This is a genomic window from Acinetobacter sp. 24-47-47, from assembly GCF_057737035.1.
Genome location: NZ_CM173216.1, coordinates 2,882,126 through 2,939,796 on the forward strand (window position 1 = coordinate 2,882,126; position 57,671 = coordinate 2,939,796).

58 protein-coding genes and 1 riboswitch (2 of these 59 running past the window's edge) are annotated in these 57,671 nt (G+C 39.8%); of the genes, 28 read left to right on the plus strand and 30 right to left on the minus strand.

Annotation, left to right across the window (positions count from 1 at the left end; all coding sequences use genetic code 11):
* From pdxH to AC1M9E_RS13595, 8 genes are all read right to left on the minus strand, one after another.
* On the minus strand, positions 1-436 hold the 5' portion of the coding sequence (gene pdxH / locus AC1M9E_RS13560; protein WP_481607213.1) for a pyridoxamine 5'-phosphate oxidase. It extends 221 nt beyond the left edge of the window; 436 of the gene's 657 nt are visible here — the first part of the coding sequence; its start codon is at positions 434-436; its stop codon lies beyond the left edge, outside the window.
* A 14-nt stretch (positions 437-450) separates the two neighbouring features.
* On the minus strand, positions 451-1,785 hold the full coding sequence (gene glmM, locus AC1M9E_RS13565; protein WP_035265813.1) for a phosphoglucosamine mutase: 1,335 nt from the start codon (positions 1,783-1,785) through the stop codon (positions 451-453).
* A 125-nt stretch (positions 1,786-1,910) separates the two neighbouring features.
* Entirely contained in the window at positions 1,911-3,377 is a 1,467-nt protein-coding gene (gene guaB / locus AC1M9E_RS13570) for an IMP dehydrogenase (protein WP_035265814.1), read from the minus strand.
* A gap of 177 nt (positions 3,378-3,554) precedes the next feature.
* Entirely contained in the window at positions 3,555-3,920 is a 366-nt protein-coding gene (locus AC1M9E_RS13575; protein ID WP_179999146.1) for a YkgJ family cysteine cluster protein, read from the minus strand.
* 214 nt (positions 3,921-4,134) lie between these two features.
* Positions 4,135-4,710, minus strand: coding sequence for a TMEM165/GDT1 family protein (locus tag AC1M9E_RS13580; protein ID WP_035265818.1), 576 nt, complete (start codon positions 4,708-4,710; stop codon positions 4,135-4,137).
* 75 nt (positions 4,711-4,785) lie between these two features.
* Positions 4,786-4,932: riboswitch (yybP-ykoY riboswitch) on the minus strand.
* Between the two features lie 89 nt (positions 4,933-5,021).
* A complete protein-coding gene (locus AC1M9E_RS13585) occupies positions 5,022-6,998 on the minus strand; it encodes a 2-oxo acid dehydrogenase subunit E2 (protein WP_488224859.1) in 1,977 nt (658 codons plus the stop codon).
* Between the two features lie 2 nt (positions 6,999-7,000).
* Complete coding sequence (gene aceE / locus AC1M9E_RS13590; RefSeq protein WP_092766512.1) at positions 7,001-9,703, minus strand: pyruvate dehydrogenase (acetyl-transferring), homodimeric type; 2,703 nt, start codon at positions 9,701-9,703, stop codon at positions 7,001-7,003.
* 322 nt (positions 9,704-10,025) lie between these two features.
* Complete coding sequence (locus tag AC1M9E_RS13595) at positions 10,026-10,733, minus strand: M23 family metallopeptidase (RefSeq protein WP_481607210.1); 708 nt, start codon at positions 10,731-10,733, stop codon at positions 10,026-10,028.
* Positions 10,734-10,840: 107 nt separating this feature from the next.
* Here AC1M9E_RS13595 and AC1M9E_RS13600 point away from each other — a divergent pair, with 107 nt between their 5' ends.
* Positions 10,841-11,284: a DUF721 domain-containing protein gene (locus AC1M9E_RS13600; RefSeq protein WP_481607209.1), complete on the plus strand. Its 444-nt coding sequence runs from the start codon at positions 10,841-10,843 to the stop codon at positions 11,282-11,284.
* Between the two features lie 97 nt (positions 11,285-11,381).
* Here AC1M9E_RS13600 and lpxC read toward each other — a convergent pair whose 3' ends face one another.
* From lpxC to murG, 7 genes are all read right to left on the minus strand, one after another.
* A complete protein-coding gene (lpxC, locus tag AC1M9E_RS13605; RefSeq protein ID WP_481607208.1) occupies positions 11,382-12,284 on the minus strand; it encodes a UDP-3-O-acyl-N-acetylglucosamine deacetylase in 903 nt (300 codons plus the stop codon).
* Positions 12,285-12,407: 123 nt separating this feature from the next.
* Positions 12,408-13,586, minus strand: a complete 1,179-nt coding sequence (gene ftsZ / locus AC1M9E_RS13610) for a cell division protein FtsZ (protein ID WP_035265829.1) — start codon at positions 13,584-13,586, stop codon at positions 12,408-12,410.
* A gap of 163 nt (positions 13,587-13,749) precedes the next feature.
* Entirely contained in the window at positions 13,750-15,012 is a 1,263-nt protein-coding gene (gene ftsA, locus AC1M9E_RS13615) for a cell division protein FtsA (protein ID WP_035265831.1), read from the minus strand.
* A 61-nt stretch (positions 15,013-15,073) separates the two neighbouring features.
* Positions 15,074-15,928, minus strand: coding sequence for a cell division protein FtsQ/DivIB (locus tag AC1M9E_RS13620; RefSeq protein ID WP_035265833.1), 855 nt, complete (start codon positions 15,926-15,928; stop codon positions 15,074-15,076).
* 3 nt (positions 15,929-15,931) lie between these two features.
* Positions 15,932-16,861 carry a D-alanine--D-alanine ligase gene (locus AC1M9E_RS13625; protein ID WP_035265835.1) on the minus strand — a complete coding sequence of 310 codons (930 nt, stop codon included), beginning with the start codon at positions 16,859-16,861 and terminating at the stop codon, positions 15,932-15,934.
* A 55-nt stretch (positions 16,862-16,916) separates the two neighbouring features.
* Positions 16,917-18,365: a UDP-N-acetylmuramate--L-alanine ligase gene (gene murC / locus AC1M9E_RS13630; RefSeq protein ID WP_481607206.1), complete on the minus strand. Its 1,449-nt coding sequence runs from the start codon at positions 18,363-18,365 to the stop codon at positions 16,917-16,919.
* Positions 18,366-18,380: 15 nt separating this feature from the next.
* Positions 18,381-19,442 (minus strand): undecaprenyldiphospho-muramoylpentapeptide beta-N-acetylglucosaminyltransferase, encoded by a 1,062-nt coding sequence (gene murG, locus AC1M9E_RS13635; protein ID WP_488225215.1) that lies wholly within the window; start codon positions 19,440-19,442, stop codon positions 18,381-18,383.
* Positions 19,443-19,871: 429 nt separating this feature from the next.
* Here murG and AC1M9E_RS13640 point away from each other — a divergent pair, with 429 nt between their 5' ends.
* Positions 19,872-21,089 (plus strand): MFS transporter, encoded by a 1,218-nt coding sequence (locus tag AC1M9E_RS13640; protein WP_481586876.1) that lies wholly within the window; start codon positions 19,872-19,874, stop codon positions 21,087-21,089.
* Between the two features lie 19 nt (positions 21,090-21,108).
* On the opposite strand, the gene gshB is transcribed toward AC1M9E_RS13640, so the two are convergent.
* The 3 genes from gshB to AC1M9E_RS13655 form a co-directional block, all read right to left on the minus strand.
* Complete coding sequence (gene gshB / locus AC1M9E_RS13645) at positions 21,109-22,047, minus strand: glutathione synthase (protein WP_035270267.1); 939 nt, start codon at positions 22,045-22,047, stop codon at positions 21,109-21,111.
* Positions 22,048-22,179: 132 nt separating this feature from the next.
* A complete protein-coding gene (locus tag AC1M9E_RS13650; protein WP_481607204.1) occupies positions 22,180-23,073 on the minus strand; it encodes a LysO family transporter in 894 nt (297 codons plus the stop codon).
* Complete coding sequence (locus tag AC1M9E_RS13655; protein ID WP_081403308.1) at positions 23,070-23,903, minus strand: 2OG-Fe dioxygenase family protein; 834 nt, start codon at positions 23,901-23,903, stop codon at positions 23,070-23,072. Before AC1M9E_RS13655 ends, AC1M9E_RS13650 begins: the two co-directional genes overlap by 4 nt.
* Before the next feature lie 218 nt (positions 23,904-24,121).
* Between AC1M9E_RS13655 and AC1M9E_RS13660 the strand changes: the two genes are divergently transcribed.
* From AC1M9E_RS13660 to AC1M9E_RS13680, 5 genes are all read left to right on the plus strand, one after another.
* On the plus strand, positions 24,122-24,679 hold the full coding sequence (locus AC1M9E_RS13660) for a hypothetical protein (protein WP_481588798.1): 558 nt from the start codon (positions 24,122-24,124) through the stop codon (positions 24,677-24,679).
* A gap of 64 nt (positions 24,680-24,743) precedes the next feature.
* Positions 24,744-25,679, plus strand: a complete 936-nt coding sequence (locus AC1M9E_RS13665; RefSeq protein WP_481607203.1) for a hypothetical protein — start codon at positions 24,744-24,746, stop codon at positions 25,677-25,679.
* 250 nt (positions 25,680-25,929) lie between these two features.
* Positions 25,930-26,541 carry an NAD(P)-dependent oxidoreductase gene (locus AC1M9E_RS13670; protein WP_092766521.1) on the plus strand — a complete coding sequence of 204 codons (612 nt, stop codon included), beginning with the start codon at positions 25,930-25,932 and terminating at the stop codon, positions 26,539-26,541.
* Between the two features lie 147 nt (positions 26,542-26,688).
* A complete protein-coding gene (locus AC1M9E_RS13675; protein WP_481607202.1) occupies positions 26,689-27,327 on the plus strand; it encodes a LysE family translocator in 639 nt (212 codons plus the stop codon).
* 293 nt (positions 27,328-27,620) lie between these two features.
* The gene (locus AC1M9E_RS13680; protein WP_481607201.1) at positions 27,621-28,064 is read left to right on the plus strand and encodes a selenium binding protein; all 444 of its coding nucleotides are present in this window, start codon (positions 27,621-27,623) and stop codon (positions 28,062-28,064) included.
* A 77-nt stretch (positions 28,065-28,141) separates the two neighbouring features.
* On the opposite strand, the gene AC1M9E_RS13685 is transcribed toward AC1M9E_RS13680, so the two are convergent.
* From AC1M9E_RS13685 to arsC, 3 genes are all read right to left on the minus strand, one after another.
* A complete protein-coding gene (locus tag AC1M9E_RS13685; RefSeq protein ID WP_481607200.1) occupies positions 28,142-28,540 on the minus strand; it encodes an Imm63 family immunity protein in 399 nt (132 codons plus the stop codon).
* A 60-nt stretch (positions 28,541-28,600) separates the two neighbouring features.
* Positions 28,601-29,197: a DJ-1/PfpI family protein gene (locus AC1M9E_RS13690; RefSeq protein ID WP_481607199.1), complete on the minus strand. Its 597-nt coding sequence runs from the start codon at positions 29,195-29,197 to the stop codon at positions 28,601-28,603.
* A 545-nt stretch (positions 29,198-29,742) separates the two neighbouring features.
* The gene (gene arsC / locus AC1M9E_RS13695; protein WP_481607198.1) at positions 29,743-30,171 is read right to left on the minus strand and encodes an arsenate reductase (glutaredoxin); all 429 of its coding nucleotides are present in this window, start codon (positions 30,169-30,171) and stop codon (positions 29,743-29,745) included.
* Between the two features lie 82 nt (positions 30,172-30,253).
* Between arsC and AC1M9E_RS13700 the strand changes: the two genes are divergently transcribed.
* Genes AC1M9E_RS13700 through arsH form a run of 3 tightly spaced genes read left to right on the plus strand, consistent with a single transcriptional unit; the run spans position 30,254 to position 32,323 of the window.
* Positions 30,254-30,568 (plus strand): ArsR/SmtB family transcription factor, encoded by a 315-nt coding sequence (locus AC1M9E_RS13700; RefSeq protein WP_035264683.1) that lies wholly within the window; start codon positions 30,254-30,256, stop codon positions 30,566-30,568.
* A 4-nt stretch (positions 30,569-30,572) separates the two neighbouring features.
* The gene (arsB, locus tag AC1M9E_RS13705; protein WP_481607197.1) at positions 30,573-31,613 is read left to right on the plus strand and encodes an ACR3 family arsenite efflux transporter; all 1,041 of its coding nucleotides are present in this window, start codon (positions 30,573-30,575) and stop codon (positions 31,611-31,613) included.
* A 5-nt stretch (positions 31,614-31,618) separates the two neighbouring features.
* Entirely contained in the window at positions 31,619-32,323 is a 705-nt protein-coding gene (gene arsH, locus AC1M9E_RS13710; RefSeq protein ID WP_481607315.1) for an arsenical resistance protein ArsH, read from the plus strand.
* Positions 32,324-32,505: 182 nt separating this feature from the next.
* Here the strand turns inward: arsH and pyrE are convergent, their stop codons facing one another.
* A complete protein-coding gene (pyrE, locus tag AC1M9E_RS13715) occupies positions 32,506-33,156 on the minus strand; it encodes an orotate phosphoribosyltransferase (RefSeq protein WP_481591958.1) in 651 nt (216 codons plus the stop codon).
* Between the two features lie 38 nt (positions 33,157-33,194).
* Here pyrE and AC1M9E_RS13720 point away from each other — a divergent pair, with 38 nt between their 5' ends.
* The gene (locus AC1M9E_RS13720) at positions 33,195-34,013 is read left to right on the plus strand and encodes an exodeoxyribonuclease III (RefSeq protein WP_092766525.1); all 819 of its coding nucleotides are present in this window, start codon (positions 33,195-33,197) and stop codon (positions 34,011-34,013) included.
* A 431-nt stretch (positions 34,014-34,444) separates the two neighbouring features.
* A complete protein-coding gene (locus AC1M9E_RS13725; protein ID WP_035264692.1) occupies positions 34,445-34,795 on the plus strand; it encodes a Spx/MgsR family RNA polymerase-binding regulatory protein in 351 nt (116 codons plus the stop codon).
* A gap of 48 nt (positions 34,796-34,843) precedes the next feature.
* Here AC1M9E_RS13725 and AC1M9E_RS13730 read toward each other — a convergent pair whose 3' ends face one another.
* Entirely contained in the window at positions 34,844-35,281 is a 438-nt protein-coding gene (locus AC1M9E_RS13730; protein ID WP_035264927.1) for a DUF2147 domain-containing protein, read from the minus strand.
* Positions 35,282-35,424: 143 nt separating this feature from the next.
* Here AC1M9E_RS13730 and AC1M9E_RS13735 point away from each other — a divergent pair, with 143 nt between their 5' ends.
* The gene (locus tag AC1M9E_RS13735) at positions 35,425-36,339 is read left to right on the plus strand and encodes an alpha/beta hydrolase (RefSeq protein ID WP_035264694.1); all 915 of its coding nucleotides are present in this window, start codon (positions 35,425-35,427) and stop codon (positions 36,337-36,339) included.
* Positions 36,340-36,400: 61 nt separating this feature from the next.
* Here the strand turns inward: AC1M9E_RS13735 and AC1M9E_RS13740 are convergent, their stop codons facing one another.
* From AC1M9E_RS13740 to AC1M9E_RS13750, 3 genes are all read right to left on the minus strand, one after another.
* Positions 36,401-37,168, minus strand: a complete 768-nt coding sequence (locus AC1M9E_RS13740) for a transporter (protein ID WP_481607195.1) — start codon at positions 37,166-37,168, stop codon at positions 36,401-36,403.
* Positions 37,169-37,180: 12 nt separating this feature from the next.
* Complete coding sequence (locus AC1M9E_RS13745; RefSeq protein WP_035264700.1) at positions 37,181-37,723, minus strand: ankyrin repeat domain-containing protein; 543 nt, start codon at positions 37,721-37,723, stop codon at positions 37,181-37,183.
* A gap of 126 nt (positions 37,724-37,849) precedes the next feature.
* Positions 37,850-38,209: an HPF/RaiA family ribosome-associated protein gene (locus AC1M9E_RS13750; protein ID WP_035264715.1), complete on the minus strand. Its 360-nt coding sequence runs from the start codon at positions 38,207-38,209 to the stop codon at positions 37,850-37,852.
* A 241-nt stretch (positions 38,210-38,450) separates the two neighbouring features.
* Here AC1M9E_RS13750 and puuE point away from each other — a divergent pair, with 241 nt between their 5' ends.
* The 6 genes from puuE (at position 38,451) to AC1M9E_RS13780 (ending at position 43,240) form a co-directional block, all read left to right on the plus strand.
* Positions 38,451-39,413: an allantoinase PuuE gene (gene puuE / locus AC1M9E_RS13755; RefSeq protein ID WP_481590159.1), complete on the plus strand. Its 963-nt coding sequence runs from the start codon at positions 38,451-38,453 to the stop codon at positions 39,411-39,413.
* Between the two features lie 133 nt (positions 39,414-39,546).
* Positions 39,547-40,050, plus strand: coding sequence for a 2-oxo-4-hydroxy-4-carboxy-5-ureidoimidazoline decarboxylase (gene uraD, locus AC1M9E_RS13760; protein WP_488224860.1), 504 nt, complete (start codon positions 39,547-39,549; stop codon positions 40,048-40,050).
* On the plus strand, positions 40,047-40,373 hold the full coding sequence (uraH, locus tag AC1M9E_RS13765; protein WP_035264724.1) for a hydroxyisourate hydrolase: 327 nt from the start codon (positions 40,047-40,049) through the stop codon (positions 40,371-40,373). The genes uraD and uraH overlap by 4 nt, the downstream gene beginning before the upstream one ends.
* A gap of 34 nt (positions 40,374-40,407) precedes the next feature.
* Entirely contained in the window at positions 40,408-41,766 is a 1,359-nt protein-coding gene (locus AC1M9E_RS13770; RefSeq protein WP_035264726.1) for a nucleobase:cation symporter-2 family protein, read from the plus strand.
* A gap of 122 nt (positions 41,767-41,888) precedes the next feature.
* Complete coding sequence (locus AC1M9E_RS13775) at positions 41,889-42,638, plus strand: outer membrane protein OmpK (protein WP_035264928.1); 750 nt, start codon at positions 41,889-41,891, stop codon at positions 42,636-42,638.
* 95 nt (positions 42,639-42,733) lie between these two features.
* Entirely contained in the window at positions 42,734-43,240 is a 507-nt protein-coding gene (locus AC1M9E_RS13780; protein ID WP_179999697.1) for a GNAT family N-acetyltransferase, read from the plus strand.
* A 32-nt stretch (positions 43,241-43,272) separates the two neighbouring features.
* On the opposite strand, the gene hpxO is transcribed toward AC1M9E_RS13780, so the two are convergent.
* Entirely contained in the window at positions 43,273-44,430 is a 1,158-nt protein-coding gene (gene hpxO, locus AC1M9E_RS13785) for an FAD-dependent urate hydroxylase HpxO (RefSeq protein WP_481595717.1), read from the minus strand.
* A gap of 212 nt (positions 44,431-44,642) precedes the next feature.
* Here hpxO and alc point away from each other — a divergent pair, with 212 nt between their 5' ends.
* Both alc and AC1M9E_RS13795 read left to right on the plus strand, forming a co-directional pair.
* Positions 44,643-45,650, plus strand: a complete 1,008-nt coding sequence (alc, locus tag AC1M9E_RS13790; protein ID WP_488224861.1) for an allantoicase — start codon at positions 44,643-44,645, stop codon at positions 45,648-45,650.
* Between the two features lie 93 nt (positions 45,651-45,743).
* Positions 45,744-46,241 (plus strand): ureidoglycolate lyase, encoded by a 498-nt coding sequence (locus tag AC1M9E_RS13795; RefSeq protein ID WP_488224862.1) that lies wholly within the window; start codon positions 45,744-45,746, stop codon positions 46,239-46,241.
* Between the two features lie 68 nt (positions 46,242-46,309).
* Here the strand turns inward: AC1M9E_RS13795 and AC1M9E_RS13800 are convergent, their stop codons facing one another.
* From AC1M9E_RS13800 to AC1M9E_RS13810, 3 genes are all read right to left on the minus strand, one after another.
* Complete coding sequence (locus AC1M9E_RS13800) at positions 46,310-46,711, minus strand: nuclear transport factor 2 family protein (protein ID WP_481595714.1); 402 nt, start codon at positions 46,709-46,711, stop codon at positions 46,310-46,312.
* A 108-nt stretch (positions 46,712-46,819) separates the two neighbouring features.
* Positions 46,820-47,740, minus strand: a complete 921-nt coding sequence (locus AC1M9E_RS13805; protein WP_481595713.1) for a response regulator — start codon at positions 47,738-47,740, stop codon at positions 46,820-46,822.
* Between the two features lie 3 nt (positions 47,741-47,743).
* Positions 47,744-51,220, minus strand: a complete 3,477-nt coding sequence (locus AC1M9E_RS13810) for a hybrid sensor histidine kinase/response regulator (RefSeq protein WP_488225216.1) — start codon at positions 51,218-51,220, stop codon at positions 47,744-47,746.
* Positions 51,221-51,422: 202 nt separating this feature from the next.
* Between AC1M9E_RS13810 and urtA the strand changes: the two genes are divergently transcribed.
* The 7 genes from urtA to AC1M9E_RS13845 form a co-directional block, all read left to right on the plus strand.
* On the plus strand, positions 51,423-52,661 hold the full coding sequence (gene urtA / locus AC1M9E_RS13815) for an urea ABC transporter substrate-binding protein (RefSeq protein WP_035264741.1): 1,239 nt from the start codon (positions 51,423-51,425) through the stop codon (positions 52,659-52,661).
* 79 nt (positions 52,662-52,740) lie between these two features.
* Positions 52,741-53,661 (plus strand): urea ABC transporter permease subunit UrtB, encoded by a 921-nt coding sequence (gene urtB, locus AC1M9E_RS13820; RefSeq protein WP_035264743.1) that lies wholly within the window; start codon positions 52,741-52,743, stop codon positions 53,659-53,661.
* Between the two features lie 19 nt (positions 53,662-53,680).
* Positions 53,681-54,847: an urea ABC transporter permease subunit UrtC gene (gene urtC / locus AC1M9E_RS13825; RefSeq protein ID WP_481590162.1), complete on the plus strand. Its 1,167-nt coding sequence runs from the start codon at positions 53,681-53,683 to the stop codon at positions 54,845-54,847.
* Positions 54,844-55,602 carry an urea ABC transporter ATP-binding protein UrtD gene (gene urtD / locus AC1M9E_RS13830; protein WP_092766538.1) on the plus strand — a complete coding sequence of 253 codons (759 nt, stop codon included), beginning with the start codon at positions 54,844-54,846 and terminating at the stop codon, positions 55,600-55,602. The genes urtC and urtD overlap by 4 nt, the downstream gene beginning before the upstream one ends.
* 9 nt (positions 55,603-55,611) lie before the next feature.
* Complete coding sequence (gene urtE / locus AC1M9E_RS13835; RefSeq protein WP_035264750.1) at positions 55,612-56,310, plus strand: urea ABC transporter ATP-binding subunit UrtE; 699 nt, start codon at positions 55,612-55,614, stop codon at positions 56,308-56,310.
* Between the two features lie 212 nt (positions 56,311-56,522).
* The gene (locus AC1M9E_RS13840) at positions 56,523-57,566 is read left to right on the plus strand and encodes an aliphatic amidase (RefSeq protein WP_035264753.1); all 1,044 of its coding nucleotides are present in this window, start codon (positions 56,523-56,525) and stop codon (positions 57,564-57,566) included.
* A 38-nt stretch (positions 57,567-57,604) separates the two neighbouring features.
* Positions 57,605-57,671 carry the start of an AAA family ATPase gene (locus AC1M9E_RS13845; RefSeq protein WP_051586508.1) on the plus strand. Its footprint extends 1,049 nt past the window's final position, so only the first 67 of its 1,116 coding nucleotides appear in the window; its start codon is at positions 57,605-57,607; its stop codon lies beyond the right edge, outside the window.

The window sequence follows — 57,671 nt, forward strand, 5'->3', positions numbered from 1 at the left end:
TTTGTGGGGTACTAATATGCGCTGCAATTTGACTATCACGCGGACGCTTATGGTAATAATCAGCGGATTCTTGTTCCGAAATTTTTACCACTCGACCTGAAATGCGAATTTGGCGTTCTTGTTCTGCCCAATAAAACAGAATTTGCGCATAAGGATTGGCTACTAAGTCAAGTCCTTTTTGGCTGTCATAATTGGTATAGAACGCATAACCATTTTCATCCGCACCTCGAAGTAATACGGTACGTACGTGCGGTCGACCATCGGCATTTGCCGTAGCCAATGACATGGCATACGGTTCGTGAAGCTGAGCTTCTAACGCATCGTTAAACCACAATAGAAACTGTTCATGTGGATCAGCATTCACTTGATCCTCATGTAATTCGCCTTTTTGATAATTTAGGCGCAGTTCACTGAGATCTTTAATCAAATCACTCATGAGTCAATCCCCGATTAAGCTGCTGCATTAGCACGTACAGCATCTGCCAAAGCATGTGCCAGTGCAGTCACTTCTTGAAGATTGTCACCTTCAACCATCACACGAATTACAGGTTCAGTCCCTGACTTACGAATCAGTAATCGACCACGACCTTTAAGTTGCGCTTCGGCTTTGGCAAATTCTGCAGCCAATGCAGGTACTGAGTATGGATCAAACATTGCATCTAAACGGACATTTACAAGCACGTTTGGCAGTAATTTAAAGTCAGCAACCAACTCATGCAATGCTTTCTTCTGTTCAACCATGACAGTTAAGACTTGTAGGGCTGCAATAATCGCATCACCTGTGGTGCTCTTGTCTAGAGTTAAAATGTGACCTGAAGGTTCACCACCAATAACCCAACCGTTTTCCTCTAAACCTTGCAGTACATAACGGTCACCAACTTTGGCACGTAGCAGTGGAACTTCTGCTTTTTCAAGTGCTAATTCAAGTGCCATATTGCTCATGAGCGTACCGACAATACCGGCTGGTTTATTGGCACTTTGTGTCGCCAAGATATATAGAATATGATCGCCATCAATCAGCTTTCCATTCTGATCCACTAGAATGACACGATCTGCATCGCCATCAAATGCAATACCCAAATCTGCTTGATGCTCAACAACAGCAGCTTGCAAACTCTCAGGATGAGTTGAGCCACAGCCTTGGTTAATATTCAAACCATTCGGTTCATTATGAATCGCAATCACTTTGGCACCGAGCTCACGGAATACCGCAGGACCCACGTTATATGCTGCTCCATTGGCACAGTCGACAACAATCTTTAAATTGTTTAAATCATAATGGTATGGGAACGTTGATTTACAAAATTCAATATAACGACCTGGAGCATCATCAACACGCACACTTTTTCCTAGACTCGCAATATCATCAATGACAATATCTTTCTCGAGTTCAGCATTAATCTCATCTTGAAACTCGTCTGGTAATTTTTTTCCTTCTGAAGAAAAAAACTTAATGCCATTATCATGATAAGGGTTATGTGAAGCTGAGATGACAATCCCTAAACTGGCATGCAAAGCACGAGTTAAATGAGCAATGGCAGGCGTAGGTAATGGACCCAATAAATGCACATAAACACCAGCTGCGTTTAAACCCGATTGTAAAGCCGCTTCTAAAATATAACCTGATAAACGAGGATCTTTGCCCATCACCACAATCGGTTTATTTCTTTTTGTTCTACGCTTAAGTACTTTACCCGCAGCAAACCCTAATTTGAGTGCAAACTCAGGTGTGATTGGAAATACACCGAATTTCCCACGAATACCATCAGTACCAAAATAACTCATTCATTCTCTCACTTCTTAGCGGGTGATTAACATCATCCTTTTTCAATGCGCACCACTTTACACCAAAATAAAAAAACCGTCATTTACATGACGGTTTTTTTTAAAAATTGTTTTATAACAGGCAATTAACCAACACGGTAATTCGGTGCTTCTTTAGTAATGGTCACATCGTGAACGTGTGATTCAGACATACCCGCAGACGTGATTTTCACGAATTTCGCATTTTGACGAAGATCTTCAATCACTGCAGAGCCTGTATAACCCATAGATGAACGTAAACCACCCATCATTTGATGCACGATGTTGCCCATTGGCCCTTTGTAAGGTACGCGGCCTTCAATACCTTCTGGAACCAACTTCTCAGCACCTGCTTTAGAGTCTTGGAAATAACGATCCGCAGAACCTGTTGCACCCGCCATTGCACCCAATGAACCCATTCCTCGGTAAGCTTTGTAATAACGACCTTGGAAGAATTCAACTTCGCCTGGTGCTTCTTCAGTACCAGCAAGTAAAGAACCCACCATAATCGTACTTGCACCTGCACCGATCGCTTTTGCCATATCACCTGAGAAGCGGATACCACCGTCTGCGATCAATGGAATTTGATCTTTCAGTGCGTTAGCAACAGAATCGATCGCCGAAATTTGTGGCATACCAATACCTGCAACAATACGAGTCGTACAGATTGAACCAGGACCGATACCTACTTTCACAGCATCTGCGCCTGCATCAAGTAAAGCCAATGCAGCATCGCCAGTCGCAATGTTACCGCCAATGACTTGAACTTGTGGGTAATTGGCTTTAACCCAACGTACGCGCTCGATAACACCAGCAGAGTGACCATGTGCAGTATCGACTACAATCACGTCAACACCCGCATCAACCAATGCTTCAACACGGCTTGGAGTTTCTACACCTGTACCAACTGCAGCACCCACACGTAAACGACCTAAGTCATCTTTACAGCTATTTGGATAAAGCTCAGCTTTATTAAAATCTGTTACAGTGATTAAACCTTTTAGTTCGTTGTTTTCGCCAACAACAATCACTTTCTCAATGCGATTTTTTTGAAGAAGTGCCTGAATGTTTTCTTTCGATTCACCTTCGCGAACAGTGACCAAACGATCTTGACCAGTCATGATGTTGCTTACTGGCTGTTCAAGATTAGTTTCAAAGCGTGTATCACGACCTGTCACAATACCAACTACTTTGCCATCTTTCACCACTGGCACACCGCTGATATTGTTCGCTTGCGTAATTGCGATTAACTCACGCACAGTCGTTTCAGGGGTTACTGTAATTGGATCTTTCACCATGCCTGCTTCGAATTTTTTAACACGGCGTACTTCAGCAGCTTGCGCTGCAATATCCATATTTTTATGAAGGATACCAATACCGCCATTTTGTGCCATTGCAATTGCCATACGGGATTCAGTCACCGTATCCATTGCTGCAGACACAAGAGGGATATTCAAATTAATGCCGCGAGTTAAACGTGTCTTTAGAGAGACATCTTTTGGGAGAACAGTAGAGTAGGCAGGGAGTAATAGGACATCATCAAAAGTTAACGCGTCTTGAACGATGGTCAACATAACAGTCTCACTGGTAATTTCCGTGCGCCATTATATACAAATTTTAAGGTAAATTTCATTTCTTATTATCGACAATTTTATGAAATTTACCCATCACCCCTATTTTTATACAATTTACTATCCGAGAAAATCATAATAAGAGCATATAAAACAGAAACATATTTTAAATCATTCAAATTAACTGACCTGATCGTAATCGTCATCATTCGACGATGGAACAATTTCAATATCAATTAATGGGATCAGATGATGGGCTTGTCGAGCTTTGGCACATTGCGCATCTCCGGCTTGGACCTCTCTACACGATGAACTGCGAACCGTATAAATCGAGCAAGAGACCTGCTTCCCTATTTCTCCTTCTAGAGCAACGCATCGCGGGTTAGTTTGATTCGTCCCCACCATACAAGCATATACAGGGTTAATATCCTCAACCATCTCGGTAGGGATGTTCATCGCTTCCGCACCATAAAATGAAACACGGAAATAGGCACAACAAGCACCACAACTTAAACACGCATCCTGTGCAGAAATCTGAGAGAGCATTTTTAAATCTCTTAAAAATAATTTTTTAGTGACGAAATCCTAAAAAAATTTAATTTCAAAAACAAGATTTATTTTTATTATATTTATTTACTAATCAATAACTTCCATTAAAAAATGCACCATTATGAATCACTTTCATGGTGCATTATTTCAATACTATTTATAAATAAACTAAATCTTTTGAAGATTCAGATCTTTATGCGTATACAACCATTTATAAACAATAGTGTTGCACTAAAGTGCCCACACCAATGACAAGGAAAATTATTGCGCCAATTTTGTGAATCAAGGAAATAGGTAATCGATTCGCCAATTTATCACCAATAAATACTGCCGGCGCATTAGCGATCATCATACCTAATGTCGTTCCAGCCATCACCCACCAGATACTGTCAAAACGTGCAGCAAGTGCCACTGTCGCAATCTGCGTTTTGTCGCCAATTTCAGCCAAGAAAAATAAAATAAATGTCGCTCCAAAAACGCCAAATTTTTGCCATTTTTGAATACTACCTGACTCATCCTCTAATTCATCAGGGACCAACATCCAAGCAGCCATAGCAATAAATCCTATTGCTAGAATCCACATGAGGATCTCGGGACTTAAAATTGTTGTAACCCATTGTCCTAGAGCAGCTGAAACCCCATGATTGACAATTGTCGCTAACAAAATAGCAATTAAGATTGGAACGGGTTTACGAAAACGTGCAGCAAGAAGTAAAGCCAACAATTGGGTTTTATCACCCATTTCAGCTAATGCGACGATACCTGTAGACAGAAGGAATTCATACATGATGTCTTTCTCTGGCTAGCATAACAAATACCAATGACCCACCACCCCTGCTAGCCAAAAATCTGCAGAATGGTAAATCAAAGGTCTTGCCAACAAAAGAAAGAAAGCTCGAAAGGAGCTCATTTGGTTCTTTGCTATGATGACCATGCTCGTTTTAGAGCAAATATGTTGACCATCACCTGTTCTGTTGCAGAACAGCGGCTACTCCCCAATGAAGTTTCTCCATTATAAGCCTGGCTTTTTGTTTTTACAAACAAAAACCCCACCGAAGTGAGGTTTTGATTCTGCATCCAAAATGCTTTTAAAAATAATTAGATAAGCAATGTACGAATATCTTTAAGCAGCTTCGTCAATTTATTGGTAAATCGAGCAGCATCAGCACCATTAATGACACGATGGTCATAAGACAATGACAATGGAAGCATTAAACGTGGATCAAAACCTTGTCCATTCCACACAGGTTGCATCGTTGCAGGTGAAATACCCAAGATTGCCACTTGCGGCCAGTTGACAAGCGGAGTGAATGCAGTACCACCAATTGCGCCTAGGCTTGAAATCGTGAAGTTGGCACCTTGCAGATCTTTCGGTGACAATTTCTTATCACGTGCTTTTTGACCCAACTCACCGAGTTCAACTGCGATTTGCTTAATTGATTTTTGATCTGGATTACGTAGCACAGGCACTGTTAAACCATCTGGTGTAGCAACAGCAATGCCCATATGGATTTCTTTACGCAGTAATACGGTTTTGCCATCATCAGACAAGTGACCTGCAAACTCACGCTCTTCTTTTAGCAAATGCGCTACAGCCTTGATGATGAAAGCCATAATGGTCAGGCTAATGCCTTCTTTCTTAAAGTTGCCTTTAAGCTCATTACGCCATGCTTCAAGCTCCGTAATATCTGCCGCATCAAATTGGGTCACTTGCGGGATATAATTGTTCAATGACAACTGTGGAATAGACACTTGCTGTAAACGTGTTAACGCTTTTTCTTCTACACCACCAAAGGCATCAAAACTTGGTAATTTAGGCAATCCTGCTGGTGCAGCAACTGTCGGTGCAGCAGTTACAGGTGCTGGTGCAGTTAAACGTGTTTTCACATACGCAAAGATGTCTTCTTTCATTAAGCGTGCATGTGGACCAGAAGCTTTCACTTCTGCCAACACAACACCAAGCTCACGCGCCAACTTACGTACCGCAGGACCAGCATATACTTTAGCATTTGCTGCATTTTGCTCTTTGGTCAGCTTATCTGCTGAAGGAGCAGCTGTTTGTACAGGAGCAGCAGCTTGCGCAGGGACTGCTTTTGGTGCTTCCGCTTTTGTACTCACTGGTGCTGCTACAGGGGCTTCTGTAACTGGGGTTACTCGACCTTCAGCTTCAATCGTAACTAAAGCCACGCCTTCAGACACGTTTTGACCCAATTCAATATGAATTGCGGTAATCACACCTGTGGTAGTACTTGGTACTTCAACGGTCGCTTTGTCCGATTCAACCACAATGATGCTTTGGTCTTTTTCAACCTTATCACCAACAGCCACTAAAATTTCAGCTACAGCAGCTTTGTCTACACCTAAGTCAGGGACAGCAATCTCAACTTTACCTGCTGGCGCTGAAGCAACTGTCGCTTTTGTTGATTCTGCAGGTGGTGCTTCTGCAGCTGGAGCAGAAGACGATGCAGTTTCTGCAGCAGCTTGCGCCGCGGTTGATACTGAAGCTGCTGTTTTCACTTTCAGAATCACAACACCTTCTTTCACTGTATCACCAACTGAAATTTCAATCGATTCAACTGTACCCGCAACAGCACTTGGAACTTCGACTGTTGCTTTGTCTGACTCAACGACTATGATACTTTGATCGGCATCAATTTCGTCGCCAACAGCAACCAAGATCTCACCCACAGTGGCTTTTTCAACACCAATGTCTGGTACTTGAACATCAACAGTTTCAGATGCCGTTGCTGCTTTTGGTGCTTCCACTTGAGATTGGGCTACAGGTTCTGCTTGAGCTTGTGCTTTCGATTCTTCAACTTGTGCTGTAGGTGCTTCAGATGACGTTTGCCCCTCCGCTTCAAGCTCTACCAAAACCGCACCTTCAGCAACTTCGTCACCAAGGCTCACCAAAATACTTTTCACCACACCTGCTGAAGTGCTTGGCACTTCAACAGATGCTTTGTCAGACTCCAACAAAACAATGCTGTCATCGACACTAATCGTATCACCCACTTTGACCAAAATTTCAGCCACTGTAGCTTTATCTACACCAATATCAGGAGTCGTAATTTGCATGCTTAGTTCTCCTCTTTGTAGTCAGCTACAGCGTGAAGTTCAGGCGTTGTTTGAGGTGCCCAAGCGACTGGACGGTCAGTATCTAATTCAAAGCTAGAAATCGCATCTTTAACTAGACGCGCATCTACTTCACCCTCGTCAGCAAGTTTCTTCAGTGTCGCAACAACAATATGTGCAGCATCTACACCAAAGTAGCTACGAAGTTTTGCACGTGTATCTGAGCGACCATAACCGTCTGTACCTAATGCTACAAATGGACGGTTATCTGGAAGGTAAGCGCGAATTTGCTCACTGTAAGCACGCATATGATCTGTTGCAGAAACGACGATACCTTTCGTACCACGCAACTGCTTCGACACCCATGCTTCTTTTACATCTTCAGTAAGTGGATGTAAACGATTATATTCTTCGCACGCCATACCATCACGCGCAAGCTCATTAAAGCTTGTTACGCTGTAGACATTCGAATGAATTTGATATTCATCACGTAAGATTTGAGCCGCTTTAATCACTTCACGCAGAATTACACCTGAACCTAAAAGCTGAACTGTGGCTTTTTCATCTTCCTCAAGTAAATACATACCACGTTTAATGCCTTCTTCAGCACCTTGTGGCATCGCTGGATGCTCATAGTTCTCATTCATTACAGTTAAGTAATAGAACACACGCTCCTGATCCACATACATGCGTTTTAGACCGTCATGTACAATCACCGCAAGTTCATATCCGAAACATGGATCATAAGAAATACAATTTGGAATCGTATTCGCAAGAATATGTGAGTGACCATCTTGATGCTGTAGACCTTCACCATTCAGCGTAGTACGACCAGCAGTTGCCCCCAATAAGAAACCTTGCGCCTGTGCATCACCTGCCGCCCATGCAATATCACCAATACGTTGGAAACCAAACATTGAGTAATACATGTACATCGGGATCATAGGAAGGTTATTGGTTGAATAACTTGTTCCTAAAGCAGCCCAAGCACTCATCGCACCTGCTTCATTGATCCCCTCTTGAAGCATATGACCATCTTTCGCTTCACGGTAATGCATCAACTGCTCTTGATCTTCAGGGGTATATTTTTGACCGTGCGCGGCATAAATGCCCAATTGACGGAACATCCCTTCTAAACCGAAAGTACGCGCCTCATCTGGAACAATTGGTACCACACGGTCTTTAATTGCTTTTTCTTTCAGTAGTGCAGAGATTAAACGTACCATCACCATGGTCGTTGATTGTTGCTTACCATTAGAACCAGCTAACACTGCATCAAATACAGACAACTCAGGAATCGCTAAAGATTCGCTCTCTTTACGACGTGCTGGTAAGTAACCACCTAATGCCTCACGGCGAGCCTTCATATACTTAATTTCAGGCGAGTTTTCACTTGGGCGATAAAATGGAACTTCTTCAAGTTGCTCATCGGTAAATGGCAAGTTGAAACGGTTACGTACATATTTAAGCGATTCAAGTTGCATTTTCTTGATTTGATGCGTTTTATTGACCGCTTCAATTTCTTCAGATAAGCCGTAACCTTTAACAGTTTTCGCGAGAATAACCGTTGGCTGACCTGTAGATTTCATGGCTTCTGCATAAGCAGCATATACTTTGTAAGGATCGTGACCGCCACGATTTAAATTATCGATATCTTCATCACTTAAGTGTTTAACTAACTCTTCAGCTTCAGGATATTTACCAAAGAAGTGCGCACGTGTATAAGCACCACCTTTCACTTGATAACGCTGATAATCACCATCTACAGCTTCTTCCATAATGGCTTTAAGCGCACCAGATTCATCTTTAGCAAGTAGTGGATCCCAATGACGACCCCATACTACTTTAATCACGCGCCAACCTGCACCACGGAATAAAGACTCAAGTTCTTGGATGATCTTACCATTACCACGAACTGGACCATCTAAACGTTGCAAGTTACAGTTTACAACCCAAACCAAGTTGTCTAACTTTTCACGACCTGCCAACGAGATTGCACCAGTACTTTCTGGCTCATCCATCTCACCATCGCCAAGATAAGCCCAAACCTTACGATCTTCTTCTTTAATCAAACCGCGGTTCATCAAGTACTTTTGAATATGTGCTTGATAAATGGACATGATTGGACCCAGACCCATCGATACCGTTGGGAACTGCCAATAGTCTGGCATTAAGTATGGATGTGGGTACGAAGGCAAACCAATACCATCAACTTCACGACGGAAATTGTTTAGATGCTCTTCAGTTAAACGACCTTCCAAGAATGAACGCGCATAAATCCCTGGTGCACAGTGACCTTGATAATAAATCATGTCACCGCCGAAGTTATCACTGTTCGCACGGAAGAAATGGTTAAAGCCAACATCATATAAAGTTGCAGAAGATGCAAAGCTGGCTAAGTGACCACCAAGATCGTCGCCTGTTTTATTGGCGCGAAGCACCATTGCTAAAGCATTCCAACGAATCAAAGCACGAATTCGGCGCTCCATATCTGGATCGCCAGGCATTGCAGGTTGCTCTTCTACTGAAATCGTATTTAAGTAAGGAGTATTTAGACGCTGAATGGGAACATGTTTCGCAATCGCACGTTGATACAGTTTTTCAAGAAGAAAGGCTGCTCTTTCCGTCCCCATATGCTGTAAAACAGAGTCAAAAGCGTCCTGCCACTCTTGGGTTTCTTGTGCGTCGGTATCACCGTAATACGCCATATTACACCTATATTCATGCCTATTTGTATGCCCTATATTTAACATATTTTCGCGATACGCAGTTATGGCTATAAATGAATACGACATTAGACTAATATTTCGATAATAAATAGTACTTGACCATTTATTACACAAATTAACACTAAAACGCCAATATTGCTGTTTTTTTATACAAAGCTTTATTCTAATCTTAAATTTAATCAGGTGACCTGACAGCAAAAACGAAAATCGCCAAGACTTTGCTTGGCGATTTATTCAAACGACTTAACAATGGATGTGTATTAATGAGGATAGATGTGTATTAATGAGGTTTGATAATTAATTAAGGCAACATCGCTAGGTAAGTTGAAGGGTTTTTACGCTGACCATCTTTGACCACTTCATAATGTAAGTGAGGACCAGTACAACGTCCAGTACAACCCACATTGGCAATATGCTCACCAGCAGTGACTTTATCACCTACTTTAGCAATCAAGCGTGAAGCATGTGCATATCGTGTGATATACCCATTACCGTGGTTGATTTCAACATATTGACCATAACCTGTACCCCAACCTGATTTGGTCACTATACCTGGACCAGTTGCATATATTGGAGTTCCTGTTGGTGCAGCAAGATCTAAACCAGAATGGTTTTCAGCACGTCCGCCCATTGTTCGGCCGCCATAATTTGAACTGACACGACCACTTGGAAGTGGGTGTGTCACTAACCATGAATATGCATTATTTGAAGAGTAACGATTTGAACTTGTCGTTGTAGTTTTTTGAGCAGGGTATTTACTATTAAGCAGCGCATTATTTAATTCGATTGGATCCGCCTTCGCTCGAACTGTCACATCGACTTGTGCTGTCGCTGGAATGTCCATGTCATCAGGATGACTATAAGAACCTTGTGATAGTGTTCTTGTTAACTCTTCCAATCGATCAGGATTGGAGGCTTGTGTGGCATCTAATTGAACTAAATCTGCAAATGCAACCGAAGCTGCTGAAGCTGCTAAAGAAAACGCTAATAAAATACGTCGCGTATACATATAAACCTCATTAAACTGTTCTTACTCAAGTCTCTTGTGTGATCTCTTCCTTGATATCGAAAGAAACAAGCGTTTAAGATTAAGACAAAACAATGTAGGAACAATGTATGTCAGAACCAAAAAATATGTTTCAACAAACAAGACAACACATAAAAACAGGAAACTTATCGTTTCTCACAAAGCAAGTTGCTGACTGGCAGAGACTTACAAAATTAATTCAACCGCTATTGCCCAAAAATGAACAATGGCAAGTTGTCTGTTATCAATACGGTATTTTGACCATCACCGGTGAAAATCAAGCCATGATTAGTCAACTCGGTTACCTTCAAAAACAGTATATTTCTCAGTTATCACAAATACCTGAACTCAAAGATTTACAAAAAATCCAAGTTCGTATTCGAGCAAAAAAAGAAATTCCCCAAACACAAACTGAAAATTCCAAAACTTCTTTATGTCCGACAACGCAAGAAATGTTACTCAACGCTGCTAGTTTTGTGAACGATCCTAAGCTTAGCCAAGCTATGATACGTTTGGCAAGCAATAAAAAGTAACAGGACCATTTGATTTAAACGTCATTCACTATTTTAAAGGCGAATTAAGTCACACTTAACAATGTTACACTATAACATTTAACCTGAAGACAATGACTTAGATCACACTTACATATTGAATTGGACAAGACTTTTCGTCATCAAATGTTACAATTTCATAATTAGATGGATCACTCTGAACATTGCGAAGCAGTTGATTATTGAGTGCATGTCCAGATTTGTAACCATCAAACTTCGCAATAATTTGATGTCCGAGTAAATAAAGATCACCCACCGCATCCAATATTTTATGACGTACAAATTCATCAGCAAATCGTAAGCCTTCTTCGTTCACGACACCTGAATCATCAACACCAATTGCATTCTCTAAACTAGCACCCAAAGCTAAATTATTCGCCTTAAGATAATCCAAATCTTTCATAAAGCCGAAAGTACGTGCCTCACTGACTTCATAAACAAATGTTTCCGTTGAGAAATCAATACTGGCAGACTGATATTCTTTGGCAAAGGCTGGGTGATCGAAATCAATTGTAAAATTAAGTTGAAAACCATCATGCGGATTAAAAATAGCGCGCTTATCGTCAATTAATGCTTCTACAGGCTTTAATATTTTTATAAATTTTTTAGGCGCTTCTAGCTCCATCAACTCACCTTGCATGAGTAAATAGATAAATGGACCGGCGCTTCCATCCATAATTGGAACTTCTGAAGCTGATACTTCAATAATCAGATTATCAATACCAAGACCTGCAATCGCACTCATAATATGTTCGATAGTCCCAACTTTGGCATTTTCTTGTACCAAATTCGAACACATAAATGCTTCTTGAATCAGCATCGCATTAGCAGGAATATCTACAGGCGGATTTAAATCAATACGACGAAAAACAATACCCCCATCAGCTACATGTGGTACAAAGTTAATCATTACTTTTTGCCCACTGTGTAATCCGATACCACTCGCTTTCACGACTCGTTTCAGGGTGCGTTGTTTCAACATGTTTCTTCAATATTCATCTAAAATCTAGTATACGTTAGCACATTTAGCCATTGATAAAAATCAAAAAGGTGGCATAAGCGCCACCTTTTCTGTTTGATCATCGTAAACACATTATGTTACATGTTATTTACGCTGTTGATTTTTAAGATAATCTTGAATGCTCATTGGTGCAGATCGAGGCGCCGCAGAAGGCTCAGGGGCTACACTCTCTTGATTCTGACGTTTACTGATTGCTGGAACATCATCTTCATCCAAAGCAGCAGCTTGTCCACCAACTGATGGGTTTACACTCACTGGCGCACGGCGCTTCACTTCCGTTTCATTCGCATTACGAGTTAAACCTGTCGCAATCACAGTAACACGGATTTCATCACGCGCATCTGGATCAAATACTGTACCAAAGAAGACTTCACCTTCATCCAGATCAACAATTTGATTGACAACATCTGTGATAATTTCAGTTTCACGCAAGGTAACATCATTACCGCCAGTGATATTAATTAAAACACCCTTCGCGTTCATAATATTTACGTTGTCAAGCAACGGACTGCGAATCGCAAGACGCGCTGCATCTTCAGCACGATCTGGACCGCTACTCTTACCTTCACCCATCATCGCATAACCGCGTGTGCTCATCGCTGTTTTTAAATCGGCGAAGTCAAGGTTGATATGACCAGGACGCACAACTAAATCAAAGATACTTCGTACCGCGTTAAGCAAGACATCATCCGCTTTGCGATAAGCATCTTGCATCGAGATATCACCATAAACGCTAAGTAGGCGTTGGTTTGGAATGATAATCAATGAGTCAACATGCTTTTCAAGTTCTTCGATCCCTTTTTCAGCAGAACGTTGACGACGACGACCCTCGAAGTTAAATGGAGTGGTGACAACACCAACCGTCAAAATACCCATTTCTTGTGCTATTTCAGCCACGACTGGTGCTGCACCAGTACCAGTACCACCACCCATGCCGGCAGTAACAAATACCATATCTGCACCTTCCAGATGCTGACGGATTAATTCGCGACTTTCTTCTGCTGCAATTTGACCGACATCAGGATTTGCTCCTGCACCTAGCCCACGCGTACTTTGTTGGCCCAATTGGATTTTGAATGGCGCATTCATACGATCCAAAGCTTGTTTATCTGTATTTGCACAAACAAATTTCACGCCTTTGATATCAGATTGCACCATGTGTTGTACGGCATTACCACCACCGCCACCAACACCAAACACAGTAAAACGGGCTTGACCGTTATTATCGGTTTGTTCATCTTCTAAAAATTCAAATGAAGCCATGACCTTAACTTTTCCTAATAAATTTGGCAGTCACTTAAGCCCGTATACTGCCTTGATCTTCAATAATAAAAATTTGTTTTTAGGATGCGTTGCAATCACATTCTTGTCAAGCACATGAAGTTGCTCTTACAAGTTGCAAACAATACTCCCTTAAAAACTAAACTTAAAAAATACCTTTCAATTTGTTATTAAACGCATTCCAACCATTCGCTATGCGCTCTAATAATGGACGCTTATTCACTTCTTCAGGTTGCTCGACTGATTCTTGTAAATCGCTTTGACTAAATAACAGCAGTCCTGTTGCGGTAGAATACATTGAACGTCTTAATGCAGGTAAATGTTGATCATCCGCATATACTTGTAGCGGAGGGTTGCCTAAATGAGCAGAAACACCCAACATACGACGTGATAATGTGATCATACCCTCAATCTGGCATGCATCACCACTTAAAACTACACCGTGATATAAACTTTGTAGCGCACCACGTTGTTGTAACTCATCACGCACCATAGAAAGAATTTCTTCGTAACGTGCAATAATAATCTCTGATAGCTCAATCCGACTGATCGCTTGAGGACCATCGATCGCTTCAAACTCGATCATATGTTCAGGTTTGACTTGCTGTAAATCAACACAACCGTAAAGCAATTTGAGTCGTTCAGCTTCTTCGGTCGTCGTTTGCAATACTGCGGCGATATCACGCGTTACATTTTCACCACCACGTTGAATGGTGTGTGCTAGCACTAAATGACCTTCAATATAAACTGCAATATTGGTTGTACCAGCCCCAATATCCAATAAGCATACACCATACTCTTTTTCATCTTTCAGCAATGCACCTTCAGCCGTTGCTAAACATGAAATCACCATCTTTTCGACAAAAATATTGGCGCCTTTCATTGCACGATCTAAATTTTGCATGGTGCTGATTGGTAGCATCATGAGTTGATAATGCGCCGTCATGCTATTTGCTGAAAGGTTAATTGGATTATGCACCCACTCAGGTGAATCATCCAACTCAAAACCCAATGGGACTGCACTTGCAAGATAATGATCAGAAGTTAAATGACTGGCTTTTGCCATTTCTAAAGCTTTAACCACTTCTGAAGTCGTAATGGTGCGTTCTGGATTAGAAATCGGTGTCCGGCCTGTCGCATAAGCACTTTGCAGTTCTGTACTCGGGATCGATACCCATGCTGAATGCACACGACACTCCGCCATATCTTCTGCTTCTTGTACCGCATTCTTAATCGCAGAGATCACTTTTTCAAGGCTAACAATTTTTCCTTTGTTCATGCCTTTATTTCGCGCAGTCGCCATACCGATGACCTGGATATTATCCGGCGCATGCACTTTACCAATTAGAACTGAAACTTTATGTGTCCCAATGTCTATCGCAACAACTGAGGGAACAGCCTCATTCATGATTCACTACCATTTTCTTCATTGTTTATATCTGGCTTATGCCTATTTTTAAAGCCACGTATTATGGCTTTGCAACTCTTGAATCTGCAATGTTAATGTCATTAATGGTTACAACAAACTGACCATTTATAATCTTTGGTGGTGTCGCATTTTTCCATTGAATCGCCAAGCCATTTCGGTAACGTAAGTCAATCGCTGAAACTCTTGGCCAAACCACTTTCAGATCTGCTTGAGATAAGTGACTCAATCGTTGCAGTTTGCTCATGGTCTGATCCTGATCCACAATAATACGTAAACCCGAATCGAACTGCATAAACCATGTCCGACGATCTGTTAAATATAGCTCTTTCAAACGCAGATTAACTGGACTAAACAGTTGATTAATTTCATGATAACGTCTCATCATGACTTTTGACTGATCTGACGGACCATGCATAAGTGGTAAATTAGCGTGATTTCTAGAATATGCCTCTGTATACACCACACCCTGATCACTTAACAGACGTCCTGTTCCCCAACGTGCAATCGGATGTTTCGGAATAACACGAACCTTAATACCGTCTGGCCAAGCTCTAGAGATGACCACTCGATCTACCCAAGAAATCTCTAATGCCTTATCACGAATTTGCTCAAGATCAGCAGTAAAATAATTGCCTGTAATGGTAGGCATTAACTGCTGTTTTACTTGACTAATTTCAGGCTCGGCTTGCAGACCAACCACATCCAAAGATGCTACCTTTGCACTGGTCATGACGCTATATAAGCCATAAATCCCGACCAAAAGTACACAACATGCAAAAATAAGCATGACCCAACCACCCGCATTAATCATTTTCTCTTTGCGAGTCGGTGGTTTGTCATGAATCGATGTAATCGCCGCACGTTTGCGACGCATCGATGGAGGTAGTTGAGCCATAACTTAGTGTGATTCTTTCGCTAAGGTTTGCTCTAAAATAGCCAAACACAAATCTTCAAAACTATAACCTACTGCTTGAGCTGCTTTTGGTACCAATGAATGACTGGTCATGCCTGGAACAGTATTCACTTCTAGCAGCCAAAATTGACCTTGCTCGTCCTGCATAGCATCAATTCTACCCCAACCACTTGCCCCAACAGCTTGAAACGCTCGTAAGCAAAGCGCTTGTAAACTTTTTTCTTCAGCTTCACTCAAACCACAAGGGATACCATATTCAACATCATTACGTTGGTATTTAGCTTCATAATCATAAAAGGCTACATCAGCTGGAGGTTGTAAACGGATGACTGGTAATGGTTGACCGTTTAAAAATGAAATCGTAAATTCACGACCTGTAATCCACTTCTCAGCCATGACCACGGCATCATGTTGAGTCGCTTTTTTAATTGCTTCAGCTAAATCCTCTGCTTTCTCAACCTTACTCATGCCCACACTCGAGCCTTCGTGCACGGGCTTGATAATCAGTGGTAATCCAAGCTCTGCAACGAGTGCTTGTGCATCAGTATCTTTAGAAACAATGCGGTATGGCGCTGTAGGAAGTTCAGAACCTTGCCAAATTTGCTTGGTCTTTACTTTATCCATTCCGATAGCCGACCCCTGCACACCAGTTCCAGTATATGGAATATTTAACCACTCTAATGCGCCTTGGATTTGACCATCTTCTCCACCACGACCATGTAACACAATAAATGCACGATCGTAATTTACCAGTTCAGTCACACTGCGTTCTTGAGGGTCAAAACCCTCTGCATTCACCCCTGAACGTACCAATGCTTCAAGTACAGCCTTACCACTATCTAATGACACCTCACGCTCTGCAGATTTACCACCAAGCAATACAGCAACTTTGCCGAATTTAGAAGCATTTGACACGTTTAGTTCCTTAAACTTATAAAATTTTCAATTTAGCCAAATCATCAAACGACGATTATTTTAAATAGAGCTGGTTCTGAGCAAGCTCAATTGAAATTGCTCCAACGTTACCCGCACCTTGAGTCAATAACAAGTCATTTGCTTGTAACACTTTTTGTATCACATTTGGCAAATTCCCTTCTACTGGATCAATCAAGATTGGTTCAACATCACCACGCAATCGGATACTTCTTGCCAATGAGCGACTATCTGCACCAACAATCGGCTTTTCACCTGCAGAATATACTTCTAATAGCAGTAATTGATCGACTTGTGACAAGACATCAACGAAATCATCAAAACAATCACGTGTACGGCTAAAACGGTGAGGTTGGAACATCATCACAAGTCTACGATCAGGATGACTTGCACGCGCAGCTTTAATCGTTGCTTCAACTTCTTTTGGATGGTGACCATAATCATCAACCAGTTTGACCGTTCCATCACCTAACTCAAATTCACCTTGAATTTGGAAACGACGCCCTACACCACTAAAACTTTCTAAAGCACGAGCGATTGCAGCATCAGATACACCTTCATCAGTTGCCACACCAATCGCAGCTAACGCATTAAGGATGTTATGCAAACCAGGCATATTAATGGTTAACTTGAGTGGCTCTTTGTTTTTACGAAGCACTGTAAAATGTGATTGCATCCCTTCTTGTACCACATCTATAGCACGAATATCGTTATCTTCGTTAAACCCATAAGTTAAAACAGGTCGACCAATACGTGGCATGATTTCACGAATATTTTGATCATCGCCACACACTACGGCTAAACCGTAGAACGGAAGTTTCTGCAAGAATTGAACAAAAGTATCTTTCAACACATCGAAGCTACCACCATAAGTATCCATATGATCAGCATCAATGTTGGTAACAATAGCGGCCATTGGTTCTAAATATAGGAATGAAGCATCAGATTCATCTGCTTCAGCTACAATATAACGACTCGCACCTAAAGCAGCATTTACTCCAGAGCGATTAAGCAAACCACCAATCACGTATGTCGGATCCATGTTTTCTTCAGCAAGCATACAGGTCACCAAACTTGTCGTTGTGGTTTTACCATGTGTACCTGCAACCGCAATACCATGACGGTAACGCATCAACTCGCCCAACATTTCCGCACGACGAACTACAGGGATACGTGTTTCAATCGCTGCTTTAATTTCTGGATTTTCTTGGTCAATCGCAGTCGATACAACCAATACATTCGCACCCTTAATATTATCAGCAGCGTGTCCGATATGAACTTTAATGCCATTTTCTTCAAGCTGTGCAGTGGTTTTAGAGGCTTTAATATCCGACCCTGAAACTTTATAGCCTTGGTTTTTTAAGACTTCCGCAATCCCGCACATTCCTGCACCACCAATACCCACAAAATGGATATGCTTGATACGGCGCATTTCAGGAATTTTAATCAGGTTTTTTGCTTTATCAGCTGGGTTCGTTGAAGACATAATTTTCTCTAAAACTTACAAATCTTGAATTAAACCAACCACACGCTGAGTTGCATCTGGTTGAGCTTGTTGACGTGCTTTAACAGCCATTTCCGTCAACAATGTACGGTTCATGAGTGGCAATAAAACTGTTTTTAATGAATCAGGAGTGAGTGTCGCTTGTGGACAAATTTTTGCAGCATTAATATCTGCTAGGAATTTGGCATTCGCGGTTTGGTGGTCATCTACTGCACTTGGCAAAGGTACAAATACGGCTGCAACACCCGCAGTAGCAATCTCAGTGACCGTCAGTGCACCAGCACGACAGATTACAAGATCGGCATTGGCATAGGCTTCCGCCATATTTTCAATAAACGGTTGAACTTCTACCTGTAAATGATCAGGAGCATCGGCATAACGTGCCCGCGTGCTATCAGCATGATTTTGACCACACTGATGATAAACACTTAAAGGAACATCTAATTGTTTCAGTGCTTCGGGTACGCGCTCGTTCAATGCTTGTGCGCCCAAAGAGCCGCCTACAATTAAAATTCGAATAGGCTGATTGGCTTTTTCTCGCTCTTGATATCGCCAAGCAGGGCTCAATATCGCAGAAATTTCCTTACGTACGGGATTACCTGTAGTCACGATTTTATGATTTTCTGGAAATGTTTTCGGGAATGCCTGACAGACCGTTTTAGCAACACGAGCCAATTGGGTATTGGTGAAACCCGCTACTGCATTTTGCTCATGAATGATGACAGGAATACCAATAATACGCGCAGCCAAACCACCAGGACCTGCAACATAACCGCCAAAACCAGCGACTGCATCTACGTTTAATCGTTTCATATAGCGCATTGCGCTAAGCGTTGCTTTTAAAATTTTAAAAGGGGCTTGCAGCTTACGGACGATTCCATTGCCACGCACACCCTGAATATCAATTTGATAAATTGGAATTTGGTGATTTTTAAGCAAGCGGTTTTCCATACCTGAAGGCGTTGCCAACCATGACACTTCGACACCTTGCTGTTGTAATTCCTGAGCAACTGCTAGGGCAGGAAATACATGTCCACCTGTACCTGCAGCCATCATCATGACATGTTTAGGTTGTTTATGCTGAGCTTGTGTCACGGTCTAATTCTTCAAATCTAAGAGCTAACAGAAAATTTTATATAAGGCATCAATTGTAATCACAATCGTATATCCATGAAAGTTTATTTACTTTTTTTCACGGACCCTTTAATTGTTTTTTTCATATGATTTCAGAGTTTAAACTAGATTTATTATGAGGTGTGCCTTTTTTATGTATTTTACCATTCGATCTAGTTTATAACGCACCAAAATAATGATTAATGTGCACATTAAAAACCACCACAGTATTGGCTCTATTGTTCCTTCGTATCTGCGCTACCACCATATTGGATATAAACTTATGTCTAAATGGTATGAGGCAATAGTTCTATTTATGATATTGCTATATCTCATTGAGATTCAGCTCGCGAATAAAAGGATTTTTAAACGCAAATGTCAAAAATATCATCTTATGACATTTGGATTATTTTGGCAGGCTACCTTGCTGCAATTCATGTCGGTAAACTTTCTGCTGTTATTCCAATTCTTCAAAAAGATTTAAATCTAAGTTTCACCCAAGCAGGCCTATCCTTATCACTGGTTCAAGGTGCTGGAATGCTATTTGCCCTGTGTATTGGTGCTGTATCTGAGAAAATAGGACTCAAAAAATGTCTTATTTTTGCACTCATTCTATTGGGGATGAGTAGTTTTGCAGGCTTATGGATTGATCATAGTATTAGCCTTTATTTTTTTCGATTTATGGAAGGCATTGGATTTCTCACCATTAGTCTTTGCGCTCCCGCAATTTTAAAACGCCTAAGCACGCCTGAAACCATGAATTTTAAAATGGGGTTATGGAGTTCTTATATGGGAGTTGGGGTTAGTCTTGCTATTTTGACCATCCCTGTATTACTCGAATGGCTCAGTTGGCAACACATTTGGGCATTATTTGGTGCCTTTTGTTGGCTGGTTGCCTTGATGATTTACCATTTTTTACGTTATGACGATAAGCAAACCACTGTAACGACAAAGGCACTGAGCACATCAACCTCCAACTCTTTTTTATCTATTGTTAAAGTCACCGTGACCCATCCACCCATTCTCTGTCTAGCCGTTATCTTTGCTTGCTATACCAGTCAATGGATCACACTCACAGGTTTTTTACCCAGTCTTTATGTCTCATTCAATATGGATTTAAAGCTTGCAGGAATTTTGGTGTCAATGGTTGTATTATCTAACTTAGGTGGAACCTTTGGCGCAGGCGTATTACTTCAAAAAGGCATATCTCCTTTTAAATTACTTCAATTTAGTTTTTTAAGTCTAATTTTATGTAGCTGGGTTGTATTTTCACAACCCTATTGGTTGATTTTTGAGTTGCAATATTTGTGCGCTATTTTGTTTTCTTTTATCGGTGGCATTATTCCGACGACCGTCTTTGCCAATACGCTTAGATACGCACCACAGGTCAATGCAGCAGCATCCAGTATGGGCTTAGTGCTGCAAATTTCTGCATGTGCGCAGTTCCTTGTTCCCCCAGCAACAGCAGCTCTCGTTTCGTCTTCTCACCAGTGGTCCAATGCCGCATGGGTTACCGTAAGTCTTTCCACCCTAGGACTATTGACCAGCTATTATTTATTTAAAATATATACGCAAAAAAAAGAGCCTATTTAGGCTCTTTTTTGCAGATCAGCTAACGTCCAGCTTCCAAAACATCAAATAATGTATCTGCGATAGAAGTACCAAATTGTGCGTCTATTTCACGTATACACGTTGGACTAGTCACATTAATTTCTGTTACATAGTTTCCAATGACATCAAGACCAACAAATACCAGCCCCTTCTCACGCAAGAATGGTCCAACTTTAGCAGCAATCACCTTATCATTTTCAGTCAACGGACGTGCTTCACCACGCCCACCAGCAGCAAGGTTACCTCGCGTTTCACCATTTTGTGGGATACGCGCTAAACAATATGGAATTGGCTCACCATTGACCATCAGAATACGCTTATCTCCATCCACAATTTCAGGAATATAACGTTGCGCCATAATCGGTTGCTGCCCCATTTGAGTCAACATTTCCAAAGTTGAACCGATATTTGCCCCTGCAGCAGTTAAACGGAAAATCCCCATACCGCCCATCCCATCTAGCGGTTTTACAATCACATCTTGATGTTCAGCAATAAACTCTCGGATTAAACTTTGCTGTGAAGTTACCAAAGTCGGAACCTGCAGTTCTGGAAATTGTGTAGCGAACAGCTTTTCGTTACAGTCTCGCAAACTTTGAGGTTTATTGATAATCCAGGAACCTTCACGTTCCGCTTGTTCCAGAATATAAGTTGTATAAACAAAGTTCATATCAAAAGGTGGATCTTTACGCATGAGTACAACATCGTATGCGGCTAAAGATTCTTTCTGTTTTTCACCAAGTTCATAGTAATGATTATAATCCTCAAACACTTTAAGTGGTGAGATCAAACCAAAAGCTTTGCCTTGATCGATATATAAATCTTCCTGAAGTGCATACCCTAACTCATGACCGCGACGTGCAGCAGCCCAAAGCATTGCCATGGTCGAATCTTTTTTGAGGTTTACATTTTCGATGGGATCCATCACCACAAGTACGCGCATGATCTGTTCTCTATTTTATCAATGAAGCGATTATAACGAAGTTTAGTGAACGATCTACTGATCTATCAAAGGATCAATTGTATAAATTCAGAGAAGCTCTTTCCTATTTCTGCTGAGCACTAGAATTTGGATTCATATCAAACTACTAAAAAAAATAATAAAAAACGGCGCAATGAGCGTCAGGAAAAATCCACTGAGAATTGCAATTTGTACATCTAATGGTGAACAATTGTTTTTTACAAAGGGTAAAGTCGAGTCCATCGCCGTGGCACCACATACACCAATGATTGGCTTTGGATAACGCTGACCTAATAAATACAACAATGCAATCGCATAAAACTCTCGTACAAGATCTGTGATCAAAGCAAAAGTTCCCTGCTCAGGTCCTAAAACTTTAGCAACTAAAGGACCAGAAAGAGAGAACCAACCAAATCCACTCCCCATCACAACGAGTTCGACAAAAGATTGAGTCATGATATGACTCGTCAAATAAGCCGCAATAAATAGTGCAATGATTGAAAAAAATGGCACTTTAATATGATTCATAGTGAGGGCTTGAATTTTAATCGTAGACAAATCCACTCCGATTAAAAAAATCAACACATACAATAGTATCGCGCTTAATATTTCCCCTGATAAAGTCTTGGGTAATAGCCAATATAGCCCCATCCCGATCAACACCATTCCAATCGCAATCAAGCATTCGGTAATAGGTTTGAGCATATCCTTGAATGATTTTTGGTGCTCAGCCTTAAAGTGGCTACGATTAAATAAAAGTCCAAAGGTAATCACACTTAACACTGTAGAATAAATAAAAGCTTCAATTAATATTTTTGAACCAAGATCTTTATCAAACAAGACACTGCCAAATTGAAAGCCTATAGAGATGAGGAGCAACCACACCAAAAACGTAATTTGACCAACCAATATATTGCGAACTTGAACGTTTGCAGCTTTACCTATGCCCCAACCCAATATAAGAGAAATGAGAATAGGTAAAAGCGAAATTATTAAATTTTGAATCATATTTTTTGCTTTGTAAGAGAGAAATCAATCAAAATCATCCAGCGCTCACCAGCCTCAGCATTTGTGCCTTGATCTATTTTTCTAATAGGTGATACATAATGTGAAACTGCTGGATCGTGTACAGCAAAACTTTCAGAAGCTTGTCTCAACGTAAATTTTTGATAAATATTATAATTATTTACCTCATCTAAACGCTTATTTCTTTCCTGAGGTGATGCAATAAAGTTTTCACCTCCTTCAATGTTATTGCTCCTATAAAACAAATGAGCAAATGTGAATGGCTCACCATCCTGATGAAAACAATTAGGCGAACTAATTCCTAGCTGATCGGCATGAGTTGAACGCAGTTTGACAAAATGGACACCCACGTAAATTGGCAGATAGGCATTTTCCAAACCAAAAGTAAGTTGATAATCATCTACAATCAAATCATTAAGATATTGCGTAGATTTAGCTTCTTGGCTCAACGCGTTAAAATAACGAATCGACTGATGCTCGGGATTGTTCCCTCCCTGATCATATCCAGATAACTCCTGCCCTATATTATCACGCACTGTCGGCAACCAAATAGGCTTAAGATCTTTTTCCCAAGGTAAAATTAAGGCATTTCCGTATCTTCTAAACCTTTGAGTATGTGTAGGTGCAAAAGGATCTTTTTCAAGTTTTTCAAACTCTTTAGCTAGTAATAGTTTAGAAAAATGATCCACCTCTATAGATTTATAATGTAGATACCCTTTTGCTTTGAAGGTATTCTTCAAATCAATTTCTTGATGTTTTATAGCAGTCAAATTGCTATACGATTCAGTATTAGCGTCTAATTGATCAAGCACAATTAATCCTTAAGAATAACTAAATAAATATCATAGTTACGCTAAAATTATTACGTTTTTATTAAGGTTTACTCACAAAATAATATTACTATTTCAAATTAAATTATTAAGAAAAATTACAAAATTATTGTTACAACTTCAAATACGAATTACATCAAACGTTAACATCGTTGAATAAAACTAACAGGACTTAATATTCCAACAATAGGTACAAGTCCATGATTAAAATAATTTCTACACTATGTTTACTCACTATCAGTTCAGTTACTTTAGCAGCAGGCAATCCTACACGAGTCGGTGATGTACTCGGTCGAGACCTCAACGTTCCAATTGTTGGTGCATTAGGGCATACAGGTGTATATGTAAGTTCAAACAATATTGTTCAAGTCATGAACAAAACGGCATATGTAGATGTGATTGAATATGTCAGCTTAAGTGGATTTAAAACTACAAAATATTGGGGAGCAAAGGCCAAAACAAGTTTTGGATATAAATCTCCTTACTCATCTGCTGCTAATCAAATCACTGCGATTTCAAATCAGCAACGACCTCATGTCGCTTACACGCTGTATTCAGCAACACCGAACCCAGCTGTGCAAGTCTGTTCACAATATAACTCCAACGGTGCTTGTAGCAAATATACATGGCAAAAGGGAACGTTCCGATGTGACAGCTTTACGAAATGGCTCTACACTCAGACAGGTAATGGTAATCTAGGAGGAAGCACACCGCGTGGAACTTTCAACAGTAGCTTACTCACAATTACACGAGTGTAAATAAATCATTCCCATTATATTGCCTTCACATCTCTGATGTTGAAGGCAACGACAGCTTAATATTATGAATAAGAAAAATATTTTTTTGGTTATTTTGATCTTCGTGATCTGTGCAGTAATTTTATGGATGTATTTGAAACCGACAGCAGATACGACTCAAAGTATATCAAATCAAAATAATAATACTTCAACGCTAAAAAGCAATGAAGATCGCGCGACTAGCTTGTCTGAAAATACTGCAGATATGAAACTCAACACTAACCTACCCGTATGGGCAAAAAAGTTACTTCAACTGGATCAATCTGCTGCGAATCGAGAAGAAAAAATACATGATTTAATTCAGCTACTTGAACAAAACCAGCATGATGAAAATGCAATAGAAGAAATCCTGACTCAACTTACTTCTCTCAATCCTTTAGAAGCAACTGAACAAATTTTGCCATTTCTCACACATCAAAATCCTAAAATTCAAAGCTTAGCGATAGGCGCACTGAATAATGCGATGTTGCTGACTGATCGAGAACATGAACTCAAAAAATCCCTACCTGAAAATGATTTGATTCGACAGAAAATTAGTCACGCTTTAGAGCAACGTTTTCAGGATCCAAATTTAGATCCAAAGGTTAAACAAGTTCTTATTTCTAGCCTACCGCATACCGCATCTATCCAAACTCAGCACAATCTTGTACAAGAACTTCTTCAACAAAATTCTATCTCACCAAACGAAGCACAATTTCTTTCTCAATATCTGCTAAATGGTCAGGGAAATAACACAACTTTAGAACAACTTGCGCATAAAAATCCGAAGATGATTGAAGACATTATTGCGAATTTAAATAATCAAATTGTCGACCAACCATCTATTGTTGAAGTTCTGAATAATGATCAAAAAAAGCAACTACATAATTTTATCTTACAGCATCCACCAAGCTCGAAAGATGAAAGCTATGGATATAAAAATGATATATGGCGATTTTCTTTAAACCAACTTCAACAATAAATAAAAGTTAGACTGGTTTTATATGAATATTTTTCAAGCTTATAATTACATAAAATTTACATTTAAAATAATTAAATAACTTCTCACTCCTATTTTAACTATAAATCAACATAGATTTAATACATTAATCTTTTTTATTTTAAGCTAAATTAATATTACATTTTAATCATTCATGATTTCATTTTTTTAATCGTGATGACTAAATATTTAGCACTCCAATAATCATAGTTATAAATTTAATGAGGGCATTATGAAAATAGTTTTAATTGGTGCAACAGGCATGGCAGGTTCTCGTATTCTTGAAGAGCTTGTTTCACGTGGACACTACGTTAAAGCGATTGCGCGTAATACAAGCAAAGTTTCAGATACAGAGCGTGTGTTAACTGTAGATTTAGATTTAAATGATCAAGAAGCACTTGTAAATGAGCTGAAAGGTCAAGATGCTGTAATTAGTGCAGTACGTTTCCAAGGTCTTGATATCAATTCACTTCTTAATGCTATTCGTGAATCAAAAGTTAAACGTTATATTGTTGTAGGTGGCGCTGGCGGTTTAACTGTACCAAATCAAAATGTGCGTGTAATCGATACAGAAGACTTCCCTGATGCATATAAAGCTGAGGCGGAAGCAGGCATTCAGTTCTTTGATAAGTTAAAACAAGTGGACGACATTGACTGGACCTTTATTGCTCCTGCAGCGGAATTCGGTCCTGGTAAGCGAACTGGTGAATATCGCTCTGGTAAAGATGAACTTATCGTTGGTGAAGAAGGCAGTAAAATCTCTGCAGAAGATTTCGCAGTAGCGCTCAGTGATGAGCTTGAAAATAATAACCATATTCAAGAGCGCTTTAGCGTAGGTTATTAATATTCAATGATATTATTAAAAAAGGAAGCTTAGGCTTCCTTTTTTATTATTTATTTCGCTCTATGAGATATTTTAAATAAATGAGATGAATGAAATCTAAAGAGGTTATAATATTTATATAAATAAAATTTAAAAAGTAGTATTTTCATGAATTATCTTGAGTATTTTTTATATATTTTCACTGTCATTATTATGATTGCCACTCCAGGCCCTGTTATGATTTTGGTGGCCAGTGCAGGTGCAAAAGGTGGTTATCGAAAAGCATTACAAACCATTTTAGGCACTAATGTCGCCTCACTATGTTTAATTGCGCTTTCAATTCTTGCACTTAAGGGTGTTCTTCATTTTAATGAGCATATTTTCAACATCATCAAAGTCCTAGGATGTCTTTATATTGGCTATTTAGGTTTTGAAATTCTTAGAGAAACTTTTCAGCACAATCAAACTGCCTCTTCAAAGATCAAGCCGATGGATAGCGGTTTTTCCAAAGGGTTTTTAGTTGGAATTTCCAATCCAAAAGATATTATTTTCTTCACTGCTTTTTTTCCGCAGTTTATTCAAATTACACCAAATATAGATTTAAGTTTGTCGCTGTTAATCATCACATGGATTCTTCTAGATTTTGTCGTACTATCTTTGGTCTATTTAGGTTTTAACGCTATTTCTCAACAACGTATTTATTCAAAAATCTTAGCCTTGTGTGGCGCGATCTTCATTAGCATTGCTGGGTATGGGTTACTCCACACAGCGCTCTTTTATGAGTCACTTTTAACTTATTTAAACTAAAATTTATGAATGAATTTATTCCCGGGGTTTCTAATGATGCAACCCGCCATGATCGTCTTTTATTCAGAAGATAAAAATCATTGATTAGATGATTCTTGCCTGCGATCAGGTTATACATTTGATATACCCCACCGTGGCAAAATCGTCCTTGAGTGATGAGGTAACAAGAACTGAATGAAAAGTTGGGCATAACGTAAAAATGTAATTTGTGTGATGCAGATAAGAATTTCGCATAAGGTGTATTATGTTAATTTTAGAAAATCTTTAAAAAATTAAATTTAGGAATTAATAACATGTATGAGAATTACACACGTCAAGCTTTGCCATCAAAAAAATATAGAGAACTTATAGGAACGGCTATTTGCGTATTTAATTCAAATAATAGCTTTGTGATCGAAAACATCTTAAGAGTAGATCAGACTGGTCAATATGAATGGCATAAACTTATAGACAAAGTATCAGGTCGGCTTAATGATGATATTGAACAGACGATCACTGCCAATTCTGACGATACTATTGCAAAACTTTTTAGTACTATTGTTGATAGAAGAAATCGAATAGTACATAGCTTTCAAATTACAGCTCCAGCAGGTACTACTGATGATCCAGATAATCAAATGCTAGCAACTAAGCATAAAGATGGAACACAAGAGATACTTACTGAAGAATATTTAATAGAATTCATAAAGATGAATGAAGAACTTGCAACTAAATTGCATCAATTTAGAGGCTTCTAGTTGCTCTATTTAACATAATGGCTGTTATGCGAAATTCCATAGATATTTTAATTCTCTTGAAAATAAATATTTATAAATCAAATATCTCTAAAAGGAGCTGTTTCTAATACTTTTTTTATCTCATTTTCTTTTTTTACTTTCCATTGATCACTGATTAAACCAAAAAGTTCAATTTGTTTTGAAAAAGCGAGTCGACGGAAATCTTGTCCTCTAGTTCTATTCTTAAGTTCAAACTCAAACGAATAGCTAGATATAAAATTATCCATTATCCAATAAAGCAACTCTTCAAAATCCTTAGTTGTTTTTTCAAAAAAAACTTCTCCTCTTTCTTCAGAAATATACCAATATTTATTTTCATGGATTAATACATATGGAGCTCCATCATTCTGAACTGCGGGCCAAACTCTTTTTTTTCCCAGCCCAATTTTTTCACAAATTTGATCAACCTTACGTTGAATTTCTAAAAATGTAAGCATTATTCTTTGATTCTCCAAATGTTCTTAATATCTATTTAACATAAAAACTCTTATGCGAAATTAAAGGTAAGGGTCAATATTGCTCATAGCTTTAAGAACGTAATATTCTTTTTCTCCTACAGGAGCTACGTAATCTATAGCTTGCTTAGCAGCATCAACTCCCTCTAGTCGAGCAATTACCCAACTAGCTAGATAGACAGAAGATAAACACCCACCTGCTGTAGCAATATTGTCTTTAGCGAAAAATGGCTGATTTAGAACTGATGTACCAGACTCTATTACCCAGGGTTTTGTAGTGACATCGGTACATGCTGGAATATTATTGAGCAACCCTAGTTTTGAAAGAATTAATGTTCCAGAACATTGAGCACCTATTAGTTGCCGATTTGGATCTAGATTTAGTAGGCTCATTATGTCTTGATCTACTGCAATTTCTCGTGTCTTCATTCCACTTCCAATAAGGACTACATCCGCTTCATTGGCTTCTTCTAAAGAACAATGTGACTCTATTAAGACTCCATTCATGGAACGAATATATTTATTATCACTAGCTATACTGACTTTCCAATCAGGCTTTTTAATTCGATTTAAAATTCCTAAAGCAATGAATGAATCGAGTTCGTTAAATTGATCAAAAGTTAAAATAGTTATATGCATTTAATTAAGCCTTTTAAGGTCTGTGATACGGCTACTTCATAGTTAAAATTAGCATATCTTATTTTTTCAGACATAAAAAAAGCCCAACATCCTGTTGGGCTTTTTTACGTATTTGATGCGTTGGTATAACTCCTGTCGTACCTGCATATTCCATTGCTACGATTTCTTATTGTTATCTGGAGCATCCTGCTCTCTATGTGTTCATCATAGAAAATTGAGGGGGATTGGTATAGACGCAAAATACTTGAATGAATGTGAGCCAAGGCGTACAAAATTGATTAAAACTTATCCCAAAAGTTGTCCGCAGAAATTGGGGATGAATTTGATCTTAAAAGGCATATATCTTATAGGGAATTGCGGTTTCTGATCACTTTTTGAACAATTTTATTGGCAAGAAGTATCAAAATTGCTCAAAAAGAAACCGACATGTTTCAAAGTCGGCTTTTTGCTGTTTTTCGGGGTCGGTAAATATTTTTAAGTTATTGATTTTGAATGATTATTATGATTGCATTTCGCATAAGCTCTATTATGTTAAATGGGGGGATTTATTTAATCCGCTTACCATCTTTATCTATGATGATTTGACCATCCTCTTTGATAAAAGCTCCTAATTGAGGCGCAGACAAAATATCTAAAACGAGTTCAGATGGTCTACATAGTTTTACACCTAATTCAGTCACTACAAATGGACGGTTAATTAAAATTGGATACTCAACCATAAAATTAATAAGTTGTTCATTTGTCCAGTGCTGCTGATCCAACTTGAGCGTTTCAAAGGGTTCTACATTTTTACGAATGGATTCACGTACAGAAATCCCTGCTTTTTCAATTAAATTAATGAGTTCAATCTTACTCGGAGGGGTAAGAAGGTATTCAATAATTTCAGGTTCTTCTCCTGTATTTCGAATGAGAGCTAATGTATTTCTTGATGTTCCGCAAGCTGGGTTGTGATAGATCTTAACTTTCGATGACATTGGATTAACTCAGAACTTAATAATATTGCATTTATATATGGATATGCGTATATTCGCAATAGCATATATTGGAGTGTAGATGATGGATCAAGCAGATTTCTTTAAATGCCTATCTGACCCGACACGTCTAGATATTTTAAAAATTATTTTAGCAAGACAAAATGTATGTGTTTGTGAAATCACAGAGATCTTACAACTGAGCCAACCCAAAATTTCTCGTCACTTGGCTTTACTCCGTAACCTCTCAATTTTGCTAGATGAGCGCAAGGGACAATGGGTGTATTACCGATTAAATCCTGATTTACCAGAATGGGTAAATGCAGTGCTCAATGTCTTAAATGATGAAGTACTGAATAAACCTGCAAGCAACTTATCTATCTCTATGCAATGCGAGTAATTCAATGTCCGGATCAAAGCTCTCATTCTTAGATCGAAATCTAACGCTATGGATTTTCATTGCCATGACATTAGGAGTAGGTATTGGTGTATTTTTTCCTCAAGCATCTGCGGTACTCGATCAATTAAGCATTAATTCAGTGAATATCCCTATCGCAATAGGGCTTATTTTGATGATGTATCCACCACTTGCCAAAGTAGACTATGCGACTTTGCCTAAAGTCTTTGAGGACAAGCGAACCCTTACATTATCTCTCGTTCAAAACTGGCTAATAGCACCTTGCTTAATGTTTGGTTTGGCAATCATTTTTTTATATGCCTATCCTGAATACATGACTGGCCTAATTCTCATAGGCTTAGCCCGATGTATTGCGATGGTCCTCGTCTGGAACGATCTGGCATGTGGGGATAATCAATATGTCGCTGCCTTAGTCGCGTTTAACAGTATCTTCCAGATCTTATTCTTTAGTACTTATGCTTGGTTATTCTTAACCTTCTTACCACCATTCTTTGGGGTAGAAGCACAAATCATTAATGTGAGCTTTTGGACAATTACCCATGCTGTTCTTATTTATCTAGGTATTCCGTTCTTACTTGGGTTTTTAACCCGACTGATTTTGGTTAAAAAGAATGGTTTGGCTTGGTATCAGGATAAATTTATCCCAAAGATTAGCCCAATCAGCCTTATTGCCCTTTTATTCACGATTGTAGCCATGTTCAGTCTTAAAGGTGGTGAAGTGATTAGCCTTCCTCTAGACGTGCTTAGAATCGCTATTCCTTTGACAATTTACTTTGTTGCGATGTTCTTCATCAGCTTCTTTATGAGTAAGTGGATGGGTAACGATTATCCTAAAACAACTGCTATTTCCTTTACTGCGGCAGGCAACAATTTTGAATTAGCACTGGCTGTAGCGATTGCCACTTTTGGATTAGCTTCACCTGTGGCTTTCACAACCGTGATTGGTCCGCTTGTTGAAGTTCCTGTATTGATTGCCTTAGTGACAGTTTCGCTATGGCTGAGAAAAAAAGTGTTTAAAGAGGCATGAGTCGAATGAACCTACCAAATATTGATCCTAGTCTTTTAGAAAAACCGACTTTAGAAAAAGTTCAGGCAAAAAACCTTGAACATCCTCCAAGAATACTGCTTCTGTATGGCTCAAATCGTGATCGATCATATAGTCGTTTAGCTATTCAGGAAGCTGGTCGAATTCTTGAATATTTTGGTGCGGAAGTTAAAATTTTCCATCCAAAAGGGCTACCTCTGCCTGAAGATGGTGATATGCAACATCCAAAGGTCAAAGAATTACATGAGCTGTTAGCATGGTCAGAGGGCATGGTTTGGTGTTCTCCTGAGCGTCATGGTTCAATGAGTTCAATATTGAAAGCTCAAATTGATTGGATTCCATTAGCAGCGGGTGCAATCCGTGCAACGCAAGGTAAAACCTTAGCTGTAATGCAAGTTTGTGGAGGTTCGCAATCCTTTAATGCTGTAAATCAATTACGTATTTTAGGGCGTTGGATGCGTATGATCACGATACCAAATCAGTCCTCAGTCCCTAAAGCATTTCTAGAGTTTGAAGAGGATGGTCGTATGAAGCCTTCTTCTTATTACATGAGGATTGTCGATGTGATGGAAGAACTTTATAAATTTACGCTTTTAACCAGGGGACAGTCCTCATATCTCACTGACCGTTACTCTGAACGTGTAGAAAGTGCAGAAGAGCTTTCAAAGCGTGTGAATCAAAAGAGTATTTAGATTTCCTAAAATTAACATAATACACCTTATACGCAATGATTTTTTATTAAATACAAATCAACAACTTATATCGATATAAAAACCCAGACCTATAGATCTGGGCTTTTTTATAGATTCTTCACGTTCCACGCTCATTTATTAAGCAATGTTTCACATTAATATTAAGTAGAACTTTATAAGTCTTAAATTCCGTACTTCACACGGTACGCTTCCATTTTCGCTAAAGCATCTTTGTCGCCTTTAGCATCTAAGTAATCCATTAAATCTTTCATTGTGATAAGCGCATGCACAGGAATTTCAAGCTCTTTTTGAACTTCTTGAATCGCAGACAATTCACCCTGACCTTTTTCTTGACGGTCAAGCGCAACCAATACACCCGCTATTTGCGCGCCTGCATTTTTTAAAATGGTCACAACTTCACGAATGGCTGTACCCGCAGTGATCACATCATCAATGATCCACACCTTTTTACCTTCTACCGAAGCACCCACAAGCACACCACCCTCACCGTGATCTTTAGCTTCTTTACGGTTGAAGCCCCAAGGTACACTTACACCGTGGTTTTGTGACAATGCTACAGCCGTTGCAGCGACAAATGGAATCCCTTTATATGCAGGGCCAAATATCACTTCAACGTGATCACATTCAGTTAACTTTGCTGCATAGCCAGAAGCCAAGCCAGTTAAGGCTTCACCGTCATTTAACAAACCGGCGTTGAAAAAATAAGGACTCACACGACCTGATTTTAAAGTAAACTCACCAAATTTAAGCACACCACGTGATAATGCCAGTTCGATAAAAGCTTGTGGATTAAATGCCGCTTGCGCTGTCATGAGGTGCTCCATTTATTAAATTGAGGTTAAACTCGAGCATGATACCAAAGAGTAGCTATCCTAGTGATCAAAAAATTTTACGTGTCGTATCAATCAACGTAAATGGTCTTCGTTCTGCAGAAAAAAAAGGTATTTTTGACTGGATGGCAACTTCAGATGCCGATGTCATTTGCATGCAAGAATCCCGTATTACACACGAACAATGGACAGATAAATTTAAGCCAGAAGGTTGGTATACACACCTATTCCCAGCTGAGCGTCCTGGCTATGCTGGTACCGCAATCTATAGTCGTTTGCCGTTTATCTCAGTTACCGATGGTCTGGGTTTTGAATTGGCTGATTCACAAGGTCGTTTTATCTCAGCAGAATTTGATCTAGGCTTAGAGAAAACAGCTCATATTTGCTCACTCTATTTACCATCAGGTTCTTCTGGTGAAGAAGCACAAGCCCGTAAAGATCACTTTCTAAATGAATACAAGCAGATCTTGAAACAATGGCGTGATGAAGGTAAATCTGTGATTGTTTGCGGTGACTACAATATCGTACATAAACGCATTGATATTAAGAACTGGTCAGGCAATCAAAAAGCTTCAGGTTGTTTACCACATGAACGTGCATGGCTCGATCATATTTATGATGATTTAGGCTATGTCGATACCTTCCGTGAAGTGCGTAAAGAAGCAGAACTTTATTCATGGTGGTCAAACCGAGGGCAAGCCCGTGCCAAGAACGTGGGTTGGCGGATTGACTATCAAGCTTGCTCACCAGATTGGAAAGATCGTACTGTGAATGCATGGGTATATAAAGAAACGTGGTTTAGTGATCATGCCCCTGTCATTATCGATTATAAAATTTAGTGCCGTGCAAACTGAGTGAACAACTGTTTACTAAATGCACGCTAATTGCTCACAAATCTTGTCGTGTTAACGTATTTTTATTCCGACTAATTCAGTGCATTATTGTCGCACGGCACAGGGACATGTCAGGATGACAATAGGGATTGGAAGCCGTAGGATGAAAAGAAAATAAATTTCGGTTTATTTTCCAAGGATGAAGACATTGGACGTTGAATTGAGACCCGCATGATCAGGATGATTTAATGCGGGTTTTCTCTATTTAAAAGATCAATACAAATTTTAAGATAAGAAATTTTCCACCATTTTATTGATAACCACCATGAAGCCACACTGTAGATTTCAAACCTATTTAAAATATTCTGATCACATTTATGTTTTTGCGTAAATTTTGCTAAGCTCTAGACTGATCACAATGAATAAGACTGTTAGAGATGATTAAAGTTTACGGCATTAAAAATTGCAACTCGATGAAAAAAGCATTCGATTTACTCAATGAGTTGGGGCTTAGTTATGAGTTCCACGATTATAAGAAACAAGGTATTGATGCTGAAACAGTACAAAAATGGCTAAAGGATCTTGGTGCTGAACTTGTCCTCAATAAAAAGGGAACGACTTGGCGTAAATTGTCTGAGGAAGATCAACAAATTGCCCTTGCATCTGAACAGGGTTTGATTGAAGCACTGACTACACATACGAGCCTTATTAAAAGACCAGTGATCACTACTGAATCAGGCTATGTAGTAGGTTTTGATGAGAATGCGATAAAAGCATTAAAGAAATAAGAAATAAAAAAAGCCTAGCAACTACTCGGCTTTTTTATGAATCTTAAATTAGTTCACGCGTACCCAAGTTTGGTTACGACCAAGCGCTGATACGCCGATGAAACCACGAAGTTCGAGCTTTTGACCACCGTCTTTCAATGAACCCTTCAATTTGTAAGTTTTTCCAGATTGTGGGTCTAAGATTGAACCACCATCGTAATTCGTTCCACCTACATTTTTAAGACCCTTCACAATGGTTAAACCTTTTAAAGATTTCTTGTGATAGGGACCTTCACAGTTCGTACATGAATTTTCTTGACCCGGTGTGACAACACTCTGAATCGTTGCATTCAATGTTCCGTTTGGCTGTTCAGTGAATTTTACAAAAGCTTTAGCTTTTTTAGTTTTCTCATCAATCGTATTCCACACGGTACCATTGAGTGGATCTGCAGCATTTGCAAATACTGCTGAAGCGAGTAATCCTAACGCTAGTGCAATTTTTTTCATTGTTTTTTGTTTCCCTTGCTGAATTGACTTTAATATTATTAAAAATTGATAACATTTAAGCAATTTTTGAATGTGACTATTTAGTGTACCATTGTAATGCTGTGTGCTGATAATAAACATAATTTCATTAATATGGAAAAACAATGAAGATCAATCCGGTTTTGAAACAATACATAACAGAGTCTTTTTTAAAAACGAGTCTTCGCTTTCCGAGTCGCTTTAATCTTCCCCCCACCGTACTTCGTGTTGCCTTAGAGCAGATGACGCGTGTTTTTCCACAGTCCAAAGATGTCAGTATTCGAAAACTAAGAATCGCAGGTATTCGTGCCGAAGAAATTTTGCCTCAACCTGAAACGACTCAGCTCATTTTTCACATTCATGGTGGCGCATTCTTTTTAGGATCGTTAAATACACATCGCGCATTGATGACTGAAATGGCACTTCGGACTCAAATGCAAGTGCTACATATCGATTACCCTCTTTCACCTGAACAACGTTTCCCCGATCTCGGAGAAGCAATCTATGATGTGTACCAATTATTGGTAGAGCAAGGTGCTCAACCGAAAGATATTATTTTATCTGGCGATTCTTGTGGTGCCAATTTAGCACTTGCACTGGCTTTACGTTTAAAAGAAGAAAATCCAAAACTTCTTCCAAGTGGCTTGATTTTAATGTCACCCTTTCTTGACTTAACTTTGACCAGTGAATCTCTACGCTACAATCAAAAGCATGATGCTTTATTGTCAATTGAAGCTTTAGAAGCAGGCATAAATCATTATGTTCCTAAAGGTGTAGATGTCTCAATTCCCGAAATTTCCCCAATTTTTGGAGATCTCAAAGGATTGCCACCGACATTGGTTCAGGTGGGTTCAAAAGAAATTTTGTTAGACGACTCTACGCGATTTGAAGAAAAGGCTAAAGCAGCTGGAGTGGATGTTGAGTTTAAGTTATACACCGGTATGTGGCATAACTTCCAAATGTTTAGCGCTTGGTTTGATGAAGCAAAGCAAGCTTTGACCGATATCGCAGAGTTTGCCCATCGTTTGGATAAAGACTGATTGAATCAAAACTGAAGTAAACATAAAAAAGAGTAGCGTAAGCTACTCCTTTTTTATTCATTTAGAATAAGTATGAGACACCAAATCCACCATGATAACTTCGATCGGATCCACTTAGGTCTACACCGATGCTTGCATCTAACTGCGCACGATCATTCAAGGCATAGATTAAACCAGATGCCAGTCCATACTCTCGCTCTTGGCTTTCTTTCTTGGTAAATACTGCTTCAGAATAGCCCGATAAATTACCCACGATTTTATACCCAATAGTAGGTACAGCAGTCACCGACCAGTCACTATTTTGAGCCGAATAGAACATTCCTATTCCTGTCGTTACAGTATCGTTATATTGATACTCAACAGATGAGCCCAAAGTATAAATATCATCAACATAAGTAAAACGATCATTTCCTGTTGCGATTTTAGCTTGTGCCAAAATTGCCATTTTCAGTTGATCATCTTGTAAGTCAACGTGATGCTTAATCCCAACAGAAACATCACCTAAACCATCATGGTCATCAGTTCGATTTTGGATTCGGGTCCGCTCCCACGCTGGGCCATCCCAACCCAATTGAAGCTCAGTATTCTTACTCAATCCCGTACGCAACAGGACATCAGCATTGAGTCGCAATGATTTATTTCTAAAACCATTTTCAGTACTTTCAACATACTGTGCAGTTGGAAGTCCCTGCTCCCATGCCAATTGACCTACGGGCGTAATGCCTGTGCTGAAACTCGTACCAGGTCGATCGAAGGCAAAATCTGCAGCCATCGCACTTACACTCGCGGTTGAGCAAAGTATCAAGCTCAGTTGTTTTAATTTTGTCATGGGGCACCCAAATTAATTTAATTCTTTCGTCATTTTTGCGCCACGGCTACGTAATAACTCGAGTGTCTCACGTTCTTCCGGTAAAGCCTGTGACCAATCAATGGTATCAAAATCGCAGTCGAAAAATAAATCACTAATTGAACTCAGAATGGTATTCCCCTCTTCATCTTTGGTATTAGGATCAACTTGATGATCAAGTAATCGTTGTACTGCAGGCACACATGCAGCACTCGCAGCATCCCAAAGTGGCCCGTAACATTCCTCTGCATCCCATAAATGGAAATTAGCTTTCGCTGCAATCAGTGCATCTAGAATATCAAGATGTACTTGTAATTTCTGTTGTTTTTCTTCTGTTGAAAGCGCATTTCCTTGCTCATACGCTTCACAAATTTCTTCCCACCATTGAAATAAAGTGTCTGACCACACAGAAACCGCAGGGCCTTTCTCTCCTGCGATAAAGTTTGGATCTAAACCTTCTGCTAACAGGCGCTGTACCTGTGCTAGGTCTAATTCTTCTAAGGCCTGTAAAAACACTTGTTGATGTGCAGTTAGCATTTACTTTCTCTACTATTTATCTATAACGACATTATGCCTAATAATGCAGATCATTATTCAATTAAATAAATCAAAACTGTTCATTCAAAATTTTATTCAAAAAAAAAAGCCCCGAAGGGCTTTTTGCTATTCCACATCCACTTCATCTTCTTTCAGTTGGATGGGCGCTCCACGAGGGTTCTCTTTTTTCTCGAATACATGTTCAAGACTACGCTTTAATCGGTCAATCGCACCATGAATCGCTGTGTCGATATTATGACCTCTGTGATTGACCACAACTGGTTTTAGTCCAGCTGGGCGAGCTTCGATCATACATTGAATATCGTCTGCACCGCCTTTATGGGCATTTTCATCACTTAAATGAACCGAAAAATGGGTAATTCTTTCACTATGGCGTTGAAACTCTGTATTTAGTTCTGCACGTACATAATCAATTAATCGCTCACTGTTTTGAATATTCTTATCTGTACGGATTTCTATGTTCATAAATATCATCCTCACTCTTCTTCTGAATCATTTTTGTGCAAAACTTTTTATCTTGGCACGTTTGTAGCTTGCAATCTAATTGCATCGAACATCTTCAATTGCTGTTTGGAATACGTCCCTCCACATTGAATGATGAACACTTTTTGAGTCTGCAGAATCGTGTCCTTATACTTTGAATATCGGGCCTAACTCAAAAATATGCAAGTGGTATTTTAAAAAATTAATAAAAGGATTACTCATTGTGACAAGTACTTACTTACGCGGACAGGCGCTTATTGATTCGATTCAAAATGCACCTTATTCCAGAGACTTAAGAGGTTATGGGGCGAATCCACCTCATCCTCATTGGCCTAATCAAGCGCGTATCGCAGTACAATTTGTCTTAAATTATGAAGAAGGTGGTGAAAACCACATTGAGCACGGTGATCAAGGTTCAGAGCAATTTTTATCTGAAATCGTTGGTGCTGCCAGTTTTAATGCTAAGCATATGTCAATGGATTCTATGTATGAGTATGGGTCAAGAGTCGGTTTTTGGCGTATTCATAATGAGTTCAAGAAACGTCAATTACCCATGACTATTTTTGGTGTGGGAATGGCTTTGGCACGTCATCCAGATGTGGTCGAAGCAATTAAATCTGCGGATTACGATGTGGTGTCTCATGGTCAACGTTGGTTGCATTATCAGAATATGGATATTGAGACCGAAAGGCAGCATATGGATCAAGCCATTAGTGTACTTGAAACGCTATTCGGACAAGCCCCAATCGGTTGGTACACAGGTCGAGATAGTCCCAACACACGTCAACTTTTAACTGAATTTCCTCAAATCAAATACGACTGCGATTATTACGGCGATGATTTACCTTTTTGGACACAGCTCACCCATCCCAATGGCGAGCTGCATCCGCATTTAATTATTCCTTATACCCTGGACACCAACGACATGAAGTTTAGTTCAGCAGGAGGCTTCAATCATGGTGAACAGTTTTATCAATATCTAAAGGATGCCTTTGATGTCTTGTATGCCGAAGGGGGAACTGCACCAAAAATGATGTCTATTGGGATGCACTGCCGTCTTTTAGGACGCCCAGGACGCTTCAAGGCACTACAACAGTTCTTAGACTATGTTCAATCTCATGAACATGTTTGGATTTGTCGTCGTGGAGATATTGCGCAACATTGGATCGATCATTTCGCACCATAATTTCACATTCACGAGAAAAAGAGTGCTTTATAAGGTGCTCTTTTGATCTTTTTTCAGTCACTTTTTCCACCAAATCTACGTTGGCATTGTTATTGCAATTTAAGCCTAAAGTTTCAATGTATAGGTTTGAATTGTGTTGCTTTCAGAATTTAATCAAACATCTGTTGAACATCAGAAAGCATTTTTATTGCAATGTGTTCATATCCCACGATGGGGCGAGGAAATCATTCATTACGGTCCTTTTGACACACGAGAAGGACTATTAAAGTATGCTGAACAACATGCCATTACATGGACATGGGATGAAATTTTAGCAGCCCTAAATACACACCCAAGGATTGGCGAAAGAAAAGCAAAAATTGAATTATCAGAACAAGAACAAACTTTTTCAAGGCGTGAACAAGCACGCATCACACATGATCAAGAAGTTCTAGATGCGTTATATAAAGGCAACTTGGCCTATGAAAAAAAATTCGGTTTTATTTTTCTGATTAAAGCTTCTGGTTTGAATAGCGAAGACATTCTGACTGCATTGGAATACCGCTTACTAAACGATTTTGAGACCGAAAAAAGAATCGTCCATCGCCAACTTTTAGAAATTGCTTTACTGCGCCTCTCACAGGAAATTCAAGCATGATCAGCTCACATATTTTAGATACCCACCTTGGACGTCCTGCAAGTAATGTTGAAGTTAAGCTTTTTTCTGCGTCTGGAGAGTTATTAGCGATAGCCAAAACCAATTCTGATGGACGTGTGACAGCAGCAGATTTTGGACTCGATCAAATTGATGTCGCTGAATACAGCATCGAATTTATGACACAAGCTTATTTCTCAGCGCAGAACATCCCAACTTTTTTTCCTAAAGCCGTCATTCATTTTTCAGTAAACGATGCTCACCAACATTACCACATTCCCTTGCTCATTAGCCCTTATGCCTACTCCACCTATCGTGGCAGCTGAGCACTCGCAAATTTAAAATATAGAGGGATTTATTATGACTGCACACGAACAACAACAATCACCCGAACATGAATATCTTGGTGCTGGTAAAAGTGCTGCTTATGGCTTACAACATGTTTTAACCATGTATGGTGGCATTATAGCGCCTCCTCTGATCGTGGGTACGGCTGCAGGCTTATCAGGTATGGAAATTGGGCTACTCATCGCTGCTGCTTTATTTGTCGGTGGCTTAGCGACAATTTTACAAACCATAGGCGTTAAACATATTGGCGCACAATTGCCCTTGGTTCAGGGTGTCTCTTTTGCTGGTGTAGCCACAATGGTCGCAATTGTCACCACAGGTGGCGGATTACAGGCAGTCTATGGTGCCGTCATTGTGGCATCCCTTTTAGGTTTTTTCTTAGCGCCCTACTTCTCTAAAATTATTCGATTTTTTCCCCCAGTTGTTACAGGCTGTGTAATTACAATCATAGGCTTATCACTCCTGCCAGTTGCTGTGCGTTGGATGATGGGCGGCAATAAAAGTGCACCTGATTGGGGAAGTGCTGAAAATATTTGTTTAGCGTTAGCGACGCTTGCAATTGTCATAATATTGAATATGGCTGGCAGTGCCACAATTCGACGCCTTTCAATTTTACTGGCAATTATTCTTGGCACTGTCTTAGCATTTATGTTTGGCTTTGGTGATTTTAGCAAAGTTGGGGAAGGTCATTGGTTACAGGTTCCTAGCTTCTTTGCATTTGGTATGCCGACCTTTGAGTTTACAGCAATACTTTCCATGATCATTGTTACCCTCGTGATTATGACTGAGACTACAGCTGATATTATTGCAGTCGGTGAAATTATCGGTACCGATGTAGATTCAAAACGTATTTCAGATGGTCTACGCGCAGATATGTTATCAAGTGCAGCAGCACCGATCTTTGGTTCATTTATGCAAAGTGCGTTTGCGCAAAACGTTGGTTTAGTTGCAATAACAGGGATTAAAAGTCGCTATGTTGTCGCTGCTGGCGGGATAATTCTGGTCGTACTTGGATTACTCCCAGTGATGGGGCGTTTTATTGCAGCGATTCCTGTGCCTGTACTTGGGGGTGCTGGCCTTGTTTTATTTGGTACAGTAGCCGCGAGTGGTATCCGTACACTGGCAAAAATTGATTATAACGATCAGAAAAACTTAATTATTGTCGCGACTTCCATTGCTGCAGGAATGGTACCCATTATTGACCATTCGTTCTATTCCGACTTCCCAAAATGGGTCCAAACCTTGTTCCATTCGGGTATTAGCTCAACCTGCTTAATGGCGATAATCCTCAATATATTATTTAATCACTTAAAATTATTTGGACCGAAAATTAGTATTAAAAGTAAACAAATAATTGATTCTCATCATTAATTTAAACCATCTTTGTATCAATGCCTGCATACGTGGGCATTAATTTTTCCTTTCATCCACTTTTGGCTTTATTTTTGCAAAAGAATCGTTATTCTGTTACCGCTTTCTCTGGGGATTCTTTTATGAAACTTAATCAAATCGCAGCACTTTGCGCATTAGCTTCTACAGCAGCGTTTACTCAAGCAAGTCCAATTGTTTGGCAAGATTTCAGCCTAACTGGTCTTTATGGCGATAACTACCTAAACCCTTTCTCTCAACAAGAAGGTGAACGCTATACCATCACTGCTGAATATGCTGCAAAGCTTAAGTACTCGGATGTTTTCTTTTTCGTCGATCAACAATGGGGCGGAAAAGATGGCGACTCAACTTACCTTGAATTAGCTCCACGATTAAGTTTAAGTGAAGTTTCTGGCCAAAAACTAAGCGCTGGTCCAATCAAAGATGTATTGATTGCAACGACTTGGGAACACAACGCTGGTTATAACAACAATACTGAGTTCAATAACTTCTTGTATGGCGTAGGCTTTGCTTTAGATATTCCTTACACGCAATATGCAAATATTAACTTCTATCGAGTTGACAATGACTTGACTGAAGATGACTACCAAATGACGATCACTTACGCTGTTCCATTCAAGCTAGGCAATGAAGAATTCTTGGCAGATGCATTCCTTGATTGGTCTACAAATGAAGGTCCTGGTCATGCGAGTGAATTGAACTGGACAAGCCAATATAAATGGAATGTTGGTAAACATATCTCTCCAAAAACCAAATTGTATGTAGGTGTTGAACACTCTGTTTGGAACAATAAATTCGGTCAAAAAGGTCAAGACCAAAACGATGTAAGCGCATTGGTTAAATATCACTTCTAATTGATATTTATAATAAAAAAGCAAGACTAGTGTCTTGCTTTTTTTATACTCAATAATCAAAATAAAGTTATAAATACTGACGATTAGAATAAAAAATGTCTTTTAAAATTCGTTTCGCAACTGAACAGGATTTAACTCAAATCCAAGATATTTACAACGATGAAATTCTGAATGGTTTTGCAACATGGAATGAGCAAGATCAAGACATTTATTATTATCAGAATTGGTATCGTCAGCATCTAATAGATCATTTCCCTATTTTTGTGGTTGAAAACGAACTGACCCAACAAATTGCAGGTTATGCTGAATATAGTACATTTAGAGCGATCAGTGGTTTTAGACAAACTGTCGAACACTCTGTGTATATTCATCCCAATTTTACACGTTTGGGTTTAGGCAAAGCTTTACTCCAACATTTAATTCAACACGCAAGCCAACATAAAATTCATGTCATGATCGCTGCTATAGATCATGAAAATTTTGCATCCATCAAATTACATGAATACTTTGGATTTAAACAAACAGGCTATTTACCAGAAGTCGGACAAAAATTTGGATCTTGGCGCAATCTCGTCTTATTCCAACTGAATCTAAATACTTAAAAAGGGCATTTAGCCCTTTTATTTAAAATCTCTTAATCCAAAGGATTTCCAACAATATTACTGATAATACCTTTCATAATATGAGGTCCTTGTTCTTTTCTTAAGTCCTCATACCATTCACGAGTAATCGATTCGTCTTTCATATGCGTCACATCACAACGTTTACGCGCTCTCAATACCATTTCAGCAGTGCGTTCATTACGTTTGTTTTGATAACGTCTTAACGCATCCTGAATTCCCAATGTATTAATCTGTAATGCCCGAGCCAAATAAATGGCATCTTCCATCGCTTGGCAACCGCCCTGCCCAATATCAGGTGTTGTACTATGTGCTGCATCGCCAACAATCACCACTCGCCCTTTATAGAAATCTGCAAATGGTTCTATATCATGGATTTCAACACGATTGGTTCGCTGTTCATCAATAGCATCAATCAATGTTTGTACTTGCGGACACCAACCGTCAAAATATTGTTTTAGTAATTTTTTATACTGAGTACGATCATTTTCCAAACCTAATTCAAGTGGTACATCAAAGAAGAAATAAAAACGATTACCTGCGACTGGCATTAAAGAAGCTCGCTTCCCTTCTCCTACAAAGGTGGTCCACTGATCAGCAGGTGCCAGCGACTCAGAAATTTCGACCAACCCATTCCAATTCACATAACCTGCATAACGACGCTCAACTTGCTCACCTAAAACATAGGCACGCGTGATCGAATGAGTGCCATCCGCGCCGACCAATAAATCCGTGGTGATTTCTGTTCCGTCAGCAAAATGGATTTTGACGTCATCACCTTGATCCTCAAGTCCGATCATTTTTTTTGCAAGATGAATATCTTCACGTCCAAACTCATCCATTAACATATTTTGTAATTCAGCGCGAGAAACAGGATAAGGTCGCTGCCCGACTTCTTCAATCAATGGATATAAACTAAATTGCGTCATGACATCACCCGTGAGCCCATCGACATAAGCAAGGTGATCCATTTTCCCACCAAGTTGAGCGACTTGATCCGTGAGTCCTAGATAGTTCAAACATTTCACACCATTTGACCACAATGAAATCGCAGCACCCACGGGTAAAATTTTTTCAGTTTGTTCATATATTGAAACTTGATGACCAAATTTCTTCAGCGCAATTCCGGTCGTTAATCCTGCCATTCCGGCACCAATAATGGTGATATTCATTTTTACTTCCACAATTTTTTTTGCTTTAACCCACTGCTTAAAGCGAAAAACGTGCCATTTCCACCAATATAGCGCTACATAAGTGCAAGGTTGGCACATGCTGTGCATTCTTTTTAAAGCCCTTAAGCAGATGCGACATAACAACGCATTAAGATTCTAAGAATGCATTCTTTTGATAAGAATCAAGTTTTAAAGTAATAATGGAAGATGACATGGCAACACTATTGGCACCGGAATTTGAAATCCCTACTCATTTACAGCAACTTACTAACCTTGCAGATGCCCGAATTGGTGCAAAAGTCACAACATGTTCTGATGATTTTTTTGCTGAAGCTCAACGTATGCTTCAGTTTGATGCGCCTATCTTTGTAGAAGGTAAATTTGATGATCATGGCAAGTGGATGGATGGATGGGAAACCCGTCGTAAACGTCACAGTGGTTATGATTGGGCGATTGTTCAGTTAGGTGTTGCAGGTAAAATTAAAGCACTCGATATTGATACCACTTTTTTTAGTGGTAATTATCCAGCTTCTGCTTCAGTAGAAGGATGTTATGCACCAAATGAAAACTTAGATGATGCTGAATGGCACCAAATTTTACCAAATAGTATATTGGGACCAAGTCAGCACCATGTCTTTGAAGTTTCAATGAATCAGATCTTTACCCATCTTCGTTTAAATATTTTTCCAGATGGGGGTATCGCACGATTCCGCGTATATGGTGAAGTCAGCGTTAAAATCCAAGATCAAAGCCAAACCCTCGACCTGCTTGCACTTGAAAATGGTGGACGTGTTATTGCCTATAGTGATGCACACTTCGGACATCCACGTAATCTGATCAATCCAGGACGTGGGATTAATATGGGTGATGGTTGGGAAACCGCACGCCGTCGTGCACCCGGTTTCGACTGGTGTATTTTAGCTTTAGGGCAAGCTGGTCACATTGAAAAGATCGAGATTGATACAGCCCACTTTAAAGGAAATTATCCTGCTGAAGTGTCCATTCAAGCCATTTATATAGAAGATGCAACGGATCCTCAATTGATTCCACAAAGTATGTTTTGGCCTTTCTTATTAGATGCTCAACCAATGCAAATGGATCACATTCATAACTTTGTAAATGAAGTGTTGGGACACGAAAAAATTTCTCATATTCGGGTAAATATGATTCCTGATGGTGGGATTAGTCGTATTCGCCTCTGGGGTAAAGTGAATCCTTAGTTGAGCATTTGTTACTTTTAAAGTGATCTTATTTTGACTGCATTTTCGACTCAATTCTAAATTGAAAATGCAGTATCTTTTTAGCGAATTTTTATGAAGCATACCATTACCCTACAACCTTTAACCTCCGAAAATTTTGCACCTTTTGGTGACGTCATTGCTTGCCAAGGAAATGATTATTTTCATATTAACGATGCGCATACAGAGCGCTATCATGCTTTAGTGACCACTGAAATTATTGGCGATGCCAAAGCCGGGATTAGTATTTTTCGAAATATTCAAAGTACCAATATTCCGTTCAAAATTTCAATGCTTGAACGTCATCCTCATGGATCACAAGCTTTCATCCCGATGCAGGGACAAAAGTTTTTAGTAGTGGTTGCACCAAACTTAAATGCGGATCAGCCCGATATTTCAAACCTACAAGCTTTTATAACCAATGGCTCTCAAGGTGTGAACTATCGGGCGGGGACTTGGCATCATCCACTTTTAACATTGGAAAGCCCGAGTGATTTTGCGGTGGTGGATCGGATTGGCAGTGGACCTAATTGTGATGTGTTTAAGTTTGATCAAATTGAAATATCACATTGAATCTGGTGCTTATGCATCTCAGTTATGCAGATCATGAGACCATCTAATTTTATGTCCATCTTTGACTATTATTTTACAACTAGGTAATCATTGTCATTCACCGATGTCGCATATTCTTCCATTCTTGAAATCAGTCCATTTTCAATGGTGTACTCTTGTACCCATTTTTGCTCAAATTCACCATCTTGACCATCAATCGTAAATTTTTCGCGTCCAAAAACCACCACTTTGTTACCTTCTTTGACCATACGTAAAATATTAAAGTATGCGACATGCATGGTTGTGAAATTGGTATTGAAGAACTGTTCTACACCCGTTTTTCCTTCAAATCGAATTGAAGGCAGTTTTTGTGAGCCATGGTGAATCCATACCGTATCCTCAGTTACTGTTGCAACAGCAGCCTGTAAATCTTGAGACCTAAATGCCTCAAACATTTGGTCTATGATTAGAAGTGAATTGATCATACTCATTTTATTTACTCTTTTTATCTTAGGATAAAAAGAGGTTAATGAAGGGAGAGTGAAAGATCACTATCAGCTGGTATAGCGATTTAAAGATTTTGCTAGAAACGATGAGTTCTATACGACTGCTTGATTTTGACAAGCTGACATCACATGTAACACCGCAGCAGTTCTCGTTTCCACAAACAGCTTCTCAAAAACATGCTCTAAATGTTTATTGACGGTGCGTGGACTCAACTCCAAAATTTCTGCAATATCTCGGTTGGTTTTGCCAAGCGTTACCCAATGCATAACTTCAGCCTCACGTGGTGTTAAATTCGGACAAGCTTGAGCGATCTCCTCAACACTTGGCATGTGTGTTTGCTCTTTGAGCTGAACCAAAACATGTTTAGGTAATTGTCCTTCTTTCAGCTTGGTCAATAAATTTAATTGTAATTGCTGATGCCCATGACCATATTGACCATGTAGCATTTCTTCTTGATAAGATTGCTGGAAAAGTGCTTTTAACCACTGATTTATACTCTTTCTAAAATGAGTAATATCAATTCCATGTTGCGTTAATAAACCTTGCACTACAGGTGTCTGCCAAATAATTTCCCCATCCATATTCATCGACAAAATTGCACTGCCTGTTGCATCGAGCATTTGTTTCTGTTGGTGCATTAAACGGGCTTGCAGTAAATGCGTTTTGACACGTGCTTGTACTTCATCGATATTCAGTGGCTTTGTCACATAATCTACGCCCCCGACTTGAAAGCCTTTTACAATATGTTCGGTTTCCGTCAAACCCGTCATAAATATGACAGGGATGTGCTCAGTCATTGGACTCGCTTTAAGCTGGATACAGGTTTCAAAACCATCAATCTCAGGCATACTCCCATCCAATAAAATCATATCTGGCTGTGAACGGTGCGCAATTTCAATAGCAGTAAAACCATTAGTAGCAACTAAGACCTGATAGCCGGCTTGATCAAGACTCTCATGTAATAAACTTAGATTTTCAGGAATATCATCCACAATTAAAATGCTTTCTAACATAGCTTAACTCCCTTCCAAATCAGATCTGATATCAGATAGGTGCTCGTGTAATCGTTGTAATGCACGTTGGGTATCGAAGCGTTGAATATCAAATTCTATGTGCTGCCATATAGAAGGATCACAGACATTGAGTTTATTGCAAATTTCGAGCATCTCTTTGGCTCCACGGATATAACCAATACTCAAATAATCTTCTAGTTTGATTAGCGCTTGTTCTGGTGCTACATCATCCTCATCAATCACGCTGACAGATAAAGCGTTGCCATCATGGTGTAAGGGTTCAACCTGTTTTTGAGGTTCTTCTGCGGCTTGATTCGGCTCATTCTGATGAACCCAGTTCAAGCCTAATTTATCTCCAATCTTGTTCAGTAGCAGATTTAAGTCCACGGGTTTGACCAGAAAGTCTTCATTCAATACATCGGTTTCAGGATTCTGCATTCGTTCATTGGCATCTGCGGAAATAATGATGATAGGAACATTGGTCATTTTATTATTTCTCAATAATTTCGCAGTTTCCCACCCTCCCATCAATGGCATACTCAAATCCATTAAAATTAAATCTGGTCGAAATTCAGGGACTTTTCTTAGACATTGCAATCCCGATTCTGCTTCTTCAAGAATAAAGCTGAGAGGTTTAAGGAAATTTAAAACTAGTCCACGATCAGTTGCTTCATTGTCTACGACCAATATTTTACGGCGATGTCCCATATAGCCAGATACTGTATTCGATGCGACATCAGCAATGGGATGAATGACCGACTTTGAAGGTAAATATAGTTTTATTTTAAAAACTGAACCGTTTTTTAACCTACTGCTTACATTTAACTCCCCACCGAGAATATCCACCAATAGTTTAACAATTGGTAAACCCAAACCTGTTCCTGCAAAGCTCCCTTGTACGACATTTTGTCCGCGCTCAAAAGGCTGGAATATTCGCTCTAGATCTGCTTCAGCAATTCCACATCCCGTATCATGAATTTCAAAATATGCCGTCTGAAAGCGATAATCCACTCTAAATTTCACCTCTCCTTCGAGCGTAAATTTCAAAGCATTTCCCATTAAATTGATAAGGATCTGTTCAAGTCTTTTTTTATCTATACGCACGTATTGTGGTATTTTTTCACTAATTTCGACCGTAAATTTCAGTTGTTTTTGTTGGAATTGTGGCTCAAACATATTTACGATTTGTTGGAGAAACTTCGGAAATTCAATATTCGACATTTCTAAAGAAATTTTACCTGTTTCAATCCTTGCAAGATCAAGTAAACCATCAATCAAGGACGTTAAATGCTGCCCACTACGACGAATCACGCCCAGCGCAGCTTTTCCTTGTTCAGAGAGTTGTTCTTGTTTATTGAGTAACTGGCTATATCCTAAAATACTATTTAGAGGTGTTCTCAGTTCATGACTAATTCCAACAACATAACGACTTTTGGCCTCATTGGCTTTTTCAGCTTGAGTTCGTGCATCTTGTAATTGCCGATCTGTAATTTTATGCGCTTCAATTTCGTCCATGAGCAGTTGTGTTTGCATATTACTTTCAAGCTGAGCTTGTCGGCGACTTTCATCATTGAGTACCAACCACCATGCTGCAACACATAACAGTAAAAATAATACGGCATAAATTTTCACAAATAGCATCAGCAACTCATGCTGTTGAGTTGATCCAAATACTGTGCCGAATTTACTCAGTTCTTGTAAATAAACCAGACTTAAACTGACTGCCAAAACCACACTCAGAACAAAGATCATCAAAATATAAAGACTCAATCTAGTATTGATGTATCTCAACCATTGGCTCGGTAGAAACCAAACTGCAAAATGCTTAAGTTGTGCAGACCACCGTGCATGAGGCTTACATAAATCATGGCAACGAGCTTCTAAGGTACAGCATAAAGAACAAATAATATTGTTATAAGCAGGACAAGTCGCCATGTCAGCCATTTCATACTCATGCTCACAAACCACACATCGTTGTGTCTCTATTGGTTTTAATGATTTATCTTCATGACGTGCGATGTAGTATTTGCCACGAGTAAAATAAGCAAGCATTGGGACACAGACGATAGCTGAACCTAAAGCAATAAATCCTGCTAAGGATTTTGCGATATCACCAAATAATCCCCAGTAGCATAAAATCGACAATAAGGATGCAATACATAAACTGCCAACACCGACTGGATTAATGTCATAGAGGTAAGCACGCCTAAACTCAATTCCTTTCGGGCTCAGCCCCAATGGCTTACAGATAACGAGATCAGCAACGATGGCACCCACCCATGCCAAGGCGACATTACTATAAAGCCCTAATACACGCTCCACCGCATGGATGACACCCAGCTCCATCAACAATAGCGCAATAAAAATATTGAATACTAACCAGACTACACGTCCGGGATGACTGTGCGTTAAGCGTGCAAAGAAATTAGACCATGCCAATGAGCCAGCATAAGCGTTGGTTACGTTGATCTTTAACTGTGCGATACACACAAACATGACTGTAAGAAATAATGCAGCACCAGGATGCTCAATCACTTGTTGGTAGGCGATCCAATATAGATAATTCGGATTGCTTAACTCATGATTCGGTACCATAAATTTAAGGGCGAGTACCATTAAAATCATGCCCATAAAAATTTTAATGAATCCCACCAATATCCATGCAGGACCGCCTAAAAATACCGCCCAATTCCATTTCTTTTGAGCATTTTTTTTGTCTGGCAAAAATCTTAAATAATCAGCTTGTTCACCAATCTGCGTAATCAGCGCAAATAAAACAGTGCAAGATGCGCCAAAAAAAGCCAAATTGAATCCTGCACTTTGACTTTGCGCGCCTTCTATTAGGGCAACTTCAGAGAGCAGAGTCGGATGCTTCACCAAAACAAAGCACCATGGTAGTAATAATAAAAAAATCCATAATGGTTGGGTAAACGCTTGTACTTTATTAATAAATCCTATGCCTTTGATCACTAGGGGCAGAATAATAAGCGCAGAAATTAAATAACCTAGACTCAGCGGCACACCTAAACCAAGCTCAAGCGCCAAAGCCATGATAGCGGCTTCAAAAGCAAAGAAGATGAAAGTAAAACTGGCGTAAATGACTGAAGTTATAGATGAGCCGATATAGCCAAAGCCTGCGCCCCGTGTAAGTAGGTCAATATCAACATTGTATTTGGCCGCGTAATATCCAATAGGCCAACTGGTCAAAAAGATAATGATTGAAACGACCACTAAGGCCCAGAATGCATTGCTAAAGCCGTATTGCCATAACATGGTTGCACCAAGCGCTTCCATCGCTAGAAAACTGACTGCTGCAAGCGCTGTATTGGTCACCGTCCAAAGGGACCACCGTCTTACTGACCTCGGTGCGTAGCGTAGTGCATAGTCTTCAATACTCTCATCAACCACCCAAGTATTGTATTTACGGCGTGTATGAATCACCCGTTGCGGTGCTTGAGGAGTATTGCTAGATGAAACCATAAAGCTAGGCAATTTAAATAGACCCTTACAGTTAGCAAAATCTATGCCCAGCTTAACTTTCATCAAAAATCATTTTGAGGAACATCGATATACGTAAAGTGACGTATATGCTCATTTTTTAACACCCCTTAGGCTTAAGTCCATAGCAAGCGCAAACAATAAATCGCGCAATGGCCTTATCCACTTCATCAGGGGAACACCAATGACCTTAAAATCTAAAGTTAAAACATCTGGCTTACTCGCAGGACTACTCGCTGTTCCTTTTTTACTGGCACCTGTCTTGACCACTGCGAGTGCTCCAGCGACAGCAAAAGTAAATACAACCAAACTTAACGTAAATGATAAATTCGTCTATGTCGGTCAGCTTCATTCAGCGACAGGAACGATGGCAATCTCTGAAACAGGAGCCATCCAAGCAGAACGTTTAGCCATTGAGCAGATCAACAAACAAGGTGGTGTATTAGGTCGTCAGATTAAAATTGTTCAAGAAGATGGTGCATCTGACTGGCCAACTTTCGCTGAGAAAGCCCGAAAATTAACTGAAAAGGATCGTGTTGCAGCAATTTTTGGTTGCTGGACTTCAGCTTCTCGTAAAGCCGTATTACCTATTATTGAACGAAATAATTCGCTTCTGTATTACCCAACATTCTATGAAGGTCTAGAACAATCTAAAAATGTGATTTATACCGGTCAAGAAGCTACGCAACAGGTGCTTGAGTCTCTGAATTGGCTTGCACGTGAGAAAAAAGCCAAAACATTCTATTTAATCGGTTCTGACTATATTTGGCCACGTACCACCATGAAAATTGCCCGTACACACATTGAAAAAGTGTTGAAAGGTAAAGTCGTCGGTGAAGAATACTACCCGCTTGGACATACGCAATTTGGTTCTTTAATTAACAAAACCAAACTTCGTAAACCAGATGCAATTGTCGCTGCCGTGGTGGGTGGATCAAACGTTTCATTCTATAAGCAAATGAAAGCTGCAGGCGTGACTGGCGATAAGCAAACACTGCTCACCTTCTCTGTGACAGAAGATGAATTACTGGGGATTGGTGGCGAAAATATGAAGGGCTTCTACTCTTCAATGAAATATTTCCAAAGTCTAAATAATTCAAGTAACGCAGCTTTCGTAAAAGCATTTAAAGCGAAATATGGTCCTAAAGCAGTAATTGGTGATGTGACTCAAGCAGCTTATCTTGGTCCATGGCTATGGAAAGCCGCAGTTGAAAAAGCTGGTAGTTTTGATGTTGCCAAAGTTACCAAAGCCTCTCCAGGCATCGAAATGAAAAATGCGCCTGAAGGTTACGTGAAAATTGATGCCAATCATCATTTATGGAGCAAATCACGTATTGCACAAGTGCAAACCAATGGTCAATTCAAAGTGGTCTACGAATCAAAAGGTTTAATCAAGCCTAATCCATTCCCTAAAGGCTACTAATCGACAGCACATGATCAGGAGAGACCTCTCCTGATCTTTTCATTTCAAACCTATTATTTAAAGCTTGGAGGATGAGGCGATGGATTTATCTTTAGCTGACTTCGGTGCAATATTTGCGATGCAAGGCTTTAATGGTCTTTCTGTTTTCTGTGTGCTGTTGTTAATGGCACTGGGCCTTGCAATTATTTTTGGGCAAATGGGTGTCATCAATATGGCACATGGTGAATTCCTCACAATAGGCGCGTATACCACATTTGTCATTTCAACCCTGACTGAAAGCTATTTTCCTCAATTGCTTCCCTATTATTTTATTGTAGCGATTGTGGCAGCTTTTCTGACAGCAGGCATTATCGGCTATATGGTCGAACGGCTCATGATTAGTCGGCTTTATCAGCGGCCACTCGATACTTTGCTTGCAACTTGGGGCTTGAGCTTAATCATGCAACAAGTGTTTCGCTCTACATTTGGTCCCAAAGAAGTGAGCCCAACACTACCTGATTGGCTTATGGGCTCTTATCAACCGACAGAGACGATTGATATTCCTATTAATGGCTTATTCCTTGTCGGTGTCACACTCACCGTGACCGCTTTCGTCTATTTCCTCATCTATCGTTCTCGCTGGGGCTTACAGCTTCGTGCGACAAACCAAAACCGTTTCATGAGTGGTGCCGTTGGTATTAATACAAAGCGTGTGGACAGTCTAACATTCGCATTAGGTTGTGGTTTGGCCGGTATTGCTGGTGCGGCGTTTACGACAATTGGCTCAACTGGTCCAACTGCAGGCTCTCTCTATATCGTAGACACGTTCTTGGTTGTGGTGTTTGGTGGAGCTGCAAGTCTATTAGGCACTATCGCTTCGGCTTTCAGTATTGCACAAGCCCAATCAATCCTAGAGTTCTTCCTGTCAGGCTCTGTTGCCAAAGTCATTACCTTAGCGACGGTCATCATCATTTTGATGTTACGTCCTCAAGGTTTGTTCTCAATCAAAGTTCGTAAATAGGTATTCAGGAGAGATTGATATGAGTAATCCAATGAATGCCTTGTTAGGCGGTAAAGAAGGTGCGATTGGACTGGCTATATTGGCAGTACTGATCCTATTTGTAATGCCCATGTTTTTAGATGTTTTCCGTCTCAATTTAATGGGTAAATATCTTACGTTTGCCTTTGTCGCGATTGGTTTAGTGCTGTGCTGGGGTTACGGCGGCATTTTGAGTTTAGGTCAGGGTATTTTCTTTGGGATCGGTGGCTACTGTATGGCCATGTTCCTCAAGCTCGAAGCTTCTGACATGCAATCCACAGCAGCTCAAACCACACCCGGTATTCCTGATTTTATGGACTGGAACCAAATTACCAGTTTACCAATGTTCTGGGAACCGTTCCATAGTTTCACATTTACCCTATTCGCGATTGTAATTATTCCAATTTTATTGGCTTTTATTATTGGTTTTGCAATGTTTACTCGTCGTGTAGGAGACGTGTATTTCTCTATCATCATGCAAGCGATTGTGGCGATTTTGACAATTTTGATTATTGGTCAACAAGGCTTTACTGGTGGTATCAACGGTATTACTGATCTCAAGACATTACATGGCTGGGACATCCGTACGGATGAGGCAAAGTACGTTCTGTATTACATCAATGCATTATTACTCATCGCAGTCATCATGATCAGTCGCTTTGTTCTCAGCTCAAAGTTAGGTCGCTTACTTTCTGCAATGCGTGAAAAAGAAGAACGTGTACGTTTTTCTGGTTATGACGTTTCAATGTACAAAGTCTTTATCTTCTGCTTTGCGGCAGTCGTTTCTTCCGTCGGTGGGGCAATGTTTACGCTGCAAGTCGGCTTCATGTCACCTACGATTATTGGCATCGTCCCATCTATTGAAATGGTGATCTTGGCTGCAGTAGGCGGTCGTTTATCACTGATTGGAGCTGTATATGGTGCAGTTTTAGTTAACCTCGGTAAAACTTACTTCTCTGAAGCATTCCCTGAAGTATGGTTGTACTTCCTTGGTGCATTGTTCATAGGCGTTGTGATGTTCTTACCGAATGGTTTAGCTGGCTTATATGAAAAATATGTTCGCCCACTTATCTTCAAAGATAAAAAAACAACGGCTTCGCCTATCCCCCATCAACCCACGGAGTCCAAAAAAGATAGCAATATTGAAGTAGAAGGAGGTGTGAAATGAGTAAAGTCGGCGTAGAAATGGCAAAACCTGTACTTGTTATCGAAGATCTCACAGTCTCGTTTGATGGCTTTAAAGCCGTCAGCGATCTCAACTTCTATCTCGATAAAAACGAAGTTCACGTGGTGATCGGCCCTAATGGTGCAGGTAAAACAACAGTATTGGATTTGATTTGCGGTAAAACTAAAGCAACTTCTGGCACGATCAAATTTAATGATATTGAACTGACTAAGCTCAAAGAGTTCGAAATCGTTCGTAAAGGTGTCGGTCGTAAATTTCAAAATCCCAATATTTACGAAAACCTTTCAGTCTATGACAACCTAGAAATGTCTTTCCCACGTGGTCGTAATGTGTTTGGGGCTTTGTTCTTTAAGCGAACCAAAGATGTCGAAGAACGTATCCAAGAAGTCGCTTCAAAAATTTTCCTCACTGATTTATTACACACCTCCGCAGGCCTATTGTCTCATGGACAAAAACAATGGCTTGAAATAGGGATGTTGCTTATGCAAGACCCCGAGTTGTTAATGCTGGATGAACCTGTGGCAGGCATGAGTGTTTCTGAGCGCGAACAGACAGCACAACTGCTTCGTGAAATCAGTAAAGGACGCTCAGTCCTCGTGATTGAGCACGATATGGAGTTCGTAAAAACTATTGCAGATAAAGTGACTGTATTGCATCAAGGGAAAATCCTCGCAGCAGGAAAAATGGATGATGTGCAAAGTGATCCAAAAGTCATTGAAGTCTATCTCGGACACTAAGGAGGCCTTATGAGCGGATTATTAGAAATTAGTTCTTTGTGTTCAGGTTATAAACAAAGCCAAGTCATTCATGATCTAGAGCTTAAAATTCAACCCAAAGAAATTGTGGCGATTATGGGTCGAAATGGGATGGGAAAAACCACACTGTTTAAAACCCTTATCGGTGATATTAAAAATACTCAAGGCGAAATCAAGCTCGATGGTAAAAACTTAGAAAAGCTTGACCCGTATCAACGCGTGGAAAATGGTGTTGCCTATGTTCCTCAAGGTCGTATGATTTTCTCAACCATGTCTGTTCTAGAGAATATTCAAACGGGTCTCCCTGCGTCTGCCCATGGCAAAGTACCTGACGATCTGTATGAGCTTTTCCCTGTACTTTGGGATATGCGTAAACGCAAAGGGGGAAATTTATCTGGTGGACAACAGCAACAATTGGCAATTGCACGTGCACTCGCCACCAATCCCAAAGTATTGCTGCTCGATGAACCTACCGAGGGAATCCAGCCCTCGATTATTAAAGATATTGCGAAAACGCTAAAAGAAATTCGCGATCAACGAGACCTCACTATCGTGGTCTCCGAGCAAGTACTGAGCTTTACTATGGCGATGGCAGATCGCTTCTTGGTCATCGATAAAGGCCGTTTTGCTTATGAAGATGTCAGAGCGAATGTCGATGAAGCGACCATTAGCAAATATCTTTCAGTTTAAAGCACGTCATCTCATCAATTCTTAATTTGGCATCTCCCTCGATTTTTCGGGGGATTTTTTTGACCATTTGTTGGAGTGGTATTGTTATTTCGATCTAAAGACTCATTCAAAATATCGCTTCATATACGCAATTCACCGTATTTTGCATCGATCAATTTCACGAGAAACTCCTTACATAGATTTTAATTTTAAAGATATGGGGAGTAAGTTGAATGCGTCACGGTGATATCTCAAGTAGTCCAAATACAGTAGGTGTAGCAGTAGTGAACTATAAAATTCCACGCTTGCACACCAAAGCAGAAGTACTTGAGAATGCAAAAAAAATTGCTGAAATGTTGAAAGGAATTAAACAAGGTATTCCAGGTATGGATCTCATTGTTTTTCCTGAATACAGCACCATGGGCATTATGTATGATCATGATGAAATGATGGCAACGGCAGCCACAATCCCAGGTGATGAAACGGCAATTTTCTCTCAAGCTTGTATTGAAGCAAATGTTTGGGGCGTATTCTCAATTACTGGGGAACAGCACGAAGAACACCCGCATAAAGTGCCATATAACACCTTAGTGCTCATCAATAACAAAGGTGAAATCGTTCAAAAATATCGCAAGATTATTCCATGGTGCCCAATTGAAGGCTGGTGCCCTGGAGATACGACTTATGTGACAGAGGGCCCTAAAGGCATCAAAATGTCACTCATTATCTGTGACGACGGTAATTACCCTGAAATTTGGCGCGACTGTGCGATGAAAGGTGCTGAACTTGTGGTGCGATGCCAAGGTTATATGTACCCGGCTGATGAACAGCAAATCAATATGGCCAAATGTATGGCTTGGGCAAATAACGTTTATGTCGCTGTTGCCAATTGTACTGGTTTTGATGGGGTATATACCTACTTTGGACATTCGGCAGTGGTCGGCTTTGACGGACGTACATTAGGTGAATGTGGTACGGAAGAAAATGGTATCCAATACGCACAGTTATCACTCACAGAAATACGTGATGCACGTAAATACGATCAATCACAAAACCACTTGTTCAAGCTGCTACACCGTGGCTATACAGGCGTATACAACAATGGTGATGGTGATAAAGGGGTTGCCGATTGTCCATTCGACTTCTACAAGACATGGGTCTTAGACGCACAAAAAGCACAGGAAAATGTTGAGCAGTTTACGCGTTCAACCATTGGCGTTGCAGAGTGCCCAATTGGCAACTTACCTCACGAAGGGTTAGAGAAAGAAGCTTCTTAAAGAAGCTTCGTCCGACTTGATTTCAGGAGGTTTCGAACATGACATTTGCCAGTGACCGTATACATGCCAATCAGGAAAGTTTGGCAAAACAACGCTATGACATGC

What these genes read in the sequence shown, in the direction of transcription:
- urtC (WP_481590162.1), top strand. Translation starts at nt 53,681, where the DNA reads ATGAGTAATCCAATGAATGCCTTGTTAGGCGGTAAAGAAGGTGCGATT.
- AC1M9E_RS13800 (WP_481595714.1), bottom strand. Translation starts at nt 46,711, where the DNA reads ATGAGTATGATCAATTCACTTCTAATCATAGACCAAATGTTTGAGGCA.
- AC1M9E_RS13675 (WP_481607202.1), top strand. Translation starts at nt 26,689, where the DNA reads ATGAATTATCTTGAGTATTTTTTATATATTTTCACTGTCATTATTATG.
- AC1M9E_RS13580 (WP_035265818.1), bottom strand. Translation starts at nt 4,710, where the DNA reads ATGTATGAATTCCTTCTGTCTACAGGTATCGTCGCATTAGCTGAAATG.
- AC1M9E_RS13740 (WP_481607195.1), bottom strand. Translation starts at nt 37,168, where the DNA reads ATGACAAAATTAAAACAACTGAGCTTGATACTTTGCTCAACCGCGAGT.
- AC1M9E_RS13650 (WP_481607204.1), bottom strand. Translation starts at nt 23,073, where the DNA reads ATGATTCAAAATTTAATAATTTCGCTTTTACCTATTCTCATTTCTCTT.
- pyrE (WP_481591958.1), bottom strand. Translation starts at nt 33,156, where the DNA reads ATGACAGCGCAAGCGGCATTTAATCCACAAGCTTTTATCGAACTGGCA.
- AC1M9E_RS13840 (WP_035264753.1), top strand. Translation starts at nt 56,523, where the DNA reads ATGCGTCACGGTGATATCTCAAGTAGTCCAAATACAGTAGGTGTAGCA.
- urtB (WP_035264743.1), top strand. Translation starts at nt 52,741, where the DNA reads ATGGATTTATCTTTAGCTGACTTCGGTGCAATATTTGCGATGCAAGGC.
- AC1M9E_RS13720 (WP_092766525.1), top strand. Translation starts at nt 33,195, where the DNA reads ATGATACCAAAGAGTAGCTATCCTAGTGATCAAAAAATTTTACGTGTC.
- arsB (WP_481607197.1), top strand. Translation starts at nt 30,573, where the DNA reads ATGTCCGGATCAAAGCTCTCATTCTTAGATCGAAATCTAACGCTATGG.
- AC1M9E_RS13750 (WP_035264715.1), bottom strand. Translation starts at nt 38,209, where the DNA reads ATGAACATAGAAATCCGTACAGATAAGAATATTCAAAACAGTGAGCGA.
- AC1M9E_RS13585 (WP_488224859.1), bottom strand. Translation starts at nt 6,998, where the DNA reads ATGCAAATTACGACTCCTGATATTGGTGTAGATAAAGCTACAGTGGCT.
- AC1M9E_RS13810 (WP_488225216.1), bottom strand. Translation starts at nt 51,220, where the DNA reads ATGGTTTCATCTAGCAATACTCCTCAAGCACCGCAACGGGTGATTCAT.
- arsC (WP_481607198.1), bottom strand. Translation starts at nt 30,171, where the DNA reads ATGTCATCGAAAGTTAAGATCTATCACAACCCAGCTTGCGGAACATCA.
- AC1M9E_RS13730 (WP_035264927.1), bottom strand. Translation starts at nt 35,281, where the DNA reads ATGAAAAAAATTGCACTAGCGTTAGGATTACTCGCTTCAGCAGTATTT.
- AC1M9E_RS13620 (WP_035265833.1), bottom strand. Translation starts at nt 15,928, where the DNA reads ATGGCTCAACTACCTCCATCGATGCGTCGCAAACGTGCGGCGATTACA.
- urtD (WP_092766538.1), top strand. Translation starts at nt 54,844, where the DNA reads ATGAGTAAAGTCGGCGTAGAAATGGCAAAACCTGTACTTGTTATCGAA.
- aceE (WP_092766512.1), bottom strand. Translation starts at nt 9,703, where the DNA reads ATGGCGTATTACGGTGATACCGACGCACAAGAAACCCAAGAGTGGCAG.
- AC1M9E_RS13670 (WP_092766521.1), top strand. Translation starts at nt 25,930, where the DNA reads ATGAAAATAGTTTTAATTGGTGCAACAGGCATGGCAGGTTCTCGTATT.
- AC1M9E_RS13745 (WP_035264700.1), bottom strand. Translation starts at nt 37,723, where the DNA reads ATGCTAACTGCACATCAACAAGTGTTTTTACAGGCCTTAGAAGAATTA.
- arsH (WP_481607315.1), top strand. Translation starts at nt 31,619, where the DNA reads ATGAACCTACCAAATATTGATCCTAGTCTTTTAGAAAAACCGACTTTA.
- urtA (WP_035264741.1), top strand. Translation starts at nt 51,423, where the DNA reads ATGACCTTAAAATCTAAAGTTAAAACATCTGGCTTACTCGCAGGACTA.
- AC1M9E_RS13770 (WP_035264726.1), top strand. Translation starts at nt 40,408, where the DNA reads ATGACTGCACACGAACAACAACAATCACCCGAACATGAATATCTTGGT.
- uraH (WP_035264724.1), top strand. Translation starts at nt 40,047, where the DNA reads ATGATCAGCTCACATATTTTAGATACCCACCTTGGACGTCCTGCAAGT.
- hpxO (WP_481595717.1), bottom strand. Translation starts at nt 44,430, where the DNA reads ATGAATATCACCATTATTGGTGCCGGAATGGCAGGATTAACGACCGGA.
- AC1M9E_RS13680 (WP_481607201.1), top strand. Translation starts at nt 27,621, where the DNA reads ATGTATGAGAATTACACACGTCAAGCTTTGCCATCAAAAAAATATAGA.
- AC1M9E_RS13575 (WP_179999146.1), bottom strand. Translation starts at nt 3,920, where the DNA reads ATGCTCTCTCAGATTTCTGCACAGGATGCGTGTTTAAGTTGTGGTGCT.
- alc (WP_488224861.1), top strand. Translation starts at nt 44,643, where the DNA reads ATGGCAACACTATTGGCACCGGAATTTGAAATCCCTACTCATTTACAG.
- AC1M9E_RS13660 (WP_481588798.1), top strand. Translation starts at nt 24,122, where the DNA reads ATGATTAAAATAATTTCTACACTATGTTTACTCACTATCAGTTCAGTT.
- AC1M9E_RS13690 (WP_481607199.1), bottom strand. Translation starts at nt 29,197, where the DNA reads ATGCATATAACTATTTTAACTTTTGATCAATTTAACGAACTCGATTCA.
- AC1M9E_RS13600 (WP_481607209.1), top strand. Translation starts at nt 10,841, where the DNA reads ATGTCAGAACCAAAAAATATGTTTCAACAAACAAGACAACACATAAAA.
- murG (WP_488225215.1), bottom strand. Translation starts at nt 19,442, where the DNA reads ATGATGATGGCTGCAGGTACAGGTGGACATGTATTTCCTGCCCTAGCA.
- ftsA (WP_035265831.1), bottom strand. Translation starts at nt 15,012, where the DNA reads ATGAATGAGGCTGTTCCCTCAGTTGTTGCGATAGACATTGGGACACAT.
- AC1M9E_RS13780 (WP_179999697.1), top strand. Translation starts at nt 42,734, where the DNA reads ATGTCTTTTAAAATTCGTTTCGCAACTGAACAGGATTTAACTCAAATC.
- guaB (WP_035265814.1), bottom strand. Translation starts at nt 3,377, where the DNA reads ATGTTGACCATCGTTCAAGACGCGTTAACTTTTGATGATGTCCTATTA.
- ftsZ (WP_035265829.1), bottom strand. Translation starts at nt 13,586, where the DNA reads ATGGCTTCATTTGAATTTTTAGAAGATGAACAAACCGATAATAACGGT.
- AC1M9E_RS13735 (WP_035264694.1), top strand. Translation starts at nt 35,425, where the DNA reads ATGAAGATCAATCCGGTTTTGAAACAATACATAACAGAGTCTTTTTTA.
- AC1M9E_RS13700 (WP_035264683.1), top strand. Translation starts at nt 30,254, where the DNA reads ATGGATCAAGCAGATTTCTTTAAATGCCTATCTGACCCGACACGTCTA.
- AC1M9E_RS13775 (WP_035264928.1), top strand. Translation starts at nt 41,889, where the DNA reads ATGAAACTTAATCAAATCGCAGCACTTTGCGCATTAGCTTCTACAGCA.
- gshB (WP_035270267.1), bottom strand. Translation starts at nt 22,047, where the DNA reads ATGCGCGTACTTGTGGTGATGGATCCCATCGAAAATGTAAACCTCAAA.
- murC (WP_481607206.1), bottom strand. Translation starts at nt 18,365, where the DNA reads ATGTCTTCAACGAACCCAGCTGATAAAGCAAAAAACCTGATTAAAATT.
- AC1M9E_RS13725 (WP_035264692.1), top strand. Translation starts at nt 34,445, where the DNA reads ATGATTAAAGTTTACGGCATTAAAAATTGCAACTCGATGAAAAAAGCA.
- AC1M9E_RS13640 (WP_481586876.1), top strand. Translation starts at nt 19,872, where the DNA reads ATGTCAAAAATATCATCTTATGACATTTGGATTATTTTGGCAGGCTAC.
- AC1M9E_RS13805 (WP_481595713.1), bottom strand. Translation starts at nt 47,740, where the DNA reads ATGTTAGAAAGCATTTTAATTGTGGATGATATTCCTGAAAATCTAAGT.
- glmM (WP_035265813.1), bottom strand. Translation starts at nt 1,785, where the DNA reads ATGAGTTATTTTGGTACTGATGGTATTCGTGGGAAATTCGGTGTATTT.
- AC1M9E_RS13795 (WP_488224862.1), top strand. Translation starts at nt 45,744, where the DNA reads ATGAAGCATACCATTACCCTACAACCTTTAACCTCCGAAAATTTTGCA.
- AC1M9E_RS13595 (WP_481607210.1), bottom strand. Translation starts at nt 10,733, where the DNA reads ATGTATACGCGACGTATTTTATTAGCGTTTTCTTTAGCAGCTTCAGCA.
- AC1M9E_RS13685 (WP_481607200.1), bottom strand. Translation starts at nt 28,540, where the DNA reads ATGCTTACATTTTTAGAAATTCAACGTAAGGTTGATCAAATTTGTGAA.
- lpxC (WP_481607208.1), bottom strand. Translation starts at nt 12,284, where the DNA reads ATGTTGAAACAACGCACCCTGAAACGAGTCGTGAAAGCGAGTGGTATC.
- urtE (WP_035264750.1), top strand. Translation starts at nt 55,612, where the DNA reads ATGAGCGGATTATTAGAAATTAGTTCTTTGTGTTCAGGTTATAAACAA.
- AC1M9E_RS13665 (WP_481607203.1), top strand. Translation starts at nt 24,744, where the DNA reads ATGAATAAGAAAAATATTTTTTTGGTTATTTTGATCTTCGTGATCTGT.